The 54,563-nt window shown below is 63.8% G+C and carries 57 protein-coding genes, 1 tRNA gene, 1 other RNA gene and 1 pseudogene (1 of these 60 running past the window's edge); 28 read left to right on the top strand and 32 right to left on the bottom strand.

The features are described 5' to 3' along the window. The 4 genes from ACYQ6T_RS02515 to ACYQ6T_RS02500 all read left to right on the top strand — a co-directional run. Positions 1-1,356, top strand: partial view of a Na/Pi cotransporter family protein gene (locus ACYQ6T_RS02515; RefSeq protein ID WP_459827150.1) — the 3' portion only. 249 nt of this gene lie to the left of the window's left edge; the window shows 1,356 of its 1,605 coding nt (coding positions 250-1,605); its start codon lies off the left edge, out of view; the stop codon is at positions 1,354-1,356. A 125-nt stretch (positions 1,357-1,481) separates the two neighbouring features. Beyond that, positions 1,482-2,777, top strand: a complete 1,296-nt coding sequence (aceA, locus tag ACYQ6T_RS02510; RefSeq protein WP_459827147.1) for an isocitrate lyase — start codon at positions 1,482-1,484, stop codon at positions 2,775-2,777. A gap of 177 nt (positions 2,778-2,954) precedes the next feature. Continuing rightward, positions 2,955-3,326, top strand: a complete 372-nt coding sequence (locus ACYQ6T_RS02505) for a SpoIIAA family protein (RefSeq protein WP_459827144.1) — start codon at positions 2,955-2,957, stop codon at positions 3,324-3,326. Between the two features lie 36 nt (positions 3,327-3,362). Beyond that, entirely contained in the window at positions 3,363-4,250 is an 888-nt protein-coding gene (locus tag ACYQ6T_RS02500; protein WP_459827141.1) for a sulfurtransferase, read from the top strand. Between the two features lie 6 nt (positions 4,251-4,256). On the opposite strand, the pseudogene ACYQ6T_RS02495 reads toward ACYQ6T_RS02500, so the two are convergent. The 4 genes and pseudogenes from ACYQ6T_RS02495 to ACYQ6T_RS02480 all read right to left on the bottom strand — a co-directional run. Beyond that, positions 4,257-4,388 (bottom strand): annotated as a pseudogene (locus tag ACYQ6T_RS02495) (prevent-host-death protein); the annotation flags it as partial. Positions 4,389-4,394: 6 nt separating this feature from the next. Next, positions 4,395-4,730, bottom strand: a complete 336-nt coding sequence (locus tag ACYQ6T_RS02490; RefSeq protein ID WP_459827138.1) for an AzlD domain-containing protein — start codon at positions 4,728-4,730, stop codon at positions 4,395-4,397. Continuing rightward, positions 4,723-5,460, bottom strand: a complete 738-nt coding sequence (locus ACYQ6T_RS02485) for an AzlC family ABC transporter permease (protein WP_459827135.1) — start codon at positions 5,458-5,460, stop codon at positions 4,723-4,725. Before ACYQ6T_RS02485 ends, ACYQ6T_RS02490 begins: the two co-directional genes overlap by 8 nt. Beyond that, entirely contained in the window at positions 5,414-7,429 is a 2,016-nt protein-coding gene (locus ACYQ6T_RS02480; RefSeq protein WP_459827132.1) for a helix-turn-helix domain-containing protein, read from the bottom strand. The genes ACYQ6T_RS02485 and ACYQ6T_RS02480 overlap by 47 nt, the downstream gene beginning before the upstream one ends. 122 nt (positions 7,430-7,551) lie before the next feature. On the opposite strand from ACYQ6T_RS02480, the gene ACYQ6T_RS02475 reads away from it, so the two are divergent. Both ACYQ6T_RS02475 and ACYQ6T_RS02470 read left to right on the top strand, forming a co-directional pair. Next, positions 7,552-7,833 carry a type II toxin-antitoxin system Phd/YefM family antitoxin gene (locus ACYQ6T_RS02475; protein WP_459827129.1) on the top strand — a complete coding sequence of 94 codons (282 nt, stop codon included), beginning with the start codon at positions 7,552-7,554 and terminating at the stop codon, positions 7,831-7,833. After that, on the top strand, positions 7,817-8,095 hold the full coding sequence (locus ACYQ6T_RS02470; protein WP_459827126.1) for a Txe/YoeB family addiction module toxin: 279 nt from the start codon (positions 7,817-7,819) through the stop codon (positions 8,093-8,095). Before ACYQ6T_RS02475 ends, ACYQ6T_RS02470 begins: the two co-directional genes overlap by 17 nt. A gap of 43 nt (positions 8,096-8,138) precedes the next feature. On the opposite strand, the gene murI is transcribed toward ACYQ6T_RS02470, so the two are convergent. Both murI and queG read right to left on the bottom strand, forming a co-directional pair. After that, positions 8,139-9,038, bottom strand: a complete 900-nt coding sequence (murI, locus tag ACYQ6T_RS02465; protein ID WP_459827123.1) for a glutamate racemase — start codon at positions 9,036-9,038, stop codon at positions 8,139-8,141. 4 nt (positions 9,039-9,042) lie between these two features. Further along, positions 9,043-10,134 carry a tRNA epoxyqueuosine(34) reductase QueG gene (gene queG / locus ACYQ6T_RS02460; RefSeq protein WP_459827120.1) on the bottom strand — a complete coding sequence of 364 codons (1,092 nt, stop codon included), beginning with the start codon at positions 10,132-10,134 and terminating at the stop codon, positions 9,043-9,045. Positions 10,135-10,152: 18 nt separating this feature from the next. Between queG and tsaE the strand changes: the two genes are divergently transcribed. The 11 genes from tsaE to folE2 are packed head-to-tail and all read left to right on the top strand — an operon-like array spanning position 10,153 to position 21,686. Then, entirely contained in the window at positions 10,153-10,632 is a 480-nt protein-coding gene (gene tsaE / locus ACYQ6T_RS02455; protein ID WP_459827117.1) for a tRNA (adenosine(37)-N6)-threonylcarbamoyltransferase complex ATPase subunit type 1 TsaE, read from the top strand. After that, positions 10,629-11,999: an N-acetylmuramoyl-L-alanine amidase gene (locus ACYQ6T_RS02450; protein ID WP_459827114.1), complete on the top strand. Its 1,371-nt coding sequence runs from the start codon at positions 10,629-10,631 to the stop codon at positions 11,997-11,999. Before tsaE ends, ACYQ6T_RS02450 begins: the two co-directional genes overlap by 4 nt. A gap of 52 nt (positions 12,000-12,051) precedes the next feature. Beyond that, a complete protein-coding gene (locus tag ACYQ6T_RS02445) occupies positions 12,052-12,987 on the top strand; it encodes a bifunctional riboflavin kinase/FAD synthetase (protein ID WP_459827111.1) in 936 nt (311 codons plus the stop codon). A 15-nt stretch (positions 12,988-13,002) separates the two neighbouring features. Then, positions 13,003-15,840 carry an isoleucine--tRNA ligase gene (gene ileS / locus ACYQ6T_RS02440; RefSeq protein WP_459827109.1) on the top strand — a complete coding sequence of 946 codons (2,838 nt, stop codon included), beginning with the start codon at positions 13,003-13,005 and terminating at the stop codon, positions 15,838-15,840. Beyond that, positions 15,831-16,364 carry a signal peptidase II gene (gene lspA, locus ACYQ6T_RS02435; RefSeq protein WP_459827107.1) on the top strand — a complete coding sequence of 178 codons (534 nt, stop codon included), beginning with the start codon at positions 15,831-15,833 and terminating at the stop codon, positions 16,362-16,364. Before ileS ends, lspA begins: the two co-directional genes overlap by 10 nt. Continuing rightward, positions 16,361-16,795, top strand: a complete 435-nt coding sequence (locus tag ACYQ6T_RS02430) for an FKBP-type peptidyl-prolyl cis-trans isomerase (protein WP_459827105.1) — start codon at positions 16,361-16,363, stop codon at positions 16,793-16,795. Before lspA ends, ACYQ6T_RS02430 begins: the two co-directional genes overlap by 4 nt. Before the next feature lie 2 nt (positions 16,796-16,797). After that, positions 16,798-17,748, top strand: a complete 951-nt coding sequence (gene ispH, locus ACYQ6T_RS02425) for a 4-hydroxy-3-methylbut-2-enyl diphosphate reductase (protein ID WP_459827104.1) — start codon at positions 16,798-16,800, stop codon at positions 17,746-17,748. Next, on the top strand, positions 17,741-18,037 hold the full coding sequence (gene xseB, locus ACYQ6T_RS02420) for an exodeoxyribonuclease VII small subunit (RefSeq protein WP_459827102.1): 297 nt from the start codon (positions 17,741-17,743) through the stop codon (positions 18,035-18,037). Before ispH ends, xseB begins: the two co-directional genes overlap by 8 nt. Beyond that, on the top strand, positions 18,018-18,908 hold the full coding sequence (locus ACYQ6T_RS02415; RefSeq protein WP_459827270.1) for a polyprenyl synthetase family protein: 891 nt from the start codon (positions 18,018-18,020) through the stop codon (positions 18,906-18,908). The genes xseB and ACYQ6T_RS02415 overlap by 20 nt, the downstream gene beginning before the upstream one ends. An 11-nt stretch (positions 18,909-18,919) precedes the next feature. Further along, entirely contained in the window at positions 18,920-20,806 is a 1,887-nt protein-coding gene (gene dxs, locus ACYQ6T_RS02410) for a 1-deoxy-D-xylulose-5-phosphate synthase (RefSeq protein ID WP_459827100.1), read from the top strand. Positions 20,807-20,864: 58 nt separating this feature from the next. Continuing rightward, positions 20,865-21,686 (top strand): GTP cyclohydrolase FolE2, encoded by an 822-nt coding sequence (gene folE2 / locus ACYQ6T_RS02405; RefSeq protein ID WP_459827098.1) that lies wholly within the window; start codon positions 20,865-20,867, stop codon positions 21,684-21,686. Between the two features lie 115 nt (positions 21,687-21,801). On the opposite strand, the gene ACYQ6T_RS02400 is transcribed toward folE2, so the two are convergent. Beyond that, a complete protein-coding gene (locus ACYQ6T_RS02400) occupies positions 21,802-22,569 on the bottom strand; it encodes a Bax inhibitor-1/YccA family protein (protein WP_459827096.1) in 768 nt (255 codons plus the stop codon). Between the two features lie 36 nt (positions 22,570-22,605). Beyond that, positions 22,606-22,995 (bottom strand): HPF/RaiA family ribosome-associated protein, encoded by a 390-nt coding sequence (locus tag ACYQ6T_RS02395; RefSeq protein ID WP_459827094.1) that lies wholly within the window; start codon positions 22,993-22,995, stop codon positions 22,606-22,608. 91 nt (positions 22,996-23,086) lie between these two features. Between ACYQ6T_RS02395 and ACYQ6T_RS02390 the strand changes: the two genes are divergently transcribed. From ACYQ6T_RS02390 to ACYQ6T_RS02380, 3 genes are read left to right on the top strand one after another with little or no spacing between them, the layout of a single operon-like run. Further along, complete coding sequence (locus tag ACYQ6T_RS02390) at positions 23,087-23,983, top strand: LysR family transcriptional regulator (protein ID WP_459827092.1); 897 nt, start codon at positions 23,087-23,089, stop codon at positions 23,981-23,983. Further along, positions 23,980-24,948: a cation diffusion facilitator family transporter gene (locus ACYQ6T_RS02385; protein ID WP_459827090.1), complete on the top strand. Its 969-nt coding sequence runs from the start codon at positions 23,980-23,982 to the stop codon at positions 24,946-24,948. Before ACYQ6T_RS02390 ends, ACYQ6T_RS02385 begins: the two co-directional genes overlap by 4 nt. A 3-nt stretch (positions 24,949-24,951) precedes the next feature. Continuing rightward, complete coding sequence (locus ACYQ6T_RS02380; protein WP_459827088.1) at positions 24,952-25,656, top strand: HPP family protein; 705 nt, start codon at positions 24,952-24,954, stop codon at positions 25,654-25,656. A 116-nt stretch (positions 25,657-25,772) separates the two neighbouring features. On the opposite strand, the gene ACYQ6T_RS02375 is transcribed toward ACYQ6T_RS02380, so the two are convergent. Continuing rightward, positions 25,773-25,859: transfer RNA gene (locus ACYQ6T_RS02375), tRNA-Leu, on the bottom strand. Positions 25,860-25,885: 26 nt separating this feature from the next. On the opposite strand from ACYQ6T_RS02375, the gene queA reads away from it, so the two are divergent. Both queA and tgt read left to right on the top strand, forming a co-directional pair. Further along, positions 25,886-26,956, top strand: a complete 1,071-nt coding sequence (queA, locus tag ACYQ6T_RS02370) for a tRNA preQ1(34) S-adenosylmethionine ribosyltransferase-isomerase QueA (RefSeq protein WP_459827086.1) — start codon at positions 25,886-25,888, stop codon at positions 26,954-26,956. Continuing rightward, entirely contained in the window at positions 26,949-28,127 is a 1,179-nt protein-coding gene (gene tgt / locus ACYQ6T_RS02365) for a tRNA guanosine(34) transglycosylase Tgt (RefSeq protein ID WP_459827084.1), read from the top strand. Before queA ends, tgt begins: the two co-directional genes overlap by 8 nt. Before the next feature lie 15 nt (positions 28,128-28,142). Here the strand turns inward: tgt and ACYQ6T_RS02360 are convergent, their stop codons facing one another. The 4 genes from ACYQ6T_RS02360 to ACYQ6T_RS02345 form a co-directional block, all read right to left on the bottom strand. Further along, a complete protein-coding gene (locus tag ACYQ6T_RS02360) occupies positions 28,143-28,331 on the bottom strand; it encodes a YjfB family protein (protein WP_459827082.1) in 189 nt (62 codons plus the stop codon). Between the two features lie 116 nt (positions 28,332-28,447). Next, positions 28,448-30,088, bottom strand: coding sequence for a chaperonin GroEL (groL, locus tag ACYQ6T_RS02355; protein WP_459827080.1), 1,641 nt, complete (start codon positions 30,086-30,088; stop codon positions 28,448-28,450). Positions 30,089-30,147: 59 nt separating this feature from the next. Beyond that, positions 30,148-30,438, bottom strand: a complete 291-nt coding sequence (groES, locus tag ACYQ6T_RS02350) for a co-chaperone GroES (protein ID WP_459827078.1) — start codon at positions 30,436-30,438, stop codon at positions 30,148-30,150. 115 nt (positions 30,439-30,553) lie between these two features. Next, entirely contained in the window at positions 30,554-31,573 is a 1,020-nt protein-coding gene (locus tag ACYQ6T_RS02345) for a class 1 fructose-bisphosphatase (protein WP_459827267.1), read from the bottom strand. A 55-nt stretch (positions 31,574-31,628) separates the two neighbouring features. Here ACYQ6T_RS02345 and ACYQ6T_RS02340 point away from each other — a divergent pair, with 55 nt between their 5' ends. Beyond that, entirely contained in the window at positions 31,629-32,894 is a 1,266-nt protein-coding gene (locus ACYQ6T_RS02340) for an FAD-dependent oxidoreductase (RefSeq protein WP_459827076.1), read from the top strand. On the opposite strand, the gene ACYQ6T_RS02335 is transcribed toward ACYQ6T_RS02340, so the two are convergent. The 13 genes from ACYQ6T_RS02335 to hemC all read right to left on the bottom strand — a co-directional run bounded on the left by ACYQ6T_RS02335 (position 32,878) and on the right by hemC (position 43,824). After that, positions 32,878-33,267, bottom strand: a complete 390-nt coding sequence (locus ACYQ6T_RS02335; RefSeq protein ID WP_459827074.1) for a stringent starvation protein B — start codon at positions 33,265-33,267, stop codon at positions 32,878-32,880. The genes ACYQ6T_RS02340 and ACYQ6T_RS02335 overlap by 17 nt on opposite strands. 4 nt (positions 33,268-33,271) lie before the next feature. Then, the gene (locus tag ACYQ6T_RS02330) at positions 33,272-33,874 is read right to left on the bottom strand and encodes a glutathione S-transferase family protein (RefSeq protein WP_459827072.1); all 603 of its coding nucleotides are present in this window, start codon (positions 33,872-33,874) and stop codon (positions 33,272-33,274) included. Between the two features lie 101 nt (positions 33,875-33,975). Further along, entirely contained in the window at positions 33,976-34,731 is a 756-nt protein-coding gene (locus tag ACYQ6T_RS02325; protein WP_459827070.1) for a cytochrome c1, read from the bottom strand. Continuing rightward, positions 34,728-35,993, bottom strand: coding sequence for a cytochrome b (locus tag ACYQ6T_RS02320; protein WP_459827068.1), 1,266 nt, complete (start codon positions 35,991-35,993; stop codon positions 34,728-34,730). The genes ACYQ6T_RS02325 and ACYQ6T_RS02320 overlap by 4 nt, the downstream gene beginning before the upstream one ends. 14 nt (positions 35,994-36,007) lie before the next feature. Next, positions 36,008-36,601 (bottom strand): ubiquinol-cytochrome c reductase iron-sulfur subunit, encoded by a 594-nt coding sequence (gene petA, locus ACYQ6T_RS02315; protein WP_459827066.1) that lies wholly within the window; start codon positions 36,599-36,601, stop codon positions 36,008-36,010. Between the two features lie 86 nt (positions 36,602-36,687). Beyond that, complete coding sequence (gene recR, locus ACYQ6T_RS02310; RefSeq protein ID WP_459827064.1) at positions 36,688-37,293, bottom strand: recombination mediator RecR; 606 nt, start codon at positions 37,291-37,293, stop codon at positions 36,688-36,690. 11 nt (positions 37,294-37,304) lie between these two features. After that, positions 37,305-37,631: a YbaB/EbfC family nucleoid-associated protein gene (locus tag ACYQ6T_RS02305; RefSeq protein ID WP_459827062.1), complete on the bottom strand. Its 327-nt coding sequence runs from the start codon at positions 37,629-37,631 to the stop codon at positions 37,305-37,307. Between the two features lie 23 nt (positions 37,632-37,654). Continuing rightward, the gene (dnaX, locus tag ACYQ6T_RS02300) at positions 37,655-39,292 is read right to left on the bottom strand and encodes a DNA polymerase III subunit gamma/tau (RefSeq protein WP_459827060.1); all 1,638 of its coding nucleotides are present in this window, start codon (positions 39,290-39,292) and stop codon (positions 37,655-37,657) included. A gap of 15 nt (positions 39,293-39,307) precedes the next feature. After that, an RNA gene (gene ffs, locus ACYQ6T_RS02295) (signal recognition particle sRNA small type) lies at positions 39,308-39,405 on the bottom strand. 15 nt (positions 39,406-39,420) lie between these two features. Further along, positions 39,421-40,698 carry a heme biosynthesis protein HemY gene (locus ACYQ6T_RS02290; protein ID WP_459827058.1) on the bottom strand — a complete coding sequence of 426 codons (1,278 nt, stop codon included), beginning with the start codon at positions 40,696-40,698 and terminating at the stop codon, positions 39,421-39,423. A gap of 4 nt (positions 40,699-40,702) precedes the next feature. Beyond that, positions 40,703-42,040, bottom strand: coding sequence for a uroporphyrinogen-III C-methyltransferase (locus ACYQ6T_RS02285; RefSeq protein ID WP_459827056.1), 1,338 nt, complete (start codon positions 42,038-42,040; stop codon positions 40,703-40,705). Then, positions 41,997-42,797: a uroporphyrinogen-III synthase gene (locus ACYQ6T_RS02280; RefSeq protein WP_459827054.1), complete on the bottom strand. Its 801-nt coding sequence runs from the start codon at positions 42,795-42,797 to the stop codon at positions 41,997-41,999. The genes ACYQ6T_RS02285 and ACYQ6T_RS02280 overlap by 44 nt, the downstream gene beginning before the upstream one ends. A 46-nt stretch (positions 42,798-42,843) precedes the next feature. Continuing rightward, positions 42,844-43,824, bottom strand: coding sequence for a hydroxymethylbilane synthase (hemC, locus tag ACYQ6T_RS02275; RefSeq protein WP_459827052.1), 981 nt, complete (start codon positions 43,822-43,824; stop codon positions 42,844-42,846). 69 nt (positions 43,825-43,893) lie between these two features. Here hemC and ACYQ6T_RS02270 point away from each other — a divergent pair, with 69 nt between their 5' ends. The 5 genes from ACYQ6T_RS02270 to ubiT all read left to right on the top strand — a co-directional run bounded on the left by ACYQ6T_RS02270 (position 43,894) and on the right by ubiT (position 49,567). Beyond that, positions 43,894-44,385 (top strand): thioredoxin family protein, encoded by a 492-nt coding sequence (locus ACYQ6T_RS02270; RefSeq protein ID WP_459827050.1) that lies wholly within the window; start codon positions 43,894-43,896, stop codon positions 44,383-44,385. Continuing rightward, a complete protein-coding gene (gene ppc / locus ACYQ6T_RS02265) occupies positions 44,382-47,141 on the top strand; it encodes a phosphoenolpyruvate carboxylase (RefSeq protein WP_459827048.1) in 2,760 nt (919 codons plus the stop codon). Before ACYQ6T_RS02270 ends, ppc begins: the two co-directional genes overlap by 4 nt. Positions 47,142-47,236: 95 nt before the next feature. Further along, positions 47,237-48,238, top strand: coding sequence for a ubiquinone anaerobic biosynthesis protein UbiU (gene ubiU, locus ACYQ6T_RS02260; protein ID WP_459827264.1), 1,002 nt, complete (start codon positions 47,237-47,239; stop codon positions 48,236-48,238). Continuing rightward, the gene (locus tag ACYQ6T_RS02255; protein WP_459827046.1) at positions 48,235-49,125 is read left to right on the top strand and encodes a U32 family peptidase; all 891 of its coding nucleotides are present in this window, start codon (positions 48,235-48,237) and stop codon (positions 49,123-49,125) included. Before ubiU ends, ACYQ6T_RS02255 begins: the two co-directional genes overlap by 4 nt. After that, entirely contained in the window at positions 49,118-49,567 is a 450-nt protein-coding gene (gene ubiT, locus ACYQ6T_RS02250; protein WP_459827044.1) for a ubiquinone anaerobic biosynthesis accessory factor UbiT, read from the top strand. Before ACYQ6T_RS02255 ends, ubiT begins: the two co-directional genes overlap by 8 nt. A 2-nt stretch (positions 49,568-49,569) precedes the next feature. On the opposite strand, the gene ACYQ6T_RS02245 is transcribed toward ubiT, so the two are convergent. The 6 genes from ACYQ6T_RS02245 to ACYQ6T_RS02220 are packed head-to-tail and all read right to left on the bottom strand — an operon-like array spanning position 49,570 to position 54,474. Beyond that, on the bottom strand, positions 49,570-50,178 hold the full coding sequence (locus ACYQ6T_RS02245; protein ID WP_459827042.1) for a nitrous oxide reductase accessory protein NosL: 609 nt from the start codon (positions 50,176-50,178) through the stop codon (positions 49,570-49,572). A 4-nt stretch (positions 50,179-50,182) separates the two neighbouring features. Further along, positions 50,183-50,827: a hypothetical protein gene (locus ACYQ6T_RS02240; RefSeq protein ID WP_459827040.1), complete on the bottom strand. Its 645-nt coding sequence runs from the start codon at positions 50,825-50,827 to the stop codon at positions 50,183-50,185. 9 nt (positions 50,828-50,836) lie between these two features. Next, the gene (locus tag ACYQ6T_RS02235; protein ID WP_459827038.1) at positions 50,837-51,340 is read right to left on the bottom strand and encodes a nitrous oxide reductase accessory protein NosL; all 504 of its coding nucleotides are present in this window, start codon (positions 51,338-51,340) and stop codon (positions 50,837-50,839) included. A gap of 29 nt (positions 51,341-51,369) precedes the next feature. Next, the gene (locus ACYQ6T_RS02230) at positions 51,370-52,200 is read right to left on the bottom strand and encodes an ABC transporter permease (protein WP_459827036.1); all 831 of its coding nucleotides are present in this window, start codon (positions 52,198-52,200) and stop codon (positions 51,370-51,372) included. Then, positions 52,197-53,180 carry an ABC transporter ATP-binding protein gene (locus ACYQ6T_RS02225; RefSeq protein ID WP_459827034.1) on the bottom strand — a complete coding sequence of 328 codons (984 nt, stop codon included), beginning with the start codon at positions 53,178-53,180 and terminating at the stop codon, positions 52,197-52,199. Before ACYQ6T_RS02225 ends, ACYQ6T_RS02230 begins: the two co-directional genes overlap by 4 nt. Next, positions 53,155-54,474 (bottom strand): nitrous oxide reductase family maturation protein NosD, encoded by a 1,320-nt coding sequence (locus ACYQ6T_RS02220; protein WP_459827262.1) that lies wholly within the window; start codon positions 54,472-54,474, stop codon positions 53,155-53,157. The genes ACYQ6T_RS02225 and ACYQ6T_RS02220 overlap by 26 nt, the downstream gene beginning before the upstream one ends. Positions 54,475-54,563: the final 89 nt, after the last annotated feature.

Genomic DNA, 54,563 nt, shown 5'->3' with positions numbered 1-54,563 from the left:
CTCACGCAGTCACTCTGGGTGATCTTCGGTGCCAACGTCGGCACCACTATTACCGGTTGGATCGTTTCGGTCGTCGGTTTTCACCTAGCACTCGAAGCGTGGGCGTTGCCGCTTGTTACCGTGGGGGCGTTTCTCCACCTCTTCGGCAAGAGCAGCCGTCGCGGTGCCTTCGGGCTTGCGCTGGCGGGGTTTGGACTTCTCGTCTATGCCATTGGTTTGCTCAAAACGGGGCTCGCAGGCACTGCAACGCTCGTCGCGCTTCCCATCGGCGACGGGTGGACGACACGGCTCCTGCAAACGGGTGCCGGTTTTCTGCTCACGCTGCTTCTCTTCTCCTCGAGCGCCGCCACGGCCCTCATCCTCACCGCGGTCCATAGCGGTATGATCGATCTGCCGAGCGCAGCAGCAATGGTGATCGGCGCAAACCTCGGCACCAGTGTGAAAGCGTTTCTCGCCGCCATTGGCGCAACGGCCAACGCCAAAAGGGCCGCGGTCGGCCACCTCCTCTTCAACGCGCTCACCGCAGCAGTCGCGCTGGTTATCCTCTCCGTCATGCTCCATGGAGCGGCAACAGCAAGCAGATGGGCTGGGTTTACTGACCATCCCGCGGTGGTGATCGCCCTCTTTCACACCCTCTTCAATCTCCTCGGGGTGCTCCTCATCTGGCCGATTGCCGACCCGCTCGCCCATTGGTTACAGCAGCGTTTCCGAACCCGCGACGAGGACGAAGCTCAACCGCGCTACCTCGACCGAACCATTGTCACCGTTCCCGATCTCGCCATCGACGCCCTGCGGCAAGAGCTCTCCCGCCTCCGCACCATGGCGCTCAGAATCACCCGCGACGCCCTCGATGGCGCCCCTCTCCCTACGGCTCAAGTGAGCGCTGTTCGGGCCCTCAGCCAAGCGATCGCCAACTTCATCGCCGAAATGAATCGCGGACAACTCACCCCGCAACTCGTTGAAACGAGCGAGCGGCTTCTGCGCGTAGCGCGCTACTACGAAAGCGCCGTCCGCTTCGCCGAGGAGGGAGTGCTCGCCTTTGGCGAAACTGATGATCGCGAACCGGCAGTCACTGCTGCTTGGGAACGGTTCCACAAAGCGGCCCACGCCCTCCTGGCCGAGTTAGATTTGGGTTCGCAAAGCGCTGAGAGGCTCGGCGAGCGGATGACCGCGATGGAAGCGGCCTACCAATCCCTCAAAGAGACCCTTCTTGCCGCCGGCAGCCGCGCCACGTTGTCGATCGCGGCGATGGACGCCCATTTACGTGCCGCAAGCAGCTGGCACCGCGCCTTGCAGCAACTGCACAAAGCGGCGCTCTGGACGACCTCGACCCCCCTTCCCTCTGCCAGCAACTGACGCGGCACGCGTCGCCACTCCTCTGTCTCTTATGTCTTATATAAGATACTTGACGCAGCGCAGCAAGCGCGGTATCATCTTTCCCGTCGCCAGTTGGCACACACGCAATCACGAAAGGAACGATGATGAACCGTCAACAGCAGATCGAAGCGATCAAAAAGGATTGGGCCGAGAACCCGCGCTGGAAAGGGGTGACCCGCACCTACACCGCCGAAGATGTCGTGCGCTTGCGGGGTTCGGTCGTCCCCGAATACACCTTTGCCCGGATGGGGGCTGAAAAGCTCTGGAAGCTGCTCCACACCGAGCCCTACATCAACGCGCTCGGAGCGCTCACCGGCGGTCAGGCGATGCAGCAGGTCAAAGCCGGGATCAAAGCGATCTACCTCTCCGGCTGGCAGGTTGCTGCGGATAACAACGAATACCGCGCGATGTACCCCGACCAGTCGCTCTATCCCGTGAACTCGGTGCCGGTCGTGGTCGAGCGCATCAACAACGCCTTCAAACGCGCCGACGAGATCCAGTGGGCCAAGGGGCTCAACCCCGGCGACGAAGGGTGGATCGACTACTTCGCCCCGATCGTCGCCGACGCCGAAGCTGGCTTTGGTGGCGTGCTCAACGCCTTTGAGCTGATGAAAGCGATGATTCGCGCCGGCGCTGCCGGGGTGCACTTCGAAGACCAGCTCGCCAGTGTCAAGAAGTGCGGCCACATGGGCGGCAAGGTCCTCGTGCCCACGTCGGAAGCGGTGCAGAAGCTGATCGCAGCGCGCCTTGCTGCCGACGTCTGCGGCGTCCCCACGCTCGTGGTTGCCCGGACCGACGCCGAAGCGGCGGATCTCCTCACCTCCGACCACGACGAATACGACAAGCCGTTCCTCACCGGCGAACGGACTGCCGAAGGGTTCTACCGGACCAAGAAGGGGCTTGAGCAGGCCGTGGCGCGCGCCCTCGCCTATGCCCCCTACGCCGACCTCGTCTGGTGTGAAACCGGTACGCCCGACCTCGAATTCGCGAAAAAATTCGCCGAAGCGGTCCATGCCAAGTTCCCCGGCAAGATGCTCGCGTACAACTGCTCGCCGTCGTTCAACTGGAAGAAGAACCTCGACGACGCAACGATCGCCAAATTCCAGCGCGAACTCGGCGCGATGGGGTACAAGTTCCAGTTCATCACGCTCGCCGGCGTCCACAGCATGTGGTACAACATGTTCGACCTGGCGTACGACTACGCCCGTCGCGGCATGAGCGCTTACGTCGAAAAGGTGCAAGAACCCGAATTCGCTGCCCGCGAGCGCGGTTACACCTTCGTCGCCCACCAAGCCGAAGTGGGTACCGGTTACTTCGACGACGTGACCACCGTGATCCAGGGCGGACAATCGAGCGTCACGGCGCTCACCGGCTCCACCGAAGAAGAGCAGTTCCACTGATCAGCCCGCGAGAGGCGTGACGCCAAAAGGGCGATCCCCTTTGGCGTCCGAGGGAGACAAAAAGATTGGGGTAACCAAAAGGGTTACCCCTTTTCTTTTTGCGGCTCCCCATGGACAAAAGAGCGGCAACTCAGTATAGTTTCTAGCGAACAACCACACCGAGGGGACAGCGCGCGAATGATCACGATTGAGACACGCGACAACCGGGTTGAAGCCACCGTCTTTGGCGAATTCACCCTGGCGGACTTTCGCGAATTCGAAGAACAGATCGCCTACGCCAACCGCTTCCACGGTCCAGTGCGGCTGCTCTTGGATCTCCGGCAGATGCTCTCCTACACGATCGACGTGGCGTGGGAAGAGCTCAAATTCACCCACAACCACCCCGACGCTTTCGACCGCATCGCGATCGTCACCGACGACGCCTGGCTCACATGGATCGCTTGGCTCGAACGCTTCTTTGTCGACGCCGAAATCCGCACCTTCACCACCGAAGAGGAGGCGCGTGTCTGGCTCGACGAACCCGAAAAGGAGGCAAGCGCCACCAACTGAACGCGACCATCCGCGTCTCTTCGAGGAGAAGACCCCATGACGAGGCCCCGCGACTACTTTCACGCGGTGATCGACATCGAATCGGCCCGCCTCTGGATCGAGAGCGGCCGCGCGGTGGTGATTGACTGCCGCTTTGAACTCACCGACCCCGACGCCGGCGCGGCGATGTATCGCGCGATGCATCTGCCGGAGGCGTTCTACTGGCACCTCGAACGCGACCTCTCGAGCGAGCCGACCGGCACCAACGGCCGCCACCCGCTACCGTCGCTCGACGCTTTCGCGGCGCTCATCGCTCGCACCGGTATCACGCCGCAAAAACAGGTGATCCTCTACGACGAGTGGGACGGCCTGAACGCGAGTCGCGCCTGGTGGCTGCTGCAAGCGGCTGGCTACGCCGCCACAGCCGTCCTCGAAGGGGGAATCCGCGCGTGGCGGCAAGCGGGGCTACCGCTCACCAAAATTGAACCGCTGCCGCCCTTCCGCTCTACTCCCCCGAATCTCACCCAATGGCAGCTGCCGCTCGCCACCGCCTCCGAGGTCGAAGCGGCAGTCGCCCAGCAACGCGCGTGCCTCATCGACGCCCGCGCCCCTGAGCGGCACCGCGGCGAAGTGGAGCCCTTCGACCCCCTTGCCGGCCACATCCCCGGGTCGAAAAACCGCTTCTTTCGCGCGAACCTCGATAGCGCCACCGGACGCTTCCTCGACCCCACGACGCTTCGCGCCGAACTCCTCGCCCTCTTCGGCGACACCCCCCCAGAGGAGACGATCCACTACTGCGGCTCAGGGGTGACCGCGTGCCACAACCTCCTCGCAATGGCCCACGCGGGGCTTGCGCTCGGTAAACTCTACGCCGGGTCGTGGAGCGAATGGTGCGCCGACCCCTCGCGGCCGATGAACTTGGGGCCGGGGTCATCCCGTATTTGAAGTGACGGGCGGGCAGAGCAGATGAGCTGTCTCCATCAGACTTTGCAGCTCGTCGGCTGCAACAAGGGCAACCGCTCCGCCATGACGGCGACGAACCACGACCACTTCGCGGTCATGTACAGCAGAGTTGGCAAGGGAACCCGTTCAGCCCCCAAGTCCGGCTCGAACCAGACCATAAGTGAGTGCGCCCACCAGGGTCGCCACCGCAAATCCCCCAAGCCTCCTTTTCACAGCCACTACGGCGCAGAGGCCAGCCGCGACCGCCATCGCGTGGCGGCTTGTGCCGTTGAGCAGCTCAGGTACCAGCGACGCGACGAGGAGAGCAGCGATCGCAGCAGGACCGATCGACACGAAGAACGGCTCCCACCACCGGAAATCGGTTCGCTTGGAGGTATTTTTTTGCGCTCGCTGTAGCGGGATGAAGCGCAGCAGGAAGGTTCCCAAGCCTGCCGCAATGATGAGCCAAACCGCGTCATTCATATCGAGGTCTTCTCCAGCTCACACTGAGCGCTCCGGCGATCATGCCAATCAGGATCGCCTGGTAAGTGGGAAGCGCAAGCAGCGCGATTGCTGTTGCGGCAGCGGCGACGAGTATAACGATGCGCCCATCGCGCCTTGCCATCTCCAGCAGCAGCGCCATAAAGAGTGCCGGCAGCACGAATTGAAGAGCGTATTGCGCCCAGCTTGGCAAGTGTGCGAACTGTGCGCCTGACGTCACACCGATCGCGGTGCCCCCGACCCAGGCTGCGTAAGCGCCCACTTGCAGCCCAAGGGTCCAAGCCTCCCGCTCGCGCTCGGGAATCTGGTCGAGCAGTGCGAGAGCTGTAACAAACACCTCGTCGGTGAGCCCAGCGGCCAAGGCCCCGCGTGGCAACCGCGATGCCCCACGGGGCAACTTGCGCGCGAGCGCCGGTCCATAGAAGAGGTGCCTGGCGTTCATCAGCAGGAGAGTCAGGAGAGTCCCCAGGAAACCGGCTCCTGCAGTGAGCAGCGACACCAGAACGAACTGGCTTGCCCCGGCATAGATCAGAGCCGACGCCAAGAGAGCGGCGAGCGGCTCCAGCCCAGCCTGCACCGCAACGAGGCCGAACGAAATGGCAATCGGAATGTAGCCCGATGCGATCGAGACGCTAGCAAACAGCCCTCTCGTGAAGGCGCTGCGGTCAGGGTCGGTGAAGCGACGCCGTACACTTGCGAAACGCGAAGACATGTGTCCCTCCATCCCACTCGTCTGCTCCGGACGTTGCGAAGACGCGCCGATGAGTGACGAGCTCGAAGCCAGCAGCCTGAGCCATGGCGACCAGGCGCTTGGGATAGGTCTTGCGCTCGATCTCATAGTCAAAGCCGGCAATCATGGCCTCGAGCTCCAGCGCATAGAAGCGCACGAAGGCACCGATTACCGATCGTGCCTCTTTGGTGCGGCGCGTTGAACTGACCATCGCAGAGAGGTCGCGGCACCGTTTCACTGCCGCGCTCGTTTGACCATGCGTGGCGAGCAGGACCGCATGAACCAGACCCTCACGCATCTGGCGATAGAGGTGAGCGTCCGTCGTCTCTTCTTGTGGGATCGGGAGCGCGTCCACACACGCCATGGACGCCAGAATGTAGGCCGCGTGGTGGCAAATGAGCGCGGTGTTGCGGCTGTCGCGGTCGGAGAAAAAGGGGAGCAATTCGTCGGCAATGCATAAAATTCCGTCGTCACTCAGCAGGCACCAAGCTTTCTGCAGCATGAAGGCTGTGTTGCAGTGATGCGCCGAGCCCACGGAGGTCACGACGGAGACCGGCTCCGCCGGAGCATCCAGTTCGAGAAAGTTCTGGCACACGCACTGCACGCGCGACAAACCCTTGGTGTTGTCCAGCAGATAGGCAAACGCTGTGCTGTCCGGCTCGACGGCGATCACTCGCAGGTCAGGCAACAACTCGAGCAGCATCAAAAGGGCCGCTCCAGGGCCGCTGCCGACGTCGATCGCAAGACCCCCTGCGCCTTGCAGGTCCAACGCCAGTATCTCTTGGGCGAGCGCAACGACCTGGCGTGCATAGGCGGGGTGCAAGAGCTCATAAGCGTCGTAGTGATCGACGTTGATTCTGCTCGCGAAGTCATCGTCTGCCACTCTGCGCATCGGATGCAACAGTCGCTGGGAACGTAGGCCCAACTGGCGGGGGAGCATCAGATGCCCATGCTGCAGGGCAACCTCCGAAGCGAGCGTGGCAAGCGTCCATGACGAACCGCTGGCCAGCGATTCCAGAATGGGCACTGCCTCCTGTTGCAGTGGCACGAGCTCCTGTTCGGCGACGGCGGCAAGGCGGATCGCCAACTCCAGGATCGGCGTTCTGGCCGTCGGCTGTTGCGCGTCGCCCCGGAAGGCGCTGGTATAAATACGAGGCAGCAGGGCCAGCCATGCACCTCGATCATCCTCGTCGACAAAAGCAAGGAGCGGCCAGCGCTCACCCAACTCTTTGGAGAGCCCCAGGTGCTGTGCAAGCGTTTCACGATCGGCATCCCGGCCGCGAAGTCGCAGGAAAAACCCCATACAGCCTTGCGCCACCTCGACGGCAGCCAAATCCACGAGGGCGCGAAGACCCTCCCACTCTTCCTGGGTTCGCGGGTAGTCGCGTACGACGGTGCACCCCGGAACACCGTCGGCAGCCCCGGGATACTCGACAAAGACGATCGCCGAAGCGTCGCCATTGAGCGCGGCATAACTGTGCTCGACATCTGCCTTGAAAAAGTGGCTTTGACCCGAACGGAGGAGCACGGTTTGTGCCGCCTCACCGACCAGCATTTCGCCACTGAGCACGATCACGCGCTCGTGGACCCCGGGGGGATGGGCGCTGGAAGTGCGGCGATACCCCGCTGCGATGGTCATCTCATAGACCTCGATTTCGGGACTGGTTCCGTAACGTCCGATAAAACGGACTCTGACACCAGTTCTTTGAGCGCTAGAGGATGAGTCCCCAATGGTGTCGACCCCCTCAACCAGAGTGCCAAACGGGGTCTCCAAGGCATTAGCGATCGCCCATAACGTCTCAATGGTCGGATTTCCTTGACCGCTCTCGATCAAATAGAGCGTTGATTTGGCGATTCCCGAGCGTTGAGAAAGACCGGAGAGGGTTAGCCCGCGCTCCATGCGAAGCTTTTGAATATTTCGTGCGAGCGGAGGGAGGATAGCAGCATTCATGGCTGCACATTATAACAGACTTTTGTTCGTTATATACAACTCATCGGTCTGCAGATCGACCAGCGGTGATGCGTTCCTGGCATCTGTTGTACAATATCCTTGTTCAACTCAGGAGGTGTGCGATGACCATCGAAACCACCTACAGCCAGGCACGGGCCCAGCTCAAGACACTACTGGATCGCGTGGTTGATGACCGCGAAGTGGTCGTGGTGCGCCGCCGTCGTGGCGGGGCTGTTGCCTTTGTTGCAGCCGACGAGCTGCAAAGTCTGATGGAGACAGCCCATCTGCTCCGCTCGCCAAAGAACGCCGAGCGGCTGCTTACGGCACTTGCGCGCGCTCGAGCAGGGGAGGTCCAGCCGATAACGCTCGATGAGCTCGAGGCGCGCTATGGCCTCCAGACGTGAGGCGCCGCGCCTGGCGGTATTTCAACCCGAGTTCCTTGAGGACTTGAGTTACTGGATCGCTACCGACCGGCGCACGGCACAACGCTTGCTGGAGCTCGTCAAAGCGATCCTCCGCGATCCCTTCACCGGTATTGGTCATCCCGAGCCGCTCAAGTACCTCGGCTCTGACGTCTGGTCACGCCGCATCAGCCAAGAGAACCGCTGTGCCTATCTGGTGAAAGACGATCGGGTCGAGTTTCTGCAAGGGCGCTACCACTACTGACACCCCGCCGTGGACACCCCCGTTGCACCGCGAGCCCGTCGCCTCAAGTACGGGATGATCCCTGTCCGAAGTGCGGTAAAGCCACTGACTTCGCCCCCCCCTCCTCCGGCAGGGTCACCTGCGCTACCTCAGGAAGTGATCGCGCGAGGAAGCGCTCGGCGAGGGTGTGAAAACGGGGAGGCTTGTCGGAGACAAAGAAGCGGTGGCGGGGGGCGGTGGCGGCGCTGCGTCTCAGCCCCTGCGCGTCGAGCACCTCGGCTGCCGCCTCGGCCACTGCCACAGCCGAATCGATGAGCGCCACCTCGGGACCCGCGACACGGCGCAGCAGCGGTTTGAGGAGGGGATAGTGGGTGCACCCGAGGACCAAAGCATCGACGTTTTCTGCTGCCAATGGCCGGAGGTATTCGCGCGCGACCGCTTCAGTCACCGGGTGGTCGACCCAACCCTCCTCAACGAGCGGGACAAAGAGGGGGCAAGCCCAGGCGTGGACCCGCACGTCAGGCGCGTAGGCGTGGATCTGACGGGCGTAGGCGCCGCTGTCGACGGTGGCGAGCGTTCCGATCACCGCTACCGCGCGATTGCGGCTCACCGCAGCGGCGGTTCGCGCTCCGGCGTCGATGACGTCGAGCACCGGCACGTCGCCCGCAAGCGTCCGCACCACGTCAGCGGCGACCGCCGCCATCGAGTTACAGGCGATGATGAGGAGCTTCACCTGCTCGGCAAGGAGAAAACGGGTAATCTCGGCAGCGTAGCGGCGGATCGTTGCGGCCGACTTCACCCCGTAAGGGACCCGCGCGGTGTCGCCGAAATAGACGATCGGCTCAGCAGGGAGCCGCTCCATCACCGCTCGCGCGACCGTCAACCCCCCCACGCCCGAATCGAAAATGCCGATCGGGGCGTCGCGCTTGTCGTCTGCCTTCATCGTGCCCGTATCCCGCATCATCCCTCTACGGGTAAAGGGCCGATTCTACCTGAGTCGGGCGTACTCTGTGGCGAGCAAGAGCCCACGCGACGTGCTCGCGCACGAGCGGCGACGGGTCGTCACGGCGCGCCTCGAGCGCAGCGACGACCGCTCCGGTCGTCGGGGCATTACCGAGCGCCACAGCGAGGTTGCGCGACCACCGCTCGTAGCCGATCCGCCGCACCGGGGAGCCGGCAAAGCGGTCGGCAAAGTCGCGTTCGCCCCAAGCGAAGAGCTCGACCAGGCGGGAGGCATCGAGCCCGTGGCGCGGAAGAAACTCGGGGTGGGGTGAGGAGACGGCAAAACGGTTCCACGGGCAGAACAACTGGCAATCGTCGCACCCATAGACGCGGTTGCCGATGAGCGGACGCAGCGCTTCAGGGATCGCACCGGGGTGCTCAATCGTGAGGTACGAAATGCACCGCCGGGCGTCGAGCTGGTAGGGGGCAACGATCGCCTGCGTCGGGCAGACCGAAAGACAGCGGGTGCAGCGGCCACAGTGGTCCGCCACTGGGGCATCGACCGGGAGCGGCAGGTTGGTAACGATCTCGCCCAGGAAGAAGTAAGAGCCCTGCCGGGTGAGGAGCAGGGTGTGCTTCCCCCGCCACCCGAGCCCCGCGCGCGCGGCGAGCGCCACCTCAAGGAGCGGCGCCGAATCGACAAAGACTCGGCCAGAGTGGTCGGGCGCAAGCGTTTTGAGCTGGGCTTCAAGCGCTGCGAGGCGTTTACGCACCACCTTGTGGTAGTCGCGCCCCAACGCGTAGCGGGAGAGGTAGGCGCGCTCGGGGTCGGCGAGGACTCGTTCGGCTGCTACCCCCTCTTTGGGCCAATAGGGAAAGAGGAGCGAAATCACCCGCTGCGCCCCGGGGACGAGCATGGCGGGGCGGGCGCGCACTACCCCCCACTTTGCCATATAATCCATTTCGCCGTGAAAACCGCGCTGGAGCCACTCCTCGAGTCTCGGCTCCTCAGCGGAAAGGTCGATGTCGCTCACCGCGAGCGCCGCAAAGCCAAGCGCCACTGCGGCGTCGATGAGTTTCGCTTTGACCTCTGCCCAATGGCGAGCCGCTTCGTTCATCCCCGCAAAGCCTGGATCATGAATGCCACCCCCCCTGTAACTGCCGAAAGGCTCCTTCCTACTGTCGATGACACCGAATCGGTGGCCGCAGCACTCGCGCCCCTTTTTGCCGCGACGCGCGGTGTGGTCACGCTCGAAGGGGGACTCGGCGCGGGTAAGACCACCTTCGTCCGGGCGCTCCTCCGGGCGCTAGGCCACCGCGGCCCGGTCAAAAGCCCCACCTACACCCTCGTCGAACCCTACCCAGAACTCACGGTTCCAGTTTATCATTTCGACTGCTACCGTTTCGCCGATCCGGAGGAGTTCCGGTGGGGCGGATTCGAAGAGTATTTTCAACCGGAAAACCTCTGCCTCGTCGAATGGCCCGAAAAAGCCCACCCCTACCTCCCGCCGGCCGATTGGCATCTGACGCTCACGATCGAACCGTCGGGTGCGCGGCGCCTGCGCCTCACGGCGCTCTCCCCTGCCGCCCAGGCCGCGTGGGCGAAACGGCAGTGACTCCGGCCCTCACACGAGACGGTCGCGCGCCGGACCCGTCGCGGCGCAAGCTCCTCACCCGCTCGTTTTGCTTGGCCGTCGTCACTTGGCTTCCCGCAGGCACCCTCTTTGCCGCCAACTCACCGCGGATCCTCGCGGTGCGCGCTTGGCCTGCCGAAGAGTATACGCGGGTGACGCTCGAAGCCAGTAGTGCGCTACAGCACGAGGCGTTTCTGCTCGACGCTCCCCCACGGCTGGTGATCGACCTCAAAGGGGTCGCAGTGCAAACAGTACTGCGGACCCTGACCGAGAAGATCGCCGCTGACGACCCCTACGTCGCTGCCGTTCGCGTCGGGCAATTCAACCCTGAGACAGCCCGCTTGGTCTTCGATCTCAAGCAGCCGGTCAAACCGCAGATCTTCCTTCTCGAACCCGCCACCCCCTACCAATACCGCCTGGTGATCGACCTTCGACCGGAACAAGCGCGCGACCCCGTAGCCCAGCTCCTCACGGAGCTTCAGAAGCGGCGCGCCGGCGCTGAGGTCGCGGAGATCACTGAGACCCCGCCGCGTCGTCCTCCCGAAAGCACCCCGCCGCGCGAACGAGACGCTGCCCGCTCTTCTTCTCGCGGACAACCCCGTGACGACCGTGACGCCCCTTACGTGATCGTGCTCGATCCTGGACACGGCGGCGAGGATCCCGGCGCGATCGGACGCAACGGCACGCGAGAAAAAGATGTGGTTCTCGCGGTGGCCCGGCGCGCCAAAAAGCGGTTCGACGCCGACCCGAAGGTTCGCGCAGTGCTCACCCGCAACGACGACTACTTTATTGCCCTGGGCGAACGGGTCCAGCGGGCACGCCGCGCGATGGCCGACCTCTTCATCTCGATTCACGCCGACGCCTTCATCCGTCCCGACGTCGCCGGGAGCTCCGTCTATGTGTTGAACGACCGCGGCGCGTCGAACACCGCCGCCAAGTGGCTTGCACAGAAGGAGAACCAATCGGACCTGATCGGCGGTGTGCAGCTCGCGGCGCGCAGCGACCACGTTGCCGCAACGCTCCTTGACCTCTCGATCACCGCAACCCGGACCGACTCGCAGCGGCTGGCGCAATCGCTCCTCACGGAACTGAGCCACGTGAGCCCTCCCCACCGCCCCGACGTCGACGCCGCGAACTTCGCGGTGCTCCGCAACCCTGACGTCCCGTCGGTCTTGGTGGAACTCGCGTTTCTCACCAATCCCGTCGAAGAGCGGCGCCTTGCCGACCCCAGCTACCAAGAGCAGCTCGCTGAAGCGCTCTACCGCGGGGTCAAACGCTACCTCGAGCGGCATGCCCCACGACCGCGCGCGGTGATGCTCGCAAACCGCCACCCAGAGCCTGCCGGTTAGGTAGAAGATTGTCGGTATAATCGCTTTTTTCCAAAGTGGTGCTCGGGGGACGATGCGCATCCTGCGGGGTCGCGCGCCCAGCGCTCAGCCGCTGGCGCTCACGATTGGCAACTTCGATGGCGTCCATCGCGGACACCAGGCCCTTCTGCGCTTGGTCACCGAACGCGCGGAAGAGTGCCACTTGACCCCGGCCGTCCTCACCTTTGAGCCCCACCCCCGTGAGCGCCTGGCGCCCGCCAGCGCCCCGCCGCGCCTCACTCCCTTGCGAACGAAAGCGGCGGCGATTGCCCAGGAAGGGATCGCACAGCTCCACATCCTCCCCTTCACTCGGAGTGTGGCGCAGTGGTCGTCTGAGACGTTCATCACTTACCTCGTCACGACGCTCCAGGTCCGCCATCTGGTGGTTGGCGACGACTTTCGCTTCGGAGCCCACCGCTCAGGGAACCTCGAGACGCTGCTCGACGCAGGCGAGCGGTTCGGTTTCACCGTCGAGGCGATGCCGACGCTGACCTGGGGAAGCGAGCGGGTGAGCTCAAGCGCGGTGCGCGCAGCGCTCGCCGCCGGGAATCTCCGCCACGCCGCGGAACTCTTGGGGCGTTGGTTCTCGGTGACCGGGCGAGTCACTCGCGGCGCACAGATGGGACGAACCCTCGACGTCCCGACGATGAACCTCCGGTTACCGCCCCGACAAGCGGTGCCCTTCGGCGTCTTCGTCGGATGGGTGAGCGGGGTCAGCGCCCAACCCGAACCGGCGGTGATCAACGTAGGGGTGCGCCCGACTGTGGCCGCATCCCACCCACCCACCGTGGAAGCCCACCTGCTTGCGTGGCGGGGGGATGCCTATGGTGCCCGAATTACGGTCCATTTTGCTGCGAAGCTCCGGGAAGAGCAGCGCTTCGCGTCACTTGCAGCGCTCAAGGCGCAGCTCGACGACGATATCGCTGCCGCGCGCCGTTGGCACACCGCGCACGATTTTGAACTGTTTTGAATGAGGAGTTGCTCGATGTCGGACGCAGAAGGCTACCGCAAAACCCTCAATCTGCCGGACACCCCTTTTCCGATGCGCGGGGACCTCGCGAAACGCGAACCGGGGTGGGTTGCCGCGTGGCAGACGAAAAAGCTCTACGAACGGATCCGCGAACGGAGCCGGGGCCGCACGAAGCGGTTCGTGCTGCACGACGGCCCCCCCTACGCCAACGGCGACATCCACATCGGCCACGCAGTCAATAAGATTCTCAAAGACATCATCGTCCGCTCGAAGACGCTCGCCGGTTACGACGCTCCCTACGTTCCCGGTTGGGACTGTCACGGGCTGCCGATCGAACATCAGATCGAAAAGCGGCACGGCCGGGGGCTGCCCGGCGACGAGGTGCGCCGCCTCTGTCGCGCCTACGCTGCCGAGCAGGTCGAGCGGCAAAAGCGCGACTTCATCCGGTTGGGTGTACTGGGCGACTGGGAACACCCCTACCTCACGATGAATTTCGCCAACGAAGCGAACGAGATCCGCGCGCTCGCGAAACTCGTCGCTGCCGGTTTTGTCGTCCGCGGCCTCAAACCGGTCCACTGGTGCTTCGATTGCGGTTCGGCACTCGCGGAAGCCGAGATCGAGTACGAAGAGCGCACCTCCCCTGGTATCGACGTCGCCTTTCCTCTGGATGAGGCCGACCGCCCCCGGCTGCTGCAGGCGTTTGGGGTCACCGTGCCTCTTGATCAGCCGATCACTGCGGTGATCTGGACCACCACCCCGTGGACGATCCCAGCCAACCAGGCGCTCAACGTCCACCCGGAGTACCGCTACGAGCTGGTCGCCACGCCCAAAGGGGTGCTGATCCTTGCCGCCGAACTCAAAGAGGCGGCAATCGCCCGCTACGGCTTTGCTGCGGACGCAGTCCAGACGCTCGGGGCGTGCCAAGGGGCGGCGCTTGCCCGCATCCGTTTTCGCCATCCCCTCTACGACCGCACCTCGCCCGTCCTTCCCGACCCCTACGTCGAACTCGCCACCGGTACCGGCATCGTCCACTCGGCCCCCGCCTACGGTGAAGACGACTTCCGCGTCTGGATCGCCGCCGGGTTTCCGCAAGAGGCGATCGTCAATCCCGTCCAGGGGAACGGCCGATTCGACCCGGAACTCCCCCGCTTCGGCGGCCTCTCGATTTGGGACGCCAACCCGAAGATCATCGACGCGTTGCGTGACGCCGGAGCGCTGCTGGCCCACGCGCCGATTCGCCACAGCTACCCCCACTGCTGGCGCCACAAAACGCCGACGATCTTCCGCGCCACTGCCCAGTGGTTCGTCGCGATGGACCTGCCGCGCCCCGACCCAACGAGGAACGGCCAGCTGACGACGCTACGCGACCGGGCGCTCGCCGGTGTCACCGCCACCCGCTTCTACCCCTCGTGGGGACAGCAGCGGCTCCACGCGATGATCGCCAACCGCCCCGACTGGTGCATCTCGCGGCAACGCCACTGGGGCGTGCCGATCCCCTTTTTCGTCCACAAAAAGAGCAGCGAACTCCACCCGCGCACCGTCGAACTGATGGAGGCGGTGGCCCAGCGGGTCGAACGGGAGGGGATCGAAGCGTGGTTCGCGCTCGACCCCGCAGAGCTTCTGGGGAGCGACGCGGCCGACTACGAGAAGGTCACCGACACCCTCGACGTCTGGTTCGACTCGGGCACCACCCACCTCCACGTCCTGCGCGGCTCCCACCCGGAACTCGGGCACCCGGCGGCGATGTACCTCGAAGGGTCGGACCAGCACCGCGGCTGGTTCCATTCGTCGCTCCTTACCGGCTGCGCGATCGACGGCCGCCCCCCCTATGACGCGCTCCTCACCCACGGCTTCGTCGTCGATGGCGAAGGTCGGAAGATGAGCAAGTCGCGCGGCAACGTCGTCGTTCCGCAAGAGGTGTGCGACACCCTCGGCGCCGACATCCTGCGCTTGTGGGTCGCGAGCACCGACTACTCGGGCGAACTCACCATCTCGAAAGAGATCCTGCAGCGGGTGGTCGAAGTCTACCGCCGCCTGCGCAATACGCTGCGCTTCATGCTCGCCAACACCGCCGACTTCAACCCTGAACGCGACGCGGTCGCAGCTGACGCGCTCGTTGATCTCGACCGCTGGGTCCTTCTTGCCGCGCAAGAGGCGCATGAGAAAATCGCCGCCGACTACGAAGCGATGGAGTTTCACCGCGTCGTGCAGACCTTAATGCACTTTGCCTCGGAAACCCTCGGCGCCTTCTACCTCGACGTCCTCAAAGACCGGCTCTACACCACCCCCGCGAAGGGCCACCCGCGCCGCAGCGCCCAGACCGCGATCTACCACCTCCTCCACGCCTTTGTCCGTTGGATGGCGCCCATTCTCCCCTTCACCGCCGAAGAGGTGTGGCAGCATCTGACCAACGACCCCGAAGAGAGCGTAATGCTCCACACCTGGTACGAACTCCCGGCGATTCCCGACGCCGCAGCGGTGCGCGAGCGGTGGCGGTTGGTAGTCGAGACGCGGGAGCTCGTGACCAAAGCGATCGAAGCGAAACGCGCCGCAGGCGAAATCGGCCCGAATCTCGAAGCGGAGATCACGATCTACGCGCATGGCGCCCGCTACGCCGCGTTAGCCGCGCTCGGGAACGAGCTCCACTACCCCTATATCGTTTCACGCGCCGAAGTGGTCGAAGTGTCCGACGTCAGTAGCGAGCGGGTTGAGGTCCGCCGCCCCCCCCACCAAAAGTGCGCCCGTTGCTGGCACTTCGAGGCCGACGTCGGGAGTGACCCCGACCACCCCGCGCTCTGTGGCCGCTGTCGCAGCAACCTCTTCGGTCCAGGAGAGGAGCGCCGGTGGGCGTAGCACGGGTCGTCGCGATCGCGGCGCTCACAGCGCTCCTGGACCAGGCGAGCAAAGCGCTCGTCGCCGCGACGCTCGCGCCGGGGGAGACGCTCGTCGTCACCCCCTTTTTCCAGCTTGTTTCGGTCCATAACCCCGGCGCCGCGTTCAGTCTGCTCGCCACCGCCCCCGGCTGGCAGCGCTGGTTCTTCCTCGCGGTGGCACTCCTCGTCACCCTTTGGCTCCTCATCGAAGCGCGTGCCACCCAGATGCTACGCCTGCACGCCGCCTATGGCCTCATCATCGGCGGGGCGCTCGGTAACGCCTCGGATCGCCTTGTGCACGGCGCCGTGCACGACTTTCTCCTTCTCCACTACCGCGCGTGGCACTGGCCGGCGTTTAACCTGGCCGACAGCGCGATCACCGTCGGGGTGCTCCTCGTTCTCTGGCACAGCTGGCAGAACCGCGGCGACTCCGCCCAGCCGCAGACGCCTACCGACGTCCAACCGCCGACCCCTTCTTCCCCTCCAACCGGAACCGAGCGATGAATCACCCCCCGCAAACCGTTCTTCCGCACCACCTCGTCACCCTCCACTATCGTATCAGCGTCGGGGGCGTCCCGATGGTGAGCACCTTCGAGGCGACGCCGGCAACGCTCCAGCTCGGTGACGGGACGCTCGCACCGCCGCTTGAGCGGCGGCTGTTGGGCCTTCCCGTGGGGAGCCGACACACCTTCACCCTCCCCCCCGAAGAGGCGTTTGGCCCGCGTCGTCCCGACCTGATCGAACGGGTTCGCCGCGCCGACCTCCCCGACGACGCAGCTGAAGTGGGGACGATTCTCTCGTTTGTCGCCCCCGACGGTTCGCGCTATCCTGGCGTCGTCGTCGAACTCGACGACGAATGGGGTGTCGTAGACTTCAACCACCCTCTGGCAGGCAAAACCATTCAGTTTGAAGTCGAAATCATCGGAGTCTGCTGAACGTGAGCGATTCAGTCACCGCTGCACCCCAAGTGGCGCTTCTGGCTAACCCGCGCGGCTTCTGCGCGGGCGTCGACCGCGCGATCGCGATCGTCGAAGAGGCGCTCAACCGCTTCGGCCCCCCCGTCTGGGTGAGGCACGAAGTGGTCCACAACCGCCACGTCGTCGAAGCGCTCAAAGCGCGCGGTGCGCGGTTCGTCGAATCGTTGCGCGAGGTCCCTGAAGGGGCGGTGGTGATCTTCAGCGCCCACGGGGTCGCGCAAGCGGTTCGTGAGGAGGCAGCGCGCCGGCGGCTGCGCGTCCTCGACGCCACCTGTCCGCTCGTGACAAAGGTGCACCTCGAAGTCCAGAGGCTCTACCGCGCCGGCTACCAGATCGTGATGATCGGCCACGCTGGCCACCCGGAAGTGGAGGGGACGATGGGGCAGGTCCCCGACCGGGTGTGGCTGGTCGAAGACGAAGCCGATGTAGCGAATCTCCCTGAGCTGGGCGAGCGCGTCGCCTACGTCACCCAAACCACCCTCTCGGTCGACGACGCCCGCCGTATCGTCGCCGCGCTCACCGCCCGTTTCCCCCAGATCGTCGGTCCGAAAAAGGACGACATCTGCTACGCCACCCAAAATCGCCAAGACGCCGTGCGCGCGCTTGCCGCCCGCTGTGACCTCGTGCTCGTGATCGGCTCGAAAAACAGCTCCAACTCCAACCGCCTGCGCGAAGTGGCGGAAAGTTGCGGCACCCGCGCCTACCTCATCGACGGCGCTGCCGATATCGATCCCGCGTGGCTGGTTGGCGCGCGCACGATTGGCGTCACCGCCGGCGCGTCGGCGCCTGAAGCGCTCGTGGAAGAGGTGGTCGCCCGGTTGCAGGCGCTGGGTGTGGCCACCGTGCGCGAAAACGAGGGGATTCGCGAAACGGTCCATTTCCCGCTACCCAAGGAGCTTCAAGATGAGTGACCCAGCAACCCTCACCCCCGACCAGATCGAACGGCTCGACTTCGAAGGGGCGCTCAAGCAGCTCGAGGGGATCGTCGCCGCGCTCGAAAGCGGCCGTCTGCCTCTGGAGCAGGCGCTCGACCGGTATGAGACCGGTGTGCGGCTCGTGCAGCGGTGCCGCGCCCTCCTTCAGGCCGCCGAAGAGCGGCTCACCCGCATCGAAGCGCTCCACCGCGAGACGACTCAGAAAGAGGCCGCCTCCGCGCAACCCGAGAACGGGAACGATGACTTTGACGACATCCCGTTTTGATCCCGAACGTTTCGAAGAGGCCCTCGCGGCGGCGCTCGCCACGAGCGGCAGCCTCAGCGCGCGCCTTGCGGCAGCGATGCGCCACGCGCTCCTTGCCCCGGGGAAACGGCTGCGGCCCCAACTCGTCTTCGCTGCGGGGGTCCTCACCGACGCCCCGCCCGAGGCCCTCACCCCTTTTGCCGTCGCGGTCGAGCTGATCCACACCTACTCGCTCATCCACGACGACCTTCCGGCGATGGACGACGACGCGCTGCGCCGCGGGCAACCGACAGTGCACGTCGCCTTTGACGAAGCGACCGCGATTCTTGCCGGCGACGCGCTGCAGGCGCTCGCGTTTGAGATCCTCGCGGCAACGCCCGAATTGACGCTCGAACAGCGGATGCGCCTCGTCGGGTTGCTCGCCCGCGCCGCGGGCGCTGCCGGCATGGTCGGCGGACAAGCGCTCGACATCGAAGCCGAGCGGCAGCTGAGCCCCGCCGAGGATCGGGGCGTTGCGCAGCTCGAGCGGCTCCACCGCGGCAAAACCGGTGCGCTCATCGAAGCAGCGGTGATCGGCGGAGCGCTTTGCGGCCCGCGGGTGAAGCGCACACTCATCGAAACGCTGGCCCATTTCGCCGCCCACTTGGGGCTCGCGTTTCAGATCGTCGATGACCTGCTCGACACCTCTGCCGACGCCGCTACCCTCGGCAAGACCCCCGGAAAAGACGCCGAGCGGGGGAAGCAGACCTTTGTCACCCTCTTGGGCGAGCGCGCTGCGCGGGCGCGCCTTGCTGAACTGCAACGAACGATCGACGAGGCGCTCACCCCACTCGGCCCCAAAGCGGCGGCGCTCGCAACGGTCGCCCGGCAGGTCATCGAACGCAACCGATAAGGGGCGCTGCCATGGACGCCACAACCCTTGCCATCCGCTTTCCGCTCCTTGCGCGCATCGACTCCCCTGAAGATCTGCGGCGTCTTCCCCGCGAGCGCTTGACGGAACTCGCCGCGGAACTGCGCGCTTTCATCCTGGAATCGGTCGCAAAAACGGGCGGGCACCTCGCCTCCAATCTCGGCGCGGTGGAGCTCACGATCGCCCTCCATACCGTCTTCGACACCCCCTTCGACCGGCTCGTCTGGGACGTCGGCCATCAATGCTATCCCCACAAAATCCTCACCGGCCGCCGCGACCGCTTCGCGACCCTGCGGCAGTTGGGCGGTATTGCAGGCTTCCCCAAACGGGATGAGAGCCCCTACGACACCTTCGGCGTCGGCCACTCCTCGACCTCGATCTCGGCGGCGCTCGGCATGGCCGTCGCGGCCCACGCACGCGGTGAAAAACGCCACGTCGTTGCGGTGATCGGCGACGGCGCGATGTCGGCCGGTATGGCCTTTGAGGCCCTCAACAATGCCGGCGAATGCAAAGCGCTCAACCTCACGGTAGTGCTCAACGACAACGAGATGTCGATCTCGCCGCCCGTGGGGGCGCTCACCAAGATCCTCGCGCGGCTCCTCACTGGCGAACCCTACCGGACAGCCCGCGAAATCGGCTCGACGCTGCTGGCTGCAGCGCCCCCGCTCAAAGCGATCGCGCGCCGCGTCGAAGAGCATATGATCGGGATGCTCACCCCCGGCACCCTCTTTGAAGAGTTTGGCTTTCGCTACGTCGGCCCGATCGACGGGCATGACCTCTCGGCGCTCATCCCGACCCTGGAAAACATCCGCGACAGCGGCGGGCTCAACTTCGTCCATGTCGTCACGAAAAAGGGACAAGGCTACAAACTCGCCGAAAGCGACCCGGTCCGCTACCACGGCGTGAGTCGCTTCGACCCGCAAGCAGGACTCCCCGAGCCGGGAACCGCTGAGCAGGCCGCGCTCACCTACACCGAGGTCTTTGGCCGTTGGCTCTGCGCGATGGCCGAACGCGATCCGCTCCTCATCGGCATCACCCCGGCGATGCGCGAGGGCTCTGGCCTCGTCACCTTTTCTGAACGCTTTCCCGACCGCTACTTTGACGTCGGCATCGCCGAACAGCACGCCGTCACCTTTGCCGCGGGGCTTGCGTGCGAAGGGTTTCGCCCGGTGGTCGCGATCTACTCGACCTTTCTCCAGCGCGCCTACGACCAGCTGATCCACGACGTCGCGCTGCAAAACCTCAACGTCACCTTCGCCATCGACCGCGGGGGGCTGGTGGGTGCCGACGGCCCCACCCACCACGGCGCCTTCGACCTTTCCTACTGCAGCTGCATTCCCAACCTGATCGTGATGGCGCCGTCGGACGAAGCCGAATGTTGGCGGCTGCTCACCACCGCCTATCTCTACGACGGCCCCGCCGCCGTCCGCTACCCGCGCGGCACAGGGCCGGGGGCGAAACTTCCCGAGACCTTCGACCCCCTGCCGATCGGCAAAGCGCGGGTCGTCCGCGAAGGGAAAGGGTTGGCGATCCTCGCCTTCGGTGCGCCGCTTGCCGCCGCGCGGCCGGTTGCTGAGGCGCTCGACGCCACACTCGTCGACATGCGCTTCGTCAAACCGCTCGACGTCGACCTCGTCAGCGAGCTTGCCGCCACCCACGACCACTTCGTCACCGTCGAGGAGAACGCGGTCTTGGGCGGTGCGGGGAGCCAAGTCGCGCAGCTTCTCTCTGCCCGCCCCCAGCCGCCGCGGGTGCTCTGCCTCGGGTTGGCCGACCAGTTCTATCCCCACGGGGAACCGCAGAAACTCCTCGCACTCGCCGGGCTTGATCGTCAGAGCCTTATGACGGCGATTGCAAATTTCTATCGAACCGCACCTTGACATTTCCCTCTAAGCGGGATAAAACCAAGCAAAATGCTCAACAAACAAGGAAAATCCCATGAGTGAGAGCTCGACCCTACCGCCACTCCCCGACGTCGCCCACGACATGCCCGACGTGCAGGGATCGACCGATGACCGCAACCTCGACATCGATCGCGTCGGCATCAAAAGCATCCGCCACCCAGTGCGCGTCTCTGACCGCAGCGGTGGCGTGCAGCACACCGTCGCCACTTTCAACATGTATGTGGGGCTTCCTCGCCATTTCAAAGGGACCCACATGTCGCGCTTTGTCGAAATCCTCAACCAGCAGGAGCGCGAACTCTCGGTCGAATCGTTCGAACCGATGCTGCGCCACATGGTTGAGCGGCTCGAAGCCGCGACCGGCCGAGTCGAAATGACCTTTCCCTACTTCGTCCTCAAAAAGGCTCCCATCTCCGGCGTCGAGAGCCTGATGGACTACGACGTCACTTTCATCGGCGAGATCGACGAAGCGAGCCGCTACCGCTTCACCTTGAAAGTCATCGTTCCCGTCACCTCCCTCTGCCCCTGCTCGAAGAAAATCTCCGAGCGCGGCGCCCACAACCAGCGCAGCCACATCACGATCGCTGCCGAACTCGCTGACCACGTCTGGATCGAGGAGCTGATCGACATTGCCGAACAAGAGGCGAGCTGCGAGCTCTATGGGCTGCTGAAACGCCCCGACGAAAAATATGTCACCGAGCGCGCCTATGACCACCCCAAATTCGTTGAGGATCTCGTGCGCGACGTCGCCGCCCGCCTCAACCGCGACCGACGCATCACCCGCTACGTCGTCGAATCAGAAAACTTCGAATCGATCCACAACCATTCGGCCTACGCGCTAATCGCTGGCCCGCGATAAGTTGCTTCACGATTCCCGAAAAAGCGACAACCCACAGTTCAGATTTTTGATTCAGCAAAAAACCGGGCCGCCCACCGGGCGGCCCGCGCCGTTACTGCAGTGCCATATGGTGCGCTTACTCGTCGCTATTGAGTACTCCCAAGAGGTGCAGGAGGCTCGTGAAGAGGTTGTAGATACTGACAAAGAGCGACACCGTCGCCAGAATATAGTTGGTCTCGCCGCCCCGGACGATCTGGTTCACCTCAAAGAGGATGTAACCGGACATCAAGAGAACGAACGCCGCGGAGACGGTGAGCGACAGCGCCGGGATGTGGAAGAAGATCGCGGCAAGCCCCGCAAGAAACGCCACCAGAATGCCAACGAAAAGGAATCCCCCGAGGAACGAGAAGTCGCGCTTGGTCGTTGCGCCGAACGCAGCCAGCGCGAGGAAGATGACCGCCGTTCCCGCAAACGCCTGGAAGACGATCTCGGGCCCATGCGGCAACTTCAGATAGGCGGCGAGGATCGGCCCCAGCGTGTACCCCATGAAGCCGGTGAGCGCAAAGACCGCCGCGATTCCCGCCGGACGGTTCGCGAGCTTATGGACCAGGAAGAGGAGCCCAAAGTAGCCGATCAAGGTGATCAGAATCCCCGGATGGGGCAACCCAAGCATCAGCGACGCCCCCGCAGTGAGCGCCGAAAAGCCGAGCGTCAGCGCCAAGAGCATAAAAGTGTTGCGCAACACCCGCTGCGCGCGCTCCGCATCGACGGTGACCACCCCCTCGTCCGCGTAGGGGGGCTCGAACGTCGCGCCGCTCGCGCCGCCACTCTTCAACGCCGCCAACTCATCCCACGTAAGGGTCCGATTGCGCACCCCTTCTTGCCGATCGTTTCGCAGTTCCATAGAACCTCCTGATGACTATCTAGATAACCAACCCTCTTAAACCGACAGCGCGCACGGGCTCGAATGAGTCAACCGTCGCGCCAAAACCCGCTCCAGCCGCGCCGCCGCCTCCGCAAGCGCCTCGCGCGCCGATTCGGCCGTCACGGCAAAGAGCACCTGCGGCGCGTGGCGCAGCCGCATCTGCACCACACACCGCTTCATCAACGCCCCTGTCTCGTCCCGAACATCGAGGAGCTTGATCCGCGTCCACGCGACCCGCCCCTTCACCCGATTGATCAGGCGGCGAAAACGGCTCTCGACCTCTGGTTGCAGCGGCGTGTTGCTCTCTGAGAGCACCATCTCGATCGGCGCCAACTCCGCCGCCGCACGCTCGACGCCCCTGGTGCGGAGCTCTTCGCTCTTTTTGCCCATCTTGTCTCTCCTCATGTGACGCCAAAAATTGCCACTTTATAATTATAGCACCGACCCAATCCCGATACAATCAGATTCTGTAGAATCATTGATTCGAAAAAATCGGATGATCAGCCTCAAACAGCTCCACCACTTCTGGCTCGTCGCCCACCGCGGCGGCATCCAGCGCGCGTCTGAAGCGAGTGGTCTTGCGCCGCAGACGATCAGCGCGCAGATTGCCGCGCTCGAGGCCCACTTCGGCAAACCGCTCTTCACCCGCCAAGGGCGGCGGCTAATCCTCACCCCTGCGGGCGAGATCGCTCTCCACTACGCCGACGAGATTTTCCGGTTGACCGACGAACTCGAGCAACGGCTCGCAGGTGACGAGATGACGCTCCCGGTGCGCGTGGGGCTTCTCGACAGTGTCCCGAAAGCGATCGCCGCGCTTCTTCTCGAACCCCTCAGAAAACTCGCGCAGCCCGTGACCCTCCACGTCAGCGAAGAGCGGTTTGCGCACCTCGTGGGGGCACTGGCGACCGGCACGCTCGACCTCATCCTCAGCGACATGCCCCCCACGTTGGACGCGGCGCTGCCGCTCTTCAGCCAGTGTCTCCTCGACGTTCCCCTCGCCTGGTTTGGCGCCCCCCGCTGGGGGCCCGGGCCGATCACCTGGATGGATCTCGCGCGCGTGCCGCTGCTCCTGCCGATCACCCCCACCCACGCCCGGGTCACGCTCCTTGCCCAAGCGCAGGAGCACCACGTGACGCCGACGATCGCGGGTGAATTTGCCGATACCGCACTCCTCGTCGAGATCGCCCGCATGGGAGACGGAATCTTCACCGCGCCCAAGATCCTCGAAGCGCAGCTCTGCCACGACGGGCGGCTCATCTTTCTCGGCGACATCCCCGAGCTCCATGAACGGTATTGGCTCATCAGCCACCGGCGCAAGCGCCACCACCCTGCGGTCGCCGCAATGAGTCGCGCCTTTTCCCCCTCTTCGCCCACCGTGGGAGCAGCGAGATGAGTCACACCGCCCAACGACGCCTTGCCCAAGCCGTTCTCCTTACCTTCGGATTCGCCGCCATTGAAGCAGTGACGGGCTGGATGGCCGGGTCACTCGCGCTCCTTGCCGACGCTGGCCACATGGTCACCGACGGCCTCTCGCTCGCCCTTGCCCTCGGTGCGAGTTGGCTCGCCAACCGCCCCGCCAACGCCCGCTACTCCTACGGCTACGGCCGTGCCGAGCTCCTGGCGGCGCTCATCAATGCCGCGGCGATGCTCGCGATCGTCGGCGCAATCGTCTGGGAGGCGTGGGAACGGTTCCACACGCCGCAACCGATCGACGGCCCGCTCGTGATCGGTGTGGGCTTCATCGGTCTTGCGGTGAACGCCTACGTCGCCGTCATCCTTGGCGGCCACCATGACCATCACGACCACAACCACGACCACCCCCACGACCACGACCACGACCCAGCCAATCTCAACGTCCAGGGCGCGCTCCTCCATGTTCTCGGCGACCTCGTCGGGTCGGTCGCCGCGATCCTCTCCGGAGTAGTAGTGGTCATAACCGGTTGGACGCCGATCGACCCGCTGCTTTCGCTCCTCATCGCTGCGCTGGTAGGGGTCGCAAGCGTGCGGCTCCTTGCCGATGCCCTCCATCGCCTCCTGGACGGCGCCCCGCGGAGCCTAGCCCTGGAGACGCTCGGCCAGCAGCTCGCGACGATCCCCCACGTCGTCGATATCCACGATCTCCACGTCTGGTCACTCTCGGGCGAGCGGCTCGCGCTCACCGCGCACGTTGCGCTCGATACCCTCGAAGCGTGGCCTGAAGTTTTGCCGCAGCTCGAGGCAACCGCCCACGCCGCAGGGATCGAACACACCACCTTCCAGCCGGAGACGACCCAGTGTCGGTTGCGCACTGAAGCGACCTCATGCGCCCCGGATCGTTACGTCCGGTGTGAAAACCCCTCGCCCATCGATCGGAACTGAGCCATGAAGATCGCGCGCATCCTCCACTCATTCCTTCCCCGGCGTTCCGCCGTGCCGTTCGCCGAACGGCTCTTGAGCGCTGTGGCGGCGGGCGTTGGCCTCTTCCTGTTGGCTGGGGTGCTCGAGCTTCTCTCGCAGCCGCACGCTCCGCTTCTCCTGCTCAGCCCCATGGGGGCATCGGCGCTGCTCCTCTACGCTGCTCCTCACAGTCCGTTCGCTCAGCCGTGGAACCTGGTTACTGGCCATCTGGTCTCAGCCGTGGCGGCATGGGTCATCCTCAGAGTCACCCACGATCCGCTCCTCTCTGCGGGTCTCGCCGTCGGCGCAGCGATCTTTGCGATGTATCTTTTCGAGTGCCTCCATCCTCCCGCTGCGGGCACTGCGCTCACCCTCATTTTGAGTGCAGATGAATTTCAGCAGATGGGATTCGTCTGGACGCTGACCATCGTTGCCGCAAACGCCCTCATCGCTTTGCTGCTCGCCCTGATCATCAACAACGTGCTCCCGCGCCGCCACTATCCGCCCGTTTCACGCGCCCAGGCTTCGCCGCAATCTGACTGCCCCGTACTTCCCGAACCGCAGGATATCGAACGCGCATTGGCAGAATCGGAGGGACTCTTGGATGTTACCCTCGACGACCTCATCGACCTCTACGCGCGGGCCCAAGAGCACGCGCAGAGACGCCAGGATAGCCACCTCGATAAATAGTCTGTGCACCCTTTTCAGTGTAGAATCTCGGGCGCTCGTGAAAAACCGACCACGAAAGAGCGGAGCACAAAAAAAAGCCGGAACAATGAACCGGCTTTTTGCGTGGACTTGATTTTTGGTGCCGAGAGAGGGAGTCGAACCCTCACGGTGTCACCACCGGCGGATTTTGAGTCCGCTGCGTCTACCTGTTCCGCCATCTCGGCTCAAGATTCGCCATTATAGGAAAGAAATGACCTTTTGCCAAGATCTCAACCGGCTGGATGCCTACGACTTCGATCTCCCGCCGGAGCTGATTGCCCGCTATCCCCTTCCTGAGCGGGATACCAGTCGGCTTCTGGTGGTTGATCGCGACCACTTTGCCGACCACACCTTTCGCGAACTCCCCACCTTTCTCGAACCTGGCGACCTCTTGGTGATGAACGACAGCCGCGTGATCCACGCCCGGCTCTTCGGCAAAAAACCCACGGGGGGTGCGGTCGAGGTCCTCTTTGAACGCCTCATCGGCGAAAAAGAGGCGCTTGCGCTCGTGCGGGCGAGCAAATCGCCCAAACCTGGGACGGCGCTGCGGCTTGCCGACACCTTCACCGTGGAGGTGGTCGCCCGCGAAGGGGAGCTCTTCCACTTGCGGCTCATCGAGGAAGGGGCGCTGTTCGACTGGATCGAGCGTTACGGGACCCTGCCGCTCCCTCCTTATCTTGAGCGGGAAACGGAAGCGGCGGACGAGACCCGCTACCAGACCGTCTATGCCCGCCACCCCGGTTCCGTCGCTGCGCCCACCGCCGGGCTCCACTTCACCGAAGCGCTCCTCACGGCGTTGCAGGCGAAAGGAGTGAAAGTTGCGTGGGTGACGCTGCACGTCGGCGCGGGCACCTTTCAGCCGGTACGCACGCTTCGTCTCGAGGAACACCGGATGCACCGTGAGCAGTTCGTGATTCCCGAGGCGACTGCCGATGCGGTTGCAGCAACGAAACGGGCCGGGAAGCGGGTCGTCGCCGTCGGAACTACCGCGCTGCGCACCCTGGAAGGAGCCACGGCGCAACAGGGGCGACTCGCAGCCGGAAGTGGCGAGACCGACCTCTTTATCCGCCCAGGCTTTCGCTTCCAGGTGGTCGATGCACTGGTGACCAACTTTCACCTTCCCCGCTCAACCCTCCTCATGCTCGTCGCCGCCTTTGCCGGGTACGCGCGCACGATGGCAGCCTACCAGCACGCCGTCGCGCACCGCTACCGCTTTTTCAGTTACGGCGACGCGATGTTCATCCCCAGACGGTGGGGGGATCAGGGAGACCATGATGCGTGATCACGCTCAACAACCTCTTGCTGCCGCGAGCAACGTCTCCCAAAGCGCCAGCGGCGCACGAGCAGCTTTTACTCTGCTCGCCCAGTCCGGAGATGCTCGCCGCGGACGGCTCGTGACGCGCCGCGGAACGATCGAAACCCCCGCGTTCATGCCGGTGGGAACTTACGGCACCGTAAAGGCGATGACCCCAGCGATGCTCGAGGAGGTTGGCGCGCAGATCATCCTCGGCAACACCTTCCACCTCTGGCTGCGGCCGGGGCTCGAGGTGATTCGCACCTTTGGCGGACTCCACCGCTTCATCGGCTGGCGGCGGCCGATTCTGACCGATTCAGGGGGCTTTCAGGTCTTCTCCCTTGGGGCACTGCGCAAGATCAGCGAAGAGGGGGTCCGTTTCGCCTCGCCCCTCGACAGGAGCAAGCTCTTGCTTACCCCGGAGCGGGCGATCGAAATTCAGACGGTGCTCGACTCCGATATCGCGATGGTCTTCGACGAATGCACCCCCTACCCGGCAACCGAGGAGCAAGCGGCCCAATCGATGCGGCTGTCGCTGCGTTGGGCGAGGCGTTGCCGCGATGCTTTTGACGCCCTTGAGAATCCGAACGCCCTTTTCGGGATTGTCCAAGGGGGGATGTATGAGAAACTGCGCGACGAGTCTTTGGCCGGACTCGTCGAGATCGGCTTTCATGGCTACGCGATCGGCGGGCTCTCGGTTGGCGAACCGAAAGAGGAGATGATGCGGATCCTCGACCACACCGCGCCACTTCTTCCCCGTAAGCAGGCGCGCTACCTGATGGGTGTCGGCACCCCAGAGGATCTCATTCGCGGCGTTGCTGCAGGGATCGACCTCTTCGACTGCGTCATGCCCACCCGCAACGCCCGCAACGGCCACCTCTTTACCCGCTTCGGCGACGTCAAGATCCGCAACGCCCGCTACAAACTCGATGAAGGTCCCGTCGACCCCACCTGCGATTGCACCACCTGCCGCCACTTCAGCCGCGCCTACCTCCACCACCTCTACCGCGCGGGGGAGATCCTTGCAAGCATCCTCAACACCATCCACAACCTCCGCTATTACCACAACCTGATGGCCGAATTGCGTGCCGCGATAGAAGCCGACCGTTTCGATGAGGTCGCGAAACAGCTGCTCACCGATCGCGAGCGGGGGGTATAGGCCTGACGCGAGGGATTACGCGCGCACGTCGACGCTGTTGCCGAGGTGCGGGGGGTTACTCGGCTGCGGGAGTGCAGCGACAAGTGCCATCGCCGTCTCTTGGGTAACCTCGTTGATTTTCTTCAACACCGCCGTCTGAATCGCGGTGTTGGTTTCACTTTGCTGCATCGCGCTGGCGATGCGGGTCACGTCGAGCGCATCCATCGTTCGCCCCTTAGGCTGCGGTTTTCTTCATCTTACGTCAGAAAAGAGGAAAAGGCAACAAAAACCCCGCCACGCGGGCGGGGTTTTGCGATAAAAGCAGTGTCGCGTCAGGGAGATCAGAAGTCCATGTCGCCCATGCCAGCGCCCGGACCACCAGCCGGTGCCTTCTCTTCTTTCGGCGCTTCGGCGATCATGCACTCGGTGGTGAGCATCAGGCCCGCAACCGACGCAGCGTTCTGCAGCGCCGAACGGGTCACCTTGGTCGGGTCGAGGACGCCCATCTCGATCATGTCGCCGAACTGGCCCGTCGCGGCGTTGTAGCCGAAGTTGCCCTTCCCTTCGAGCACTTTCGCGACGACCACGCTCGGCTCCTCACCGGCGTTGGCGACGATTTCACGCAGCGGCTGTTCGACCGCACGCAGCACGATCTTGATCCCGGCCTCCTGGTCGGGGTTGTCGCCCTTGAGCCCTTTGGCAACGGCCGCTTCGCGGGCACGCAAGAGCGCCACGCCACCACCCGGGACGATCCCCTCTTCGACCGCAGCACGAGTGGCGTGCAACGCGTCTTCGACGCGCGCTTTCTTCTCTTTCATTTCGACTTCGGTCGCGGCACCCACTTTGATCACCGCCACGCCACCGGCGAGCTTCGCGACACGCTCTTGCAGTTTCTCGCGGTCGTAGTCGCTCGTCGCCTCTTCGATCTGCACCCGGATCTCTTTGACCCGCGCTTGGATCTTCGCCGGATCGCCCGCGCCGTCGATGATCGTGGTGTTCTCTTTCGCCACTTCGACGCGCTTCGCCTGACCGAGGTCTTCGAGGGTCGCCTTCTCGAGCGAGAGGCCAACCTCTTCAGAGATCACCGTACCGCCGGTCAGGATCGCGATGTCTTGCAGCATCGCTTTGCGGCGATCACCAAAGCCCGGGGCCTTGACTGCGCAGGTCTTGAGGATGCCGCGGAGGTTGTTCACGACGAGCGTTGCGAGCGCTTCCCCTTCGACATCTTCGGCAACAATCAGGAGCGGACGACCCGCTTTGGCCACTTGTTCCAGGACCGGCAGGAGATCACGGATGCTGCTGATCTTCTTGTCATGCAGGAGGATGTAGGGGTTCTCGAGCACCGCGACTTGCTTGTCGGGGTTGTTGATGAAGTAGGGCGAGAGGTAGCCGCGGTCGAACTGCATCCCCTCGACCACTTCGAGCTCGTTCTCGAGGCTCTTGCCATCCTCGACGGTGATCACCCCCTCTTTGCCGACTTTGTCCATCGCTTGGGCGATGATTTCACCGATCGAGGTGTCGGCGTTCGCCGAAATGGTACCGACCTGCGCGATCTCTTTCGTCGTCGAGCAGGGCTTGGAGATCGCTTTCAGCTCTTCGACGATCGCGGTAACCGCCTTGTCGATCCCGCGCTTGAGGTCCATCGGGTTCATGCCGGCGGCGACGTACTTCATCCCTTCGCGCACGATCGCTTGCGCAAGCACGGTCGCCGTGGTCGTCCCGTCACCGGCGACGTCGGCGGTCTTCGACGCGACCTCTTTGACCATCTGCGCGCCCATGTTTTCGAACTTGTCTTTGAGTTCGATCTCTTTCGCAACCGTCACGCCGTCTTTGGTGACGATCGGCGCGCCGAAGCTGCGCTCAATCACCACGTTGCGGCCTTTCGGGCCGAGGGTGGTTTTCACCGCGTTCGCGAGGAGATTCACCCCAGCGACCAGACGATCACGCGCACTGTCGTGAAACTTGACTTCTTTTGCTGCCATAGTTCCTGCTCCTATTTTATCGATGAGCTACTTGCTGCCGTTCTGTCGTTGGGTTGCGATTACCCTTCGATCACCGCCATGATGTCGTCTTCACGCAACACCAAGAGCTCTTCGCCTTCGACCTTGACGGTCTGACCAGCATATTTGCCGAAGAGCACCTTGTCGCCCACTTTCACCGCCATCGGCCGCTTGCTGCCGTCTTCGAGGATTTTGCCGTCACCCACGGCGATCACTTCCCCTTGGTCGGGCTTTTCACCCGCGGTGTCGGGGATCACGATGCCGCTCGCGGTTTTCCGTTCGGCTTCGATACGCTTGACGACCACACGGTCATGCAATGGACGCAGTTTCATGTCAGACCTCTCCTTTCTCTGAGTTGGTGAAGAATGGCTACTTCTCCGATCGGCGCGAATGTTATTAGCACTCGCACCTAACGAGTGCTAATAATAGGGGATCGCGAAAAAAAAATCAAGAGGGGGAGCGGGCGTCGAATTCTTGGTAGTAGTGGGCGAGCCGCTCGACCTCCTCTTTCGACCCCAGCACAACGCCCACCCGCTGGTGGAGCCGCTCGGGGACGATTTCCAGAAGGCGACGAACGCCGTCAGTGCCGGCACCGCCAGCCTGTTCAATGAGGAACGCCATCGGGTTCGCTTCATAGAGGAGCCGCAGTTTCCCCCCTTTCGCCGCAGTCTTTCGGTCGACGGGGTAGAGGAAGATCCCGCCACGGCTGATGATGCGGTGGATGTCGGCCACCATCGACCCCACCCAGCGCATGTTGAAGTCGCGCCCGCGCGGCCCCTCTTTGCCCGCGAGGAGCTCATCGATGTAGCGCGCCACGGGCGGGAGCCAATGGCGGCGGTTACTCGCGTTGATCGCAAACTCTGAGGTCGACACCGGGATGGTGATGCGCGTTTTGCTCAAAAACCAGGCACCGAACTCGCGGTCGAGGGTGAATTCATGGACCCCATCGCCGTAGGTGATCACGAGCTGCGCCGTTGGGCCGTAGATCGCGTAACCCGCGGCAACCTGCTCCTTACCCGGCTGGAGAAAATCGCGTTCTGTTGGGCACCCTTCGGGGTTGGGGTTACGCAAGACGCTGAAGATCGTTCCGACCGAGATATTGACGTCGATGTTTGACGAGCCGTCAAGCGGATCGAAAAGGAGCAAATAGCCGCCCCGCGGGTAGCGCTCGGGGATGAGGCAGATCGTCTCCTCCTCCTCAGAAGCCATCGCCGCGAGGTGCCCACCCCAGGCGTTCGCTTGCAAAAGGAGCTCATTGGCGATGACGTCGAGTCGCTTCTGCACCTCCCCTTGGACATTCTCTCCGCCCGCTTCGCCGTGAATGCCGGCAAAACTCCCCTTGCCGATCGTCACAGCCAAGGCTTTCGCCGCGCGGGCGACGACCTCGAGCAAAAGGCGCAGCTGCGCGTCGAGTTTTCCTTCCCGTTGCGCCTCGATGAGAAATTGGGATAGACTGATGCGCTCGATCATGATGCCCCCAGCACTCGGAAAAGTATTATTATCCGTCAAAGGAGGTCGAACCATGCACCTGGTCATCGTCGGCGGCGGCGTTGTGGGGATCACGACCGCGTGGGCCTGTCTTGAACGGAACTGGCAGGTCACCGTGGTCGAGGGAAAAGCGGAACTGGCGCGCGGTGCCTGTTTCGCGAATGGAGCGCAGATCTCGGTGAGCCACCCCCACCCCTGGTCGAGCCCGCAAGCGCCGTGGATCGCCCTCGACGCGATCGGCAACCCCGACGCGCCGTTTCACTGGCAGCCCAAGTGGGATTGCACCGAGGCGCGCTGGCTTGCCCGCTTTTTGCGGGAGTGTCTGCCGACGCGCCACGAGCGCAACACCCGGGCGATTGCAACGCTGGCGAAATTCAGCCTCACGGTGCTGCGTGCGTGGCGTAGCCGACTCGACCTCCACTACGACGAGGTCACCCGCGGCATTCTCCACCTCTTTCTCAGTGAAAAAGATTGGGCGCACGGCAAGCGCCACGCCGCCGACCTCGACGCGCTGGGGATCCGGGCAAGACTCCTCTCCCCTGACGAGGCGATTGCGATCGAGCCGGCGCTGGCTCGCCACCGCGCTCGCCTTGTCGGGGCACTCCATGCGGAGGAGGACGAGAGTGGCGATGCGCGCGCCTTTACGCTCGCCCTGGCGGAACGGTGTCGCGAACGCGGCGCAGCGATCTTGACCCACGTCACCGCGTGCGGTTGGCAATTTGGTGCCGATCGCCGCGCAGTTCTGATGGTCCGCCGGGGTTGCGGAGACTCTTCCCCTGAGCCATTGGAGGCCGACGGCTATATCCTCTGCGCTGGAATCGGGACAAAAGCGCTCGCTGAGCCGCTCCTTGGCGACGTGCCGATCCATCCGGTCAAGGGCTACTCGCTGACGGTGCCGATCCGCGACGAGGCGGCGATCCCCACCCTTTCGCTGACCGACGAGTCTCACCGGATCGTTGCGTCGCGTCTCGGCACCCGCTGGCGGATTGCCGGCACCGCGGAGCTTGCGGGGACCGACGAGCGGCTGACCCCTGAACGACTTGCCCCCCTCTACCGCTGGGGAAAAACGTGGGGCGGAGAGGCGCTCGACTGGTCCGCAGCTCAAGAGTGGGCGGGGTTGCGCCCGATGACCCCGAGTGGCGTGCCGCTGATTGGCCCGACCCGGCAGCGGAACGTCTGGATCAACAGCGGCCACGGCTCGCTCGGCTGGACGCTCGCGTGCGGTTCGGCCACAGCGATCGCCGCGATCATCGCCAACGAACCACCGCCAGTCGAGTTCCCCTTTACTTCACCCGTTTGAAGCCGCCCGCCGAGGGAGCGGGTGTCGGCGGGGGGGAGGATCCTTCCGGCTCCTCGGCAGTAAACATCTCGTTGGGCAACGCGATCCCGTGCCCCGTCTCTTTGGCAAAGAGCGCGACGATGTTCTCAGAAGGAATCCAGACATCGAAGACCTGCCCGGAGAAGCGCGCCTGAAAACCGATCCCTTCGGGTTCGAAGGTCAGGCCATTGACCGCTTCCGGGTTGAGGTTGAGGACGATTTCGCCATCGCGGTCGTACCCTTTCGGGACGCGCGCGCCATCGACCTTGGCGCTCAGATAGGGGGTGAGCCCCTGATCGACGCACCACAACCACATCCCTTTGGCGAGATAGGGTTTGCTCGAAAGGGGCAGCATCGGCTCAGCTCCGCATCAATTTTTCGGACGGGGAGAGCGCGTCGATAAACCCTTGCCGGCTAAAGAGCCGCTCGGCATATTTGTGGATCACCGCAGCGCTTTTGGGCAGCGCAATCTGGTAGTGCTCGAGCCGCCACAAGAGCGGCGCCATCGCCACGTCGATCATCGAATACTCTTCGCCAAAAAGGAATTTCTGCCGTTCCAAGAGGGGGGCCAGTTGCGTGAGCTGATCGGTGAGGAGCTTTCTCACCCGCGTCCGCTCCGCTTCATCTTCGCTCTCCTCGAGCACCCGCATGTGGCGAAACATCTCATATTCAAGCGTCGCGAGGAGCTGCCGCGCACGCGCGCGACCCACCGGGTCTGCCGGCATCAGTTGCGGGTGGGGAAAGCGCTCATCGACATATTCGTTGATGATGTTGGGCTCAAAGAGGATCAGTTCGCGGTCCACCAGAACCGGCACACGACCGTAGGGGTTGATCCGCTGCACCTCGTCGCGCTTGTCGAGCAGGTCGACGTCGGTCACTTCGAAGTCCATCCCTTTTTCAAAGAGGACGATTCGGCAGCGGTGGCTAAACGGATCGGTAGCGCCTGAGTAGAGGTTCATCATTGCTTGGTTCCCTCCAACGAAAACGCACCGTCGAACGCAGTCGACGGTGCGGCGTCACGTGAAGCGGACCGAAGGCGGTCGCCTCGGTCCGGCAGTTCGTTTCAGTGGACGTCTTTCCAGTAGGCCTTCTTCAAGAGGTAGGTCAGGATGAAGAAGATCGCCAGATAGAGCATCACCCAAACGCCGATCGCTTTGCGTTTTTCCGCAACCGGCTCACCCATCCACTGCAGGAAGGAGACGAGATCGGCAACTGCCTTGTCGTACTCGGCAGGGGAGAGCAGACCCGGCTTAGCCAGCGAGAGCTTGATGTGCTCGTTGCCGTGCTCATCCTTGCTCTTTTCCGCCACCTGGACACCCTGCAGCTCCCAGAGGACGTGCGGCATCCCGACGTTGGGGAAGACGACGTTGTTCCAACCGGTGGGCCGCCCCTCATCGCGGTAGAAGGTGCGCAGGTAGGTGTAGAGCCAGTCGGCCCCCGAGTAGGAGAGGGTCTCCTTCTGGCGAGCGATCAGGGTGAGATCGGGCGGGGTCGCGCCGAACCACTTTTTGGCGTCTTTCGGACGCATCGCGATCGTCATCAAGTCGCCCACCTTGTCGCCCGTAAAGAGCAGATAATCTTTGATCTGCTGCTCCGTCAACCCCAATTCGGTGAGGCGGTTGTAGCGCATCATGCTCGCCGCATGGCAATTGAGGCAGTAATTGACGAAGAGTTTCGCGCCATGCTGGAGGTCCACCGGATTGGCGGAGACGGGCGCCTTGTCGATGTGGACGTTCGCCTCAGAAGCAAAGAGGAGCGTCGGAACGGCGGCCACCGCCACCGCCGCTTTCTTGAGCCAATTGATCCAGGTCGTTTTCATTTCCAGGTCACCCTTTCCGGTTCCGGTTTGCACGGGTCGATCTTGCTGTACCACGGCATCAGGAGGAAGAACGCGAAGTAGATCACCGCGCAGATTTGCGCCACCAGCGTCCGCGTCGGGTTCGGAGGCAACACCCCCAGATAGCCGAGGATCAGGAACGCGATCACAAAGAGGGTGAGCGCAATCTTGAAGATCGGCCCTTTGTAGCGGATCGATTTCACCGGCGAGCGATCGAGCCACGGCAGGAATGCGATGATCAAAACCGCCGCAAACATCGCCACCACACCCCAGAACTTGGCGTCGAGCCCAAAGAGGGGATAGGTGACCGCGCGCAGGATCGAATAGAAGGGGGTGAAATACCAGACCGGCGCAATGTGGGGCGGCGTCTTCAGGGGGTCAGCGGGGATGAAGTTGTTCGCCTCGAGGAAGTAACCGCCCCCTTCCGGTGCAAAGAAGATCACCGCAAAGAAGATGATGAAGAACCCGGCGACCCCCACCATATCCTTCACAGTGTAGTAGGGGTGGAAGGGAATCCCGTCAAGCGGTTTGCCGGTTGCGTCCTTCTTCTTCTTGATTTCGATACCGTCGGGGTTGTTCGAACCCACTTCATGGAGCGCCACGATGTGGGCCGCCACGAGGAGCAGGAGCACGAGCGGCACCGCGATCACATGGAGCGAGAAGAAGCGGTTGAGGGTCGCGTCGGAGATCACGTAGTCGCCGCGCACGAAGATCGCGAGATCGGGACCGATCACCGGGATCGCCGAGACGAGGTTGATGATCACCTGCGCCCCCCAGAAGGACATCTGTCCCCACGGGAGCAGATACCCCATGAAGGCCTCAGCCATCAGCGCGAGGAAGATCAGCACGCCGATGATCCAGAGGAGTTCTCGCGGCTTGCGGTAGGAACCGTAGAGGAGACCGCGGAACATGTGGAGGTAGACGACGATGAAGAAGGCCGAAGCGCCGGTCGAGTGCATATAGCGGATGAACCAGCCGCCAGGGACTTCGCGCATGATGTACTCGACGCTCGCGAAGGCAATCGGCACCCCGGCCGCGTTGAGCGTCCCGTCGGGTTTGTAGTTCATCACCAGGAAAATCCCGGTGACGATCTGGATCACGAAGACCAGTAGGGCCAACGAGCCGAAGAAGTACCAGAAGTTGAGGTTTTTGGGGGCGTAATACCCGGTGAGGTGCCCCTCGATCGTGGCCGAGAGCGGGAACCGCTCGTCGATCCACTGCAACAATCCCGATTTACCCGTCATGATGCGCTCCTCGCTCACGCCTTGTCTTCGCCGATCAACACCTTCGTTTCGGTGAGGTACTTATGGGGAGGCACCGGCAGGTTCGTCGGCGCCGGCATGCTCTTGAAGACGCGCCCGGCAAGGTCGAACATCGAACCGTGGCACGGGCAAAGGTAGCCGCCCACCCAGTCGGCACCGAGGCCGCTCGCCTCACCCGTGAGAAACTTGGCCGAAGGCGAACAACCGAGGTGGGTGCACACCCCTTCGACGATCAGAAATTCGGGTTTGATCGAGCGGTGCTCGTTTTTGGCATAGGCCGGTTGAACCGACTTTTCCGAATCGGGATCGGCGAGCTTGTCGCGCACCTTTTTGAGCGATTCGAGCATCTCAGGGGTACGATGCAAAACCCAGATCGGTTTGCCGCGCCACTCTACCACCATCATTTCGCCCGGCGCGACTTTTGCAATATCAACCTCGACCGGAGCGCCAGCGGCCTTGGCGCGCTCCGAGGGGGCGAAACTGGCGACAAACGGAGCGGCAAGAGCCACCGCGCCTGCCCCCCCAACGACCGACGTCGCGACCAGCAGTTGCCGCCGGTTGTCATCCATCGGTTCGGCTGCGTGTGTCATCGTTTTCTCCTCAGATGCCCAAATCTAACGGATTATAACGCGCTGAGAGAAGGAATCAAGGCAAAGAGCTTGATGCAGATCAAAAATCACCCTCCGGATATGGGGCGACGGTCGTGCCAGGCGTAGGCGATCGTTGCCGGATCGGCGTACTCGAGCTCACCCCCCACGGGGACGCCGCGGGCCAAACGGGTCACTTTGAGGTGCGGCGCGTGGGCAGCGATCCGCTCGGCGAGCCACTGCGCGGTCGCCTCCCCTTCGGCAGTGAAATTGGTCGCAAGCACCACCTCGCGCACCTCGGGGCGTGCGAGGCGCGCAAGGAGCCGCTCCACCCCGAGCGCTTTGGGGCCTACACCGTCAAGCGGGGAGAGGCGACCCATCAGCACGTAGAAACACCCTTGATAGACATGGGCGCTATCGATCGCCTCGAGATCAGCCGGCGTTTCGACGACGCAGACGACACTGCGGTCTCGGGCTGGATCGGCACAGCGGGCACAGAGGGGCGTTTCCGAAAAGGTGTTGCACTCGGCGCAGTGGATGAGGAGCTGCGCCGCCCGCTCGAGCGCTCGCGCAAGACGGAGCGCTGCCGCGCGGTCGTGGTTGAGGAGGTGGTGCGCCACCCGCTGCGCACTGCGCGGCCCCAAGCCGGGAAGGCGTTTCAAGGCGTCGATCAACTCCGCAAGCGCCTGACTCATCGCAAGGCAACTCAGAGGGGAAGGTTGAAGCCGGGAGGAAGTGGCATCCCTGCGGTCGCCTCCGCCATTTTCTCTTGGACGGTGGCTTCGGCGCGACGCACCGCGTCATTGACGGCTGCGGCAATCAGGTCTTCGAGCATCTCGCGATCGTCGAGGACCGACGGATCGATCGTCACCCGCCGCACGTCGTGCTTGCAGGTCATGACCACTTTGACGAGCCCTGCGCCCGCTTGCCCTTCGACTTCGGTGTGCGCCAGCTCCTCTTGGATCTTCTGGATTTTTTCCTGCATCTTCTGCGCTTGACGCATCAAGCCAGAGAGTGCCGCTTTGTTGAACATCGTCGCTTTCCTTTCACAGTAGGTTACAAAGAGATCGCCCCCTCCTCCCACGAGACCGACTCCGGATCTGGAGCGAGGTCAAAGCGGTCGCAGAGGAGTCGAACGCTCGGGTGGTGCGATAGAGCGTCGAGCACCTGCTGCTTGCGGGCGGCAAGCGCCGCTTCGCGTCGGCGCGCAGGGGTGTCGAGCGGTTGCGCGAGGGGCTCGAAGCGCAGTTTCCGCACCCAACCTTGGGGCGCAACCGCATGATAGGCCTCTTCGATGCGCGTAACCAGTTCGGGCGCAGTACGCAACCAGTGGTGGGCGGGACGATCGACACCCAGTTGCCACACCGTTCCATCATCCGCGACCACGGCGGTGTGACTCGCCAACTCCCGCGCGGGGCCGGAGAGGGCCATCTGCGTGAAAGCGGCGAGCCAGATCGCATTCGCCTCGTCAAGCGGTGCCGTTAGGGATTCACTCGGCACCGCGGCGGTGGGCTTTGGGCGGTTGTCACTCCCGCGCTGTTGCGGTTCATCCGAGCCGGAGGGTGGGAGCAGCGCCTGGGGCTGCGGCTGGGGATTGGGGGGCAAGAGCGGCGGTTGAACCTCCCGCTGCGGCGCAAAAGCAAAGAGGCGCAAGAGCGCCATCTCGAGCCCCGTGATCTCGTCGGGGGCAAGGGGGAGGTCACGCCGACCCTGGACGACGATCTGGTAGGCGAGTTGCAGAAATTCGGGGTGCCAGCGCGCGGCAAGCTGCTCCAGACGGGGGTCATCGAACGGTGCCCCTCCCCACTGGCGTCGCGCAATGCGGTGGAGAAGCTGCGCAAGCGACGCCAACACCGCGTCGACGGCGACGCTCGCCGCGGAGAGTTTCGCCATCGCGGCGAGATAGGCTTCTGCCGCCTCGTCGGCAAGCGCCGTGAGGAGCTCGATCAACAACCGCTCACTGACCAGACCGAGCATCTCGCTCACCCCCCCTTCGCTGACCTCCCCGGCGCCATAAGCGATGGCCTGGTCGAGGAGCGACAGGGCGTCGCGCATCGAGCCACGCGCGGCTTGTCCGATGAGAAGCAGCGCTGCGGGTTCAAACGTGACCCCTTCCGCAGTGAGGATCGTTTCGCAACGGTGGGCAATCTGCGCGGCGGAGAGCGCCCGGAGGTTGAACTGCAGGCAGCGCGAGAGCACGGTCACCGGGATCTTTTGCGGGTCGGTCGTCGCGAGCACGAACTTGACATGCTCCGGGGGCTCTTCAAGCGTCTTCAGCATCGCGTTGAAGGCGTGGCCGGTGAGCATGTGGACTTCGTCGATCATGTAGACCTTGTAGCGCCCGGCTACAGGGGCGTAGGCTGCCTGCTCGAGGAGCGCGGCCATCTCGTCGACGCCGCGGTTCGAGGCCGCGTCCATCTCGACGTAATCGGGAAAACGGTCGGCGTCGATTTCGCGGCACGCCTGGCAGGTTTGACAGGGGGTTGCGGTGACCCCCGTTTCGCAGTTGAGCGCTTTCGCGAGGATCCGACTGATCGTGGTCTTACCGACCCCGCGGGTGCCGGTAAAGAGGTAGGCGTGGTGCAAGCGGCCTGTGGTGAGCGCGTGGGTGAGCGCGCGCACCACGTGATCTTGCCCCACCAAAGCGGAAAAGTCGCGAGGGCGCCATTTGCGCGCCAGAGCCAATTGGGTCATACCAAGCCTTATGGAGACGGCGAGCCGAACCCCCGGCACTGACAGGTTGTGGTTAGGGCTGCTGCCTTCCGGCCCTGACCCGGTTCCCACGCTGCCATGCGAGGCGACCCGCCGCGGGGTCAATCATATCACGCCCGACCCTTTTCGCGACCACCCTCTGGATCGGTATCGGCCGCCGCCTCGGCGGCGAGGGGTTGGAGCGAGGCGTTGGGCTGGTTCGTGTCGGGCGAAGCGGTCCGGTCGCTACCCGACGCTGCCGGAAGCAGCCCCCGCTCCCAGGGGAGTTCGCGGGGGTCCACCGCCACCATCTCGGCGGCCACCGCTCGCGCCCGCGCCGCGTCGAGTTCGACGAGCCGCAGGTAGTGGCGCTTCGCTTGCCCCCACAACTGGAGCTTGAGGGTGACGCGAAGGAGCGCTTCGTGAAGGAGCGCGTCGTTGTCGTCTTCAGCGATGGCCTGCTCCAAAAGCTCGAGCCAGCCACGATCGCCGGGGAGAAGCGGCACCACCGCACGGAGCACCTCGGGGGCGTAGCGACGGCGGAGAAACGCCCGCGCCACTTCGAGGGCCCGCGCCGCGTCGCCATGGGCAACCAACGTCTCAGTCACCGCGGCAACCACCGTCGGAAGTTGCCGCTCCTCTTTGGGTTGCCCCTGCCACCAGGCGTCGAACGGTTGCCCGCGGCGAAGCGCCTCAGCGCAGAGCGCCGGGTAGGCTTTTGCCGCGACGGCGAGGAATTCGCTTGCCGTGAGCGCATCGTGGCGCCACAGCTTGCGGGCGGCCTCGAGCGCAAGATCCCATCGCTCGCTGTGAACACCCGCTTCGAGCCGCAAACGCTCGCGCACCGTCGGTGAAACCTCGCCCCCTTTTTCGAGTGCCGCGAGCGCCGACTCCAACCGGTCGGTGCGGCCAAAGAGGAGCCCGAAACGGGCTTCGAGGATTTGCCGCACCGCACGCCACCGGCCCGTTTCGGGAATTCGCGCGAGGGCATTTTCCGCCCGCCCCTCGTCACGAACGGCAAGCGCCGCTTCACACGCGGCGACCGCCGCAGCACCGGTGCCGATGCTCAAGCGGTAGGCGCGGTCGAGCGCGCGGAAACTCTGCTTGGGTTTGCCGAGCTCCCAGCCGATGATCGCCTCCTCAAGCGCGGCCACCGCCTGCTCAAGGTGGCGCCGCTGCCGCCACTGGCGCACCGCACGGGGCGTGCCGAGGAGACGCACCAGAAGCCGGAGCAGCCCGGAGCCCACAAAGAGGAAGAGGAGCGCGAGCACCACGAGGAGCTGCGACGAGATCTGAAAGCGGTACGGGGGAAAGACGGCGACAACATACCCGTCGAGGCTCTGGAACCAGAGGGCAAACGCCACCGCAGCCAGAGCAGCGATCACTACGGCAAGAAGTGTTCGCACCATCGCTCTACTCCTTGGGCGCAGGCAGCGCGGTCACTGTGGCAACGCGTGCTTCGATTTCTGAGAGCGCCTTGAGCGACCGCTCCAGAGTAGGCCGCTCCACGCGCACCTTTTGCGCCTTGAGTTCAGAAAGCGCCGCTTGCGCCGCTCGGGTCTGGGGTGCGGCCGGGTCGAAATAGCGTGCGAGCGTCGCCTCGAGCTTTTCCAATGCCGTCCGATAGGCGATTTCGTCGCCGCGGCTCGCGGCAACGCGCGCGGCAGCGATCCAGTTGCTGATGTTGAGCTGCAGCGTTGCGCTCTGTTGCGGCGAGAGGAGTTCGGGCGCCTGCGCGTCGATCCGCTCGAGCCGCAGCCAGTGCGCCCACTCTTCGCCCACCGCGTGCCCGAAGGCGACCACCGCCGCCCACGCCCGCAGGTACCAGGGGGAATCGTCGCCGGTAGCGGTCGCAACCGTGTGGGCGCGATCGACCTCGGCGGTGAAGCGATAGGGGGCCTCGGTGAGGAGCTGGTCGAGCGAGGCGAGTTTGGCGAGAATCCCGTCGAGATCGACGCGCGGTGCCGCCTCGATCGCGAGCAGGTCGGCTTCGACCGCTTGCCGCAACGGGCGAAGAAGGGGCCGGTCGGCCTCTTTGAGGCGCGCCGCGAGGGTGGCGAGCGCCCCTTGCGCCGCGTTGAGGTTGCCATCCCAGGCGAGCTGCCGCTGGGCAAACGCGAGCGCCTCCCCCGCTTCGACGATCCAGCGGCGGTCGCCCAGTTTCGCGAGCGCCTCGGTCATCTCTGCCGCACTCTTGGCAATGGTCTGCAGCCGGTCGAGATCGGCCTCATCCTTAGCCAACCGTTCGCGGGTCTGCGCCAGCGACTCGGTCACCTCGCGCAATGCCTCCTTGAGCGCAGCCACCTGGGCGTCCACACCGGTGAGCCCCGCAACCTGCTGCTGAAGGGTTATGAGCAGCGCCTGCTGCGCCTGCACCTTGTCACTGAGGGCGGAGAGGTGGGCGAGCGACTCGGCACGGAGCGCCTGCTCCTGCCGCGCCACCCGGGTCGCAGCGTATTGCGCGTAACCGTACCCGCCCAACGCGACGATGAGCGCGAGCGTCCCCACCCACAGTCCAGCGCGGGACGGGGAGGCGGGTTCAGGCTTCGGAGGGGATCCCGCGGGTTCAGGCGCAGAAGAGGTTTCACGGGCAACCGATTCCGCCGAAGGGGACGGGACCACGGGGGGAGACTCAGCCCCTTGCGGTGACTGGGCAGCGGATGGAGATGGGGGCGCCTCAGGAGTGGCCTCAGGCGCGCCTCCCGTCTCAACACCCTCCGGGCGCTTGCCCGTTTCGCTCGCTTTCGTCATCGTTGAGACTCCTTCCAAAGTAAGCATCCAAAGTCGCGACCAACGCCTCGTCCCCCGGCTGCGGGGCAACGGCCATTTCGCGCCACCCGACCCGCTTCAATGCTTCAGCGACCCGAGGGTGGTTCACAACCGCGGGGAGCCGCTCGCACACCTCAGCGAAACGGGACGCCCCCATCGCCTGCGGCAGCATCTGTGCCGCTTCGCTGCTCGTTACGATGAGCGCCGCGATCCGCCCCGCGACAAAGGGTTGCCACGTCTCCTCGCGCCACCGCTCGGGAATCCGCCGGTAACACGACCAGGTGAAGAGTTCCGCGCCGCGCGCGCGCAGCACCTCGGCGAGCAACCCGCGCCCCCCTTCCCCTTTGACGATAAGCAGCTGCTTGCCCGCAATCGCGCTCGGTTGCGTCCAGGGCTCCCCCAGAACCGCTTCGCTGTCGGCTCCCGCACGAGGGTACCACACTTCGGGGAAACCCAGCTCGCGGAGCGTCGCGGCGCTCCCCGCCCCGACCGTTGCGACTGGGGGACCGGGCGGCCACGCGCGGTAGGCGCGGATCGCTCCCACCCCGATACGCGCGGCGTTGGCACTTACGAAAAAGATCCACGCAAAGGTGTCGAGCGCTTCTGCCCACCTTCTAGCATCTTCCGGGTCCACCCGCGGTTCGATCGCAAGAAGCGGCGCGACGATCGGTTCCCATCCGCGCGCAGCAAGAAGAGCAGCCAGATGTGCCGCCTGTCCCTCGGGACGGGTAATCCACACGCCCCGGGGGGTTCCCCTTCCCCCCGCGCACCCCGGAGGAACGGCGCTACTCCCCTGTTCGCTCACGCCCGGAAAGCCCCCCTTCCTGCGGGAGCGACAAGCGGGTGACGAGCTCCTCGGCCCCCTCGGCGATCAACTGTTCAGCCAGCGCGACGCCGAGCGTTTCGGCCGCGGCAACCGCACCACGGATCTCACCGCGATAGATCGCGCTCCCGTCCGGTTCGGCGACGAGCCCGCGTAACCAAAGGCTCCCCCCTTCGATCGTCGCGTAGGCGGCAATCGGCACCTCGCAGCTCCCGCCGAGGCGCCGGGCAAAGGCGCGCTCCGCAGCGACGCACGCGGCGGTAGCGGCGTCGTGGAGAAAAGCGAGCCATTCGGCCAGTTCATTCCGTTCGGCAAGGATTTCGACCGCGAGCGCTCCTTGGCCGGCGGCAGGCAGCATCAACGAGACCGGGAGTTCGGCGCGAATCCGCTCCGCCAACCCCAGCCGCTTCAACCCTGCCGCGGCAAGGACCACCGCGTCATACTGCCCTTCGTCGAGTTTGCGGAGCCGCGTGTCGAGGTTGCCGCGCAACGGCTCGACGCTGAGGTAGGGGTATTGGGAGATCAACTGCGCCTGGCGGCGCAGCGACGAGGTGCCGACGATCGCCCCGGGGGGGAGCTCGTCGAGCGACGCGTAGCGGTTTGAGACGAAGGCGTCGACCGGTGTCTCGCGGGGAAGAACCGCGGCAAGACGAAACGGTTCGCCCAAGACCATCGGCACATCTTTCATCGAGTGGACGGCGAGATCGGCACGGCGCTCCCACAACGCCACCTCGAGCTCCTTGACAAAGAGCCCTTTACCGCCGATTTTGGCGAGCGGGCGATCGAGAATCTGGTCGCCGCGCGTCGTCATTCCCAAAAGTTCGACGGTACAATTGGGGTCATATAGCTCGATCAGCTGCTGCACGTGGCGCGCCTGCCACAACGCCAGGCGACTTTCGCGCGTAGCGATCACCAAACGGTGGGGAGAGAAGCGGTGCGACATCAACGATCCTTGAAAAACTTGAGGCGCGCGGGACTTTACGCGGCGGTCACGTCCGGATGGGTATTGTTCATGGCTACTTTATCGATTGTACCACCGGCGGCAGCGCAAGCGCCGGGGAGCACAGCCGCAGCGCAACAGCAAACCGCAACCGATCTTCCCCTTGCGACCGACCTTGCCGCCGACGGCGCTTGGGCGGTGCGCGCCAAGCAGCCGATTCTCCTCTACTTTGAGCGGCGCGAGTGCCCCTACTGTGTTCGCGCCCAACGCTACCTCGAAGGGGTGGCGAGAAGCCACAGGGAGCGGGCGCGCTTTCGCCGGATTGAGGCCGACCGCACCGACCTTCCACTCACCGACTTCGCGGGCCAGCGCACGAACCACGCCGCCTTTGCCCGCGCGCTGAAAGGGACGCTCACACCGACGGTGGTGGTCGTTGCGGGTGACGGGACGCCCCTTGCCCCCCCGCTCGTCGGTCTCCCCGACGAATCGTTTTACAGTTACTATCTGGAACAGTTGCTCGAAACAGCTGAGGCGAAGCTCCAGAAGGGGGAAGCAGCGCGATGAACCAAGAAGTGATGACCAACGACGCCGACAAAGACGCGCCGTTGCGCGCCGAGATCCGCGAGCTGGGAAAGCTCCTGGGGGACGCGATCCGCTTGGAGCACGGGGAAGAGTCCTTCGCGCTGGTTGAGGCGGTGCGGCAAGCGTCAGTGGCGATCCACCGCGGCGACGCCGACCCCCAGGCGTTGCGCGCGCTCCTGGAACAGATGAGCCGGGATGAGGCGATCGTTGTGATTCGCGCCTTTACCCTCTTTTCGCACCTCGCGAACATCGCCGAAGATCAGCACCACCTGCGCCGAAGCCGGGCGCACGCAATCAGCGGCTCGCCGCCGAAAGCGGGCACACTGGAGCATACCCTGGCGCTGCTGGACGAAGCGGGGATCAGTCGCGACGCCCTCAAAGCCTTTCTCGCAACCAGCTGCATTCGGCCGGTGCTCACCGCCCACCCCACCGAGGTCCAACGCCAGGCGGTGTTGATGCGCGAACAGGAGATCGCCCGGCTCCTCGCCGAGCGCGACCGGACGCAGCTCACCCCTGAGGAGCGCGACGAGCTCGACGCCGCGATCCGCCGCGCGATCCGCACCCTGTGGCTCACCCGCCTCATCCGCCCCACCCGGATCTCGGTGCTCGACGAGGCAAACAACATCCTCAACTACTTCCGCACCACCTTCCTGCGACAGATTCCTGAGCTCTACCGGCAACTCACCCGCTTGATCGGCGAATGGGACGAAGCCCCCTTCTTGCAGATCGGGTCGTGGGTTGGGGGCGACCGCGACGGCAACCCCTTTGTCACCGCCGAAGTGCTGCGCGCAACGGTGCTACGCAACGCCGCGGCAGTCCTGGAATTTTACCTCGACACGGTCCATCGCTTAGGCGGCGAGCTACCGATTGCGGCGGGGCTCTCGCCGGTGACTGACGCGCTCGACGCGCTTGCCGAAACCGCCGGCCCTCCGTCGCCGCACCGCGCCGACGAGCGCTACCGCCTTGCCCTCATCGCGATCTACGCCCGGCTGGCCGCCACCTACCAGCGGCTCGTCGGCCACCTGCCGCGGCGACTCCCGAGCGTCACCTTGCCCCCCTACCCGAGCGCCGAAGCGTTCGCCGCGGATCTGGCGACGGTCGACGCGTCGTTGCGCGCCGCGGGCCTTGCCGAGATCGCGAGCGGGACGCTTGCGCGCCTCCGGAGCGCAGTACGGGTCTTCGGTTTTCACCTCGCCCACCTCGATCTGCGGCAAAACAGCGCCGTGCATGAGCGGGTCGTTGCCGAGCTCCTTGCCGCCGCCCGCCCGGGGGTCGACTACTTGGCGTTACCCGAAGCGGAGCGGGTGGCGTTGCTCCGCGCCGAGCTTGCGACTGCCCGACCGCTCGTCCACCCCGATTGGCGCTACAGCGAAACGACCCAAGCGGAACTGGCGATTCTGCGCACCGCCCGCTGGGCGCACGACACGATCGGCCCCGAGGTGATCACCCAATATGTGATCTCGAAGACCGACGCCGTCTCCGACCTCTTGGAGGTGGCGCTCCTCTTGAAAGAGGTCGGGCTCGTGCAGCCGTGGCGCAACCACCTCGCGGTGGAGATCGTGCCGCTCTTCGAGACGATCGCCGACCTCGAAGCGGCGCCGACGATCCTGCGCGCGCTCTTTGCCCTCCCCGAATACCGCGCGTGGGTCGCCGCGCGCGGCAACTGCCAGGAGGTGATGCTCGGCTACTCCGACTCGAACAAAGATGGCGGTTTCGTCACCGCGAACTGGGCGCTCTACCGCGCGCAGCAGGCGCTCGTTGCGACAGCCGAGGAGCTCGGGGTGCGGCTCCGCCTCTTTCACGGCCGCGGCGGATCCGTCGGGCGGGGCGGCGGGCCGAGTTACCAGGCGATTCTCGCGCAACCGAAAGGGGCGGTCGCGGGGCAGTTGAAGCTCACCGAACAGGGGGAGGTGATCGCGGCGAAATATGCCAACCCCGAACTGGGGCGGCGCAACCTCGAAGTGCTTGTCGCCGCGACGATCGAAGCGTCGCTCCTCGGCAAAGACGGCTCCGCCCCCGACCCCCGCTTTGAAGCGGTGATGACGGAGCTTTCTGAGCGGGCTTTTCGCGCCTACCGCGCACTCGTCTACGAAACCGAAGGGTTCGAGCAGTTCTTTTGGGAGGCGACGGTGATCGACGAGATCGCCCACCTCAACATCGGCTCGCGGCCGGCGTCGCGCACCACGAGCCGTCGGATCGAAGATCTGCGCGCGATCCCGTGGGTCTTTTCGTGGTCGCAGGCGCGGATCATGCTCCCGGGGTGGTACGGCTTCGGCACCGCCGTCGAAGACTGGGTCGCAGCCGGTGAAGCAGCAGGGGAGAGCGCCGAAGCGCGGCTGGCGCTGTTGCAACGGATGGCGCGCGAGTGGAGTTTCTTCGCCACGCTCCTTGGCAACATGGATATGGTGCTGGGGAAGAGCGACCTCGCGATCGCGAAACGGTATGTGGCGCTCGTTCGCGACCAGCAGCTTGCAGAAAGCATCTTCGCGACGATCGCCGCCGAGTGGCAGCGCACCGTCCGCTGGCTCTTGGCGATCACCGGGCAGCGGGAGCTGCTCGACGCCAACCCCCTCCTCAAGCGGTCGGTGCAGAACCGCTTCCCCTACATCGATCCGCTGCACCTGGTGCAGGTGGAGCTCCTGCGTCGCCACCGCGCCGGCGAGGACGATCCGCGGCTGCGGCTCGGGATTCACCTCTCGATCAACGGCATCGCGGCGGGGTTAAGGAATAGCGGGTAACATTTGACCTGGGTCAAGGCGGCTAGGAGCAAAACGCGCTATCCTTTATTTAGTTGACCTTACCGAGATAGCGCTCGCCGATGCCTGCGGAAACGATGGAACTGGTCTGTCCGGCTGGAAACCCTGAAATGGTGCGCGCAGCCGTCGAGGCGGGTGCCGATGCCGTCTATCTGGGGCTGCGTAACGCCACCAATGCCCGCCATTTTCCCGGGCTCAACTTCACACCACACGAACTGACCACAACGATTGCGTGGGCCCACCAGAAAGGGGTTCGCGTCTTTCTTGCGATCAATACGTACCCCAAAGAGCACAATCGTGACCTCTGGCATCGTACCATCGACCAAGCGGCAGAGCTAGGTGTCGACGCGCTGATCCTTGCCGATCTGGGGTTGATGGCCTATGCCCACGAGCGCTACCCCGAGGTGCGGCTACACGCCTCAGTACAAACTTCAGCAACTTCCGCACCAGCGCTGCAGCTTCTCGCGCGGCGCTACGGTGTGGTTCGCGCGGTTCTTCCGCGGGTGCTCAGCATTGACCAGGTAGCGCACGTCTGCAAAGAGGCTGCCCCACTCGAAATCGAAGTATTCGGTTTTGGCGGCCTCTGCATCATGGTGGAAGGGCGCTGTTCACTGTCGAGTTACGCCACCGGCGAGGCACCCAACCATCACGGAGCCTGTTCGCCAGCCCACTTCGTCTCCTGGGAAGAGCGAGAAACAGGAATGGAAGCTCGTCTCAATGGTTTTTTGATCGACCGCTACGCCCCGGATGAACCAGCCGGTTACCCGACGCTCTGCAAAGGGCGTTTTGTTGTCGATGGAGAGATCGGCTATGCCCTCGAATCGCCAACGAGTCTCAACACCCTCGACCTTCTCCCTGAACTCAAACGGTGTGGGGTGCGGGCAATCAAAATAGAAGGCCGACAGCGCAGTGTCGCCTACATCCGTACCGTTACCCGCGTCTGGCGGCAGGCGATCGATACACTCGCGAAATATCCTGACGACCACTTCACGGTCCAGACAGAGTGGCAAGAGGAGCTCGCACGCATCAGCGAAGGCGGTCAAACTACGCTGGGCCCCTACAGCCGCCCGTGGAAATGACGATGGAGATCACGCTCGCACCCCTCCCCTATTTCTGGAGCCGGCAGGCCACTTTCGAATTCTACGCCCGCATCGCAGAGAGCGCCGTCGACCGCGTATACCTCGGCGAAACGGTCTGCCCTCGTCGCCAAGAGCTGAAAATTGCCGACTGGCTAGCCGTTGCCGAAATGTTGCGCGAAGCGGGTAAAACAGTCATCCTCTCGACCTACACTCTGATCGAATCACCGAGCCAGATCAAATGGCTGCGGAAATTGAGCGAGAGCGGTTGGCCCATCGAAGCCAATGACCTGACAACCGTCTCCCTACTCGAAGAGGCGGGGGTCGTTGGCTGGACTGCTGGACCACAACTCAACGTCTATCACGCGACAACGCTTCGCGAATACGCTGCAATGGGGGCGACCCGCTGGATACCCCACCACGAGCTAAGCCGAGACGACATCAAGCGTCTCGTCCCCCATGCGCAGACGCTCTCTCTTGCTTGCGAGGTCACTGTTTGGGGACCGCTGGCACTTGCCCACTCCTCGCGCTGTTTCACTGCACGACGCTATGGCCGGCCGAAAGACGACTGCGGCTTTTTGTGCCAGCAATGGCCAGAAGGGTTACTGATTGAAACCCGCGAAGGGGCTCAATTTTTGCGCATGAATGGGGTTCAAACCCAATCGGCAAAATGGTGGTCGCTCCTTGATCGACTGGAAGAGCTCTCCTCATGGGCGAACGCCGTCCGGATCATCCCCAACCTGAATGACACCGAAGGGGTGATTGCTGCAGTTGCGGCCTGGCGGGAGCACCGCGAACCCCCTGCCCCCACGTGGGTCGCCCCCGAACGCTGCTGCAACGGCTACTGGTTTGGTCGCGCGGGTTACGAATGGGTGAGTGACGGTGCATAACCGGTTTTTTCAGCTTTTCTCGGCACTCTTGGGACGGGTACCCCGCTACCCGCTCACGCTCCTCTTTTGCGAAGCGCTCAACCGCCACCTTCTGCCCCATCTCGACCGCGAACGATTGAGCCCCTTGCTGGATCAGCCGATCCGTATCAACGTCTCCGACCTCTCCTGGCAGTTCGATTTTACCCTTGCCCCCTTTGGCTTCCGCCCCTATATGGGTATCGCGCCTCGCCTCACCTTTTCCGCCCCACTTGCCGTCTATCTTGCGCTGATCGCCCAAGAGGAAGATAGCGACACCCTCTTTTTCCAGCGCCGTTTGCGGATCAGTGGCGACACGGCTATGGGGCTCCTTATCAAAAACACCCTCGACGCGCTGCCGCGAGAGGTGGTCCCCTCCCTCTTCTTCTCTCTCTACCCAACCCTCAAACGGTGGGTAGCAACCTGACATCACCAGCGAAACTTCTCGTAGAGGTCGGCAAGGCGCAGCAGTTCCCCCCCCTTTGCCATTGCCAGCGCGCGCGCTGACGTCTCATCCCCGCACGCGGCTGGCTCAGGACGCCCCATTGGCCCGATCAGTTGCGGCGAAAAAACGAACCACGCTTGCTCGCCCGCAATCCACGTCGGTTCGTCACGACAGTAATCCCGGACCCAGATCGCCACCGCACGTTTGCGACTGCTCTCCACCTCCCCCGCCTGGCGCAACCACTGGTCGTGAATCACGAGGTCGCGCGGCGCATCATAAAAATCGACCCGGCCCGCTTCATCGATGCGCTGCGCTGCCCATCGCGGGTAACGCGCAGGGTACATCCCGCAGATCGGGCAACGCGCTGTTTCCGGAATCGTTCGCGGAGCCAACGGGTCAGGGCCGTCCCGCTGAGGATCGTACGCATGAGGCGGCGTTCGTCCCTCGAGATCGGTGGAGCAGCTCTCCTCGTGGTCGACGGTTTTTCGGTTGCGAAGAGACCACAGAGCCCAACCACCCGCAGCGATTGCACTCAGCACCGTAGCCAACCCTGCAGCCAACCAGCGCCGACGTCCCGCGACGAACCCGCGCATCTTTCTAGCGCTCCAAGCCGGTGAGGTGGCGCAAAACCTGCCGAACGTTCTCCACAGGCGGAGCAGAAGGGGAGGTCAGCGGATCCCCGACAACCGCTCCTGTCGCAGTGTGGCGGTGAGGTCTCTCCAACCACTCCCTGTGGGGAGCCGTATCGATTCGCTCCATTGCCCCGTCGCTTCCCTCCCAGACGAAGCTGTACGCTTGGGGTGTCGCGAAGCGTATCCACAGCGAGATCCCATTCGCCATCCGACAGTGGACCGCGTCGAGCAACCGCTCCCATTCAGCCACGCCGTGGCTCTCCCCCTCATCGGCTAAGAAGTGGGCAATGAGGTCAAGCACCAAGGGTTGAGATTCGCCACCCTCGACCCGCTCTCCTTGTGCGACACGCAACTTCTTCGCCAGCTCACTGCGCGCACGTTCGCACTGGTCACGCAGGAATACCGCGCTCAGATAGCGCTCCCACCCGTCGTGTCCCTCTGAGTCATGACCGTCGGCCAACCGTTTTCGCCACTCATCGAGATCGGCAACCCCTTCTGCCCGAAGTAACGAGTCTGCAGCCGTCCGCGAGCGGTATACGACCAGTGCCAGCGCGTCGATCTCTTGGGCAAGCGGTGCGGGAATGTCGCGATAGAAGTCGTTGAAAGCCATAGCCGCTCCTCACATCTTGTCGTCATGCAACGCCCCACCGTCGAGGCGAACATCCTCCGCGGTCACCTCGGCGAACGACTTCACCGTACCGCCGTATTGACGGGCAAACGCCTCGGCCTCCGCACGGGTCGCAAAACTGGCCGCGGTCGGTCCCATCGACCCCATTCGCGATGACCCGAAAACGTAAAAAGCAGAACGCGCGTCGATCCAGTGACCGCGCGGTTGTTCCCACTCCGCTTTTCCCATATCCTGGACGAACGCGCCGGCGATTGCCTGCACACTCTCGGGCATTTTCAATGTGTGGAGCAGCTCGACGCTATCGCAAAACCAATCAATCCGTCCGTCAGCATAATGGATTTGCCCCTTCGGCCCCGGAAAATCGGCCAAATACATTCCATCCAGGACGCACGCTTCCGCCTCGCCAAAATCTTTCGGTTTCGCCACCCCGCCCTGCTCCGGGGTACAGGCCGTCAGCAGAAGCGCCGCCACGCAGGCCACACCCCAGACCACCATTCTGCTAAGTAAAACTCTTTGTGCACGCCTCATCGCATCTCCTCACCATTGCGGCGAAAACGGTAGTTTGCCAACACCAACGGAATCGCGAGCCATGCCACCAATGCCAACGCCAACCACAGAGGCCTCGACGCCACCGCGGGGAAAAGGTCGGTCACTCCCCGCAGTGCCTGAAGGTTTCCTGCCGCAGCTAAACCCCATACGCGAAAGAGATCGGCCGGATTGAGAAACATCACCCAAGGCAACCATCTCCCGGCCGGGTGAGCGCCCAGCAGTACCATCGCCGCCAACAACACCAGATCGAAAACCAAAACCAGCACAAACCACACGACGATCGCCATCCCCGAAGCCCGACTCCGATCCCGCGCCCAAGTGGACAGCCAAAGAGCGATCGCCAAAAAATCGAGACCGAGCAGAATAGAGCCGAACGTGAACTGGGCCCAGATCCCCCACACCGACCAACCAACCCGTAACGTCATCACAATGCCGGCCCCCCCGAGACCGACACCGGTCGCGACCGCCAATGCGGCACCTAGGCCGAGAAATTTACCGATAACGATCGCCCCTTTGGGGATCGGCAATGAAAGGAGAAGATCGAGCGTGCCGCGCTCCCGCTCCCCTACGATCGCATCATATCCAAGCATCAGGGCGATTAGCGGTACCAGAAAGATCGCCAGGCTGGTCAGGCTGGCCACTGCGGCTTCGACGCTGCGCAATCCCACTGCACCTTGCGCTGCCCCCCCCAAGAAGGCAATAGCCAGTGAGAAGAGGGCAAAAACAACCGCAACCACCCACACCCAACGGCTGCGAACCCGGTCCCGAAACTCCTTCCGTGCAATCGCAACGAGCGCACCCTTCATGCCGCCTCCTCACCGGTCAGCTCTCTCTGCCCTTCGAGTGCCAGGGTAAAGAAGACCTCTTCCAACGTCGCCTCCCGCCAAGCCCAATCGACCCAGAGGGTTCGGTTGTCGAGCAACCATGCCAGTGCCTGGTCTTTCTTGCCGTTGGGCCATGAAAACCAAACCCCTCCACCTGTCCGTTCGAGCAACACAGCCCCGACTCGTTCAGCAGAGCCGATCAGTTCGGCCAACGACGAGGCGTCGCGCCCCTGCAGCCAGAGACGAGCTGGTAGCGCCGCCCGTTGGCGCAAATCGAACACCGACCCGACCGCGACCAACCGCCCCTGGGAGAGAATCGCGACGCGATCGGCACGCTGCTCGATTTCAGCAAGGATATGGGAAGAGATCACCACAGTCGTCCCACGCTCCTGCCAGAGGTCGACCAGTTGGTAGAAGTCGCGAATCCCCATCGGATCGAGGCCACTCGTCGGCTCGTCGAGAAAGAGCAGTTTCGGCTCCCCCAAAAGCGCCTGCGCCAACCCCAAACGCTGCCGCATCCCCTTGGAGAAACCGCGTACTGGCACCTTCGCCGCACTGCTCAGTCCCACCTCCTCCAAACGGCTAGCAATCTCGCGCGGCGAAATCGCCAACCCTTTGAGTTCAGCGAAATAGCGCAATGTCTCTTCAGCGGTCAGATTGTCGTAAAGAACCACCTGTTCGGGCAGGTAACCGATGGCGCGACGCAATGCCCGTTGTTCGCTATCGTCGCGGCCGGTCAAACGATGACCGAAGAGTTCGATCGTCCCGGAAGTGGGTGGGAGCAGGCTCAACATCATCCGGAAGAGGGTGCTCTTACCCGCTCCGTTGTGACCGATCAGTGCGAACCGCTCCTGTTGTTCAATTGCGAACGAGACATCGGCGACTGCCACCTTGGAACCAAACCGCCGAACGACATGGTTGGCGCGAACAACGGGATCACTGGCGGCGGAAGCGGTGGCCATACCACTTTTCTCCTTCTGGATGGATCGGTTTGAGATGGGGGTGGAGATCGACCACCGTCGGTTGTTTCAATACCGGGAACTGGGCGCTCACGAAACGCAGGAGCTCAAGCGCTGGGGAGGAAAGCAACACCTGCGCCAACGGATAGCGCCACAACAGATGGTCGACGACACCGACCGCCTCGTAAGGTAGATCGCCGATCCCGTCGCCATCGCGGTCCCATCCCACATATTGGCTCCAATAGTTACCGGAATTTTCTCCCCAGGTCAGGGTCCGCGTGCCGGAATAGCGGATGTTTTGCTGGTTACCGATGAAGTCATTCCCTTCCACCTGGTTGAAGGTAAAACCGGCGGTGACATGAGCACCGATCTCATTGTCGACTACCACATTGTCGCGAATGACCGCATAGTTGGTGTTGTAGATGAAAAACCCGCGTGCGTTTCCCGCAGTGACATTGCCCTCGACTACCCCGTTTTGCAGCGTCCGCAACATAATCCCAATATCCGAATTGCCCCAAACGCGGTTGTTACGCACCACCTGATCCCGAACTTCCATCAATGCCAAACCGGTCCGGGTCGCAAAAACCTCGTTCTCCTCCCAGACATTGCGATAAGAGTTCATGTAGTGGGTCCCGTAGCGGAGGTGGTGCAGCCGGTTGCCACGAAAGAGGGCATCGTGTGAGACATCGACGTAGATCCCATCACGGACGAAAGAGATATCGTTGGCGATAATTTGCGCATGACGTGAGTTGTAGAGCTGAATTCCGTTTCCCCTTTTCGGTGAGAGAAAATCGCGCTTACCGGTGATCAAATTTCCCTCGACCCGAACGTGGTCGGCTTGTTCGATATAGACTCCAAACGTGACATAACTGAAGACGTTGTTGCGAATCACCGCTCGATGCGCACCCGGCTGTACCCGTATTCCCGAATGTTCGGCCTGCACATCGTTGCCCGAATTGCGAATGATGAATCCCTCAACGGTCACATCAGAGGCCGTGATCTCGACCACATGCCCCTGCATCCCGCCATCGATCACCGTGCGTCGGCCCGCAGCGCGCAGAACCAGTGGCCGATCGATCCGCAAAGGACCATGATAGACCCCAGGATAGAGAAGAACGGTTGCCCCCGCGGGTGCGCCCCGTAGCGCCTGCTGCAGGGCGACATCGTCGCGCACTTCGTACACTCCCCCGGGCGCAGGGGAAGGGGGGGATGACGCTGCACCGCACCCGACTGCAACCACCCAGAGAAAGAACGCCCTTCCCGCCGCCCCCAGTAACCCCCACAGTCGGCTGCGCATTCTCATGCGGTTCAACCCGTACCGCCCAACCACCGCACCGCCCAGTAGAGCGCAGCGCCGATCAGGAGATTCTTAATTTGACTGTGTCA

The sequence above is a fragment of the Hydrogenophilus islandicus genome (assembly GCF_054657095.1).
The sequence above is the reverse complement of the archived record's forward strand: the minus strand, read 5'-3'. Positions and strand labels throughout refer to the sequence as shown.

Excerpts from the sequence above, each read along its gene's own strand:
- aceA (WP_459827147.1), top strand. The coding sequence starts at position 1,482 with ATGAACCGTCAACAGCAGATCGAAGCGATCAAAAAGGATTGGGCCGAG.
- ACYQ6T_RS02505 (WP_459827144.1), top strand. The coding sequence starts at position 2,955 with ATGATCACGATTGAGACACGCGACAACCGGGTTGAAGCCACCGTCTTT.
- ACYQ6T_RS02500 (WP_459827141.1), top strand. The coding sequence starts at position 3,363 with ATGACGAGGCCCCGCGACTACTTTCACGCGGTGATCGACATCGAATCG.
- ACYQ6T_RS02490 (WP_459827138.1), bottom strand. The coding sequence starts at position 4,730 with ATGAATGACGCGGTTTGGCTCATCATTGCGGCAGGCTTGGGAACCTTC.
- ACYQ6T_RS02485 (WP_459827135.1), bottom strand. The coding sequence starts at position 5,460 with ATGTCTTCGCGTTTCGCAAGTGTACGGCGTCGCTTCACCGACCCTGAC.
- ACYQ6T_RS02480 (WP_459827132.1), bottom strand. The coding sequence starts at position 7,429 with ATGAATGCTGCTATCCTCCCTCCGCTCGCACGAAATATTCAAAAGCTT.
- ACYQ6T_RS02475 (WP_459827129.1), top strand. The coding sequence starts at position 7,552 with ATGACCATCGAAACCACCTACAGCCAGGCACGGGCCCAGCTCAAGACA.
- ACYQ6T_RS02470 (WP_459827126.1), top strand. The coding sequence starts at position 7,817 with ATGGCCTCCAGACGTGAGGCGCCGCGCCTGGCGGTATTTCAACCCGAG.
- murI (WP_459827123.1), bottom strand. The coding sequence starts at position 9,038 with ATGATGCGGGATACGGGCACGATGAAGGCAGACGACAAGCGCGACGCC.
- queG (WP_459827120.1), bottom strand. The coding sequence starts at position 10,134 with ATGAACGAAGCGGCTCGCCATTGGGCAGAGGTCAAAGCGAAACTCATC.
- tsaE (WP_459827117.1), top strand. The coding sequence starts at position 10,153 with ATGAATGCCACCCCCCCTGTAACTGCCGAAAGGCTCCTTCCTACTGTC.
- ACYQ6T_RS02445 (WP_459827111.1), top strand. The coding sequence starts at position 12,052 with ATGCGCATCCTGCGGGGTCGCGCGCCCAGCGCTCAGCCGCTGGCGCTC.
- ileS (WP_459827109.1), top strand. The coding sequence starts at position 13,003 with ATGTCGGACGCAGAAGGCTACCGCAAAACCCTCAATCTGCCGGACACC.
- ACYQ6T_RS02430 (WP_459827105.1), top strand. The coding sequence starts at position 16,361 with ATGAATCACCCCCCGCAAACCGTTCTTCCGCACCACCTCGTCACCCTC.
- xseB (WP_459827102.1), top strand. The coding sequence starts at position 17,741 with ATGAGTGACCCAGCAACCCTCACCCCCGACCAGATCGAACGGCTCGAC.
- dxs (WP_459827100.1), top strand. The coding sequence starts at position 18,920 with ATGGACGCCACAACCCTTGCCATCCGCTTTCCGCTCCTTGCGCGCATC.
- folE2 (WP_459827098.1), top strand. The coding sequence starts at position 20,865 with ATGAGTGAGAGCTCGACCCTACCGCCACTCCCCGACGTCGCCCACGAC.
- ACYQ6T_RS02400 (WP_459827096.1), bottom strand. The coding sequence starts at position 22,569 with ATGGAACTGCGAAACGATCGGCAAGAAGGGGTGCGCAATCGGACCCTT.
- ACYQ6T_RS02395 (WP_459827094.1), bottom strand. The coding sequence starts at position 22,995 with ATGAGGAGAGACAAGATGGGCAAAAAGAGCGAAGAGCTCCGCACCAGG.
- ACYQ6T_RS02390 (WP_459827092.1), top strand. The coding sequence starts at position 23,087 with ATGATCAGCCTCAAACAGCTCCACCACTTCTGGCTCGTCGCCCACCGC.
- ACYQ6T_RS02385 (WP_459827090.1), top strand. The coding sequence starts at position 23,980 with ATGAGTCACACCGCCCAACGACGCCTTGCCCAAGCCGTTCTCCTTACC.
- ACYQ6T_RS02380 (WP_459827088.1), top strand. The coding sequence starts at position 24,952 with ATGAAGATCGCGCGCATCCTCCACTCATTCCTTCCCCGGCGTTCCGCC.
- queA (WP_459827086.1), top strand. The coding sequence starts at position 25,886 with ATGACCTTTTGCCAAGATCTCAACCGGCTGGATGCCTACGACTTCGAT.
- tgt (WP_459827084.1), top strand. The coding sequence starts at position 26,949 with ATGCGTGATCACGCTCAACAACCTCTTGCTGCCGCGAGCAACGTCTCC.
- ACYQ6T_RS02360 (WP_459827082.1), bottom strand. The coding sequence starts at position 28,331 with ATGGATGCGCTCGACGTGACCCGCATCGCCAGCGCGATGCAGCAAAGT.
- groL (WP_459827080.1), bottom strand. The coding sequence starts at position 30,088 with ATGGCAGCAAAAGAAGTCAAGTTTCACGACAGTGCGCGTGATCGTCTG.
- groES (WP_459827078.1), bottom strand. The coding sequence starts at position 30,438 with ATGAAACTGCGTCCATTGCATGACCGTGTGGTCGTCAAGCGTATCGAA.
- ACYQ6T_RS02340 (WP_459827076.1), top strand. The coding sequence starts at position 31,629 with ATGCACCTGGTCATCGTCGGCGGCGGCGTTGTGGGGATCACGACCGCG.
- ACYQ6T_RS02335 (WP_459827074.1), bottom strand. The coding sequence starts at position 33,267 with ATGCTGCCCCTTTCGAGCAAACCCTATCTCGCCAAAGGGATGTGGTTG.
- ACYQ6T_RS02330 (WP_459827072.1), bottom strand. The coding sequence starts at position 33,874 with ATGATGAACCTCTACTCAGGCGCTACCGATCCGTTTAGCCACCGCTGC.
- ACYQ6T_RS02325 (WP_459827070.1), bottom strand. The coding sequence starts at position 34,731 with ATGAAAACGACCTGGATCAATTGGCTCAAGAAAGCGGCGGTGGCGGTG.
- ACYQ6T_RS02320 (WP_459827068.1), bottom strand. The coding sequence starts at position 35,993 with ATGACGGGTAAATCGGGATTGTTGCAGTGGATCGACGAGCGGTTCCCG.
- petA (WP_459827066.1), bottom strand. The coding sequence starts at position 36,601 with ATGACACACGCAGCCGAACCGATGGATGACAACCGGCGGCAACTGCTG.
- recR (WP_459827064.1), bottom strand. The coding sequence starts at position 37,293 with ATGAGTCAGGCGCTTGCGGAGTTGATCGACGCCTTGAAACGCCTTCCC.
- ACYQ6T_RS02305 (WP_459827062.1), bottom strand. The coding sequence starts at position 37,631 with ATGTTCAACAAAGCGGCACTCTCTGGCTTGATGCGTCAAGCGCAGAAG.
- dnaX (WP_459827060.1), bottom strand. The coding sequence starts at position 39,292 with ATGACCCAATTGGCTCTGGCGCGCAAATGGCGCCCTCGCGACTTTTCC.
- ACYQ6T_RS02290 (WP_459827058.1), bottom strand. The coding sequence starts at position 40,698 with ATGGTGCGAACACTTCTTGCCGTAGTGATCGCTGCTCTGGCTGCGGTG.
- ACYQ6T_RS02285 (WP_459827056.1), bottom strand. The coding sequence starts at position 42,040 with ATGACGAAAGCGAGCGAAACGGGCAAGCGCCCGGAGGGTGTTGAGACG.
- hemC (WP_459827052.1), bottom strand. The coding sequence starts at position 43,824 with ATGTCGCACCGCTTCTCTCCCCACCGTTTGGTGATCGCTACGCGCGAA.
- ACYQ6T_RS02270 (WP_459827050.1), top strand. The coding sequence starts at position 43,894 with ATGGCTACTTTATCGATTGTACCACCGGCGGCAGCGCAAGCGCCGGGG.
- ppc (WP_459827048.1), top strand. The coding sequence starts at position 44,382 with ATGAACCAAGAAGTGATGACCAACGACGCCGACAAAGACGCGCCGTTG.
- ubiU (WP_459827264.1), top strand. The coding sequence starts at position 47,237 with ATGGAACTGGTCTGTCCGGCTGGAAACCCTGAAATGGTGCGCGCAGCC.
- ACYQ6T_RS02255 (WP_459827046.1), top strand. The coding sequence starts at position 48,235 with ATGACGATGGAGATCACGCTCGCACCCCTCCCCTATTTCTGGAGCCGG.
- ACYQ6T_RS02245 (WP_459827042.1), bottom strand. The coding sequence starts at position 50,178 with ATGCGCGGGTTCGTCGCGGGACGTCGGCGCTGGTTGGCTGCAGGGTTG.
- ACYQ6T_RS02240 (WP_459827040.1), bottom strand. The coding sequence starts at position 50,827 with ATGGCTTTCAACGACTTCTATCGCGACATTCCCGCACCGCTTGCCCAA.
- ACYQ6T_RS02235 (WP_459827038.1), bottom strand. The coding sequence starts at position 51,340 with ATGGTGGTCTGGGGTGTGGCCTGCGTGGCGGCGCTTCTGCTGACGGCC.
- ACYQ6T_RS02230 (WP_459827036.1), bottom strand. The coding sequence starts at position 52,200 with ATGAAGGGTGCGCTCGTTGCGATTGCACGGAAGGAGTTTCGGGACCGG.
- ACYQ6T_RS02225 (WP_459827034.1), bottom strand. The coding sequence starts at position 53,180 with ATGGCCACCGCTTCCGCCGCCAGTGATCCCGTTGTTCGCGCCAACCAT.
- ACYQ6T_RS02220 (WP_459827262.1), bottom strand. The coding sequence starts at position 54,474 with ATGCGCAGCCGACTGTGGGGGTTACTGGGGGCGGCGGGAAGGGCGTTC.